The following is a 57,671-nucleotide window of genomic DNA, read 5'->3' as shown; positions in this document are numbered from 1 at the left end:
GAATGGCCACACGCCGTTCACGACAAATCCATCGGTGCATCGCTTGGCGGGCTGGAGCGGGAAAAGCGCGCCCGCCAACACGACGTCCGGCCCATTGGCGTACACTTTTCGAAGCGTGTCGTCCGGAAGAGCAGCGAGGTAGCGAGCCCCATCCCCGAAGCTGGCAACCCAACCGGCGGATCCGTCGGCCTCGGAGATGCGCTCGATCAGGCGACAAAAATCGGCTGGCGTTCGCTCCTCGCCGCCGAATCGCTTGGCGACCATAGCCCGATAGACGCCGACACGCCTGAAGCCGTCTATGATCTCTTTTGGGATTTTCTGCACTCGGCCAAACTCGTTGCGACGCGCACGGATCTCGACGAGTAGGGGGGACAGATGAGCCCAGGTCGCAGCCGCAGCGTGGGTTTCGGGAGTTATCTTTTCTGGTGGTGCATTCATAAAACGTCCTCCGTGTTTTCCGATCATTCGCGCGTCATTCATACGCGCGCATGGCGACGCCGCGTGATTTAATAGCGAGGAGGGCATCCCCAAAGCTGTATGGAATGCATGAGATTGCGCACGGTAACTTCCCGGCTTAAGGGCGCGGAAGCCTGACCGAGATACAGCTGTTGCCGTTGGTATTGAGGCTGGCTGGCAAAGCAGCCGATAGGCGGCGACATCGATCCGTCTTTGCCGCACTGGGTCTCCGGCGTTTGATCGGGCGCATGCGGCGTCATGTCTTCTCCACGGACGTGTGTCACACTTATGACAAGCCGGGTCAAACGAGGTTTGGAATTTCCGAGTTGTGCTTGGGAGGGCGCCAAGCCTGCGTCTTCTTTTCCATCTTCCCAGCAATCGACGTGCCATTAAGCATGTCTGCCGTCCCTGTCTGAATTGCGCGGGCCCCCACCGGCGTGCCGTGCCAGCGCATACTCGTGTCTTCATGTCCACTTTCAGGCGCGAATGTCATGAACTCAACGACCCGCAAGCAAAACGACAGAGGCGGACCTCGAGCGCCGACCGGATTCAATGTTTTTGCTAAAATGGGGGCCCGCTCCGATCTCCCGACGCGACAAAGTCCAATTTGCTTTTCGTGCGACTGCGGGAGAGCGCCTGGTTAGAAGAGGACCTCCAGACGGCAGGTATTCAACCGCACGGAGCTCAGGAGGCTGTAATTTCGCGATCAAGCCAGGTTCAAGGTGACTGCAAGAATGCCCCTCACATGCAAGCGAAGAGGAAGCGCTTCGGACAGGTTTAGGGAGTATTCGAGAGTCGCCAGCAACACACGAGCTATCTACGTTCTGTCGTACCGGACGCAAGAGATCGACGCAGATTCCTTTTCCTGGCCGACTCTTTTGCGGCCGCTGGCGCCTCTCTCTTCGGCGGTTTTCCAATGCTTCCGATCTTTGCCGAGCTTGCCAAAGTCGCGCAGCCACTATCCCCGCACGACGAGCATTGCGACAGACCAGGCACCCTACGTTCTGAAGCTAGCGCTCTGTTTCGCACTGAGCGACTTTCTGGCTGAAGAGCCTGCTTCCGGAAGCGCTCGGTTGCCAGATCATTTCCTGCTCCAGACGCGGTGTGCGACGCTTAAATCATTGTTGCTGGCCCACCGAATTCACCTAGGCGGATAGATCTAGCTCATTTGCCGAGTCCCGCAGGCACTAAGAACCTGAGAGTCGAACTCGTCATGGAGGACGGATAGTAGATTGTCCAAGTGGTCGGTCGTGCGATTGTGTGGAATGTCAAGCAGAGCGTATGCGAAATCGTAGCGAGAACAGTCATGCCTTCAACGGCACCGTCAATGTGGGCCGCATCCTTGGCGGCGAACGAGACGACCTAACAAATGATTGATGAGCGGCTGAGAGTGTGAGGTCGCGGTCTCCTAAATCGATCAAGAAGGGCTGTCCGGTACTGAGGCGGATAGCATGTTTCTTTACAGCCCCAGGGCTGCCAGTCGTGCTGGTGGTTCTATCTGATGTTCAGCCCTGGCTGAGCTTGGTAAAGCAGGACCATGGATGGTTTGCCCGATCTGGGCTGAGAAGCTCTCGTAATCGTCGCGTGCTCGGGAGTTCAGAGGGCAATGTTTTTCATTGCGATCTGCTGACGGAACCACCTCTATTGGGTCGGCAACTCAATCTCGAGGCATGAATGCCGTCGGACGCGCAATGTGCGTTTCTGGATGCTGGCCGCGCGTTGCCAACATGAGTGCGTAGAACAAGAGCAGAATTACGAGGCCACGCATACCGAAGGGCTTCCCGAAGCCATGAATATTGTTGAGCGGATGGTATCCGGCGCATGTGTTGCAGACGATGGACCAACACAGCAGCGGAGAAGAGAAGTTCTGCATCAGACGGCAGATGATTTGCCGCGGGTGTGAAGGTGCAAGCGTCAGCTCACAATATCGACCTTGCCGGTGTCGATCCGATACAGGCCCCCGACGACCTTCAGTCGGTTCTGCTCGAGTGCGGCGTTCAGAATAGGGCCCGTCGATTTAAGTTTGTTGACATTATCGATCACATTTTGTCGGGTTGCGTGAGCAAATGTGTCGCCGGCTTGCTGTAGAGATGCCTTCACTGCAGGAGCAAGTGCGGTGACCAGGGATGAAATGTGCCCCGGCGGCGGCTTATCTTGATGGAGAGACTTGATCGTGGCGTCGATCGCACCGCAATGATCGTGGCCGAGTACAAGAATCAGCGGCGTGTTCAGTACTGCGACCGCATATTCCATACTGGCGAGCGTATCATCATTAGCGAAGTTTCCGGCGACGCGGCAGACAAATAGATCACCTAGTCCGCTGTCGAAGACAAGTTCGGGCGCCACGCGAGAGTCGGCGCAGCTCAGAACCGCCGCATATGGATTTTGGCCCTCAACTAAGACCGGACGCTCGCGCCTGAAATCGTCGACTCGTGATGCGCCCTGGACAAAGCGATCGTTCCCCCTCAGCAGCCGCTTCAGGGCAGCATCTGGCGCCAGCAGGTTGTCTGGCTTGGGCGGGCCTTTTGCTTCCTTCGCATCGACAATGCCATTGCCGAACCGCAGGGAAACTGCCAAAGCCGCGAACACCAACAGCGACCGGCGCGAACGCGCTATCTTGGTTAAATGGTACATGTTTGGAGTATTGGCTGCATGCATGTGTCGCCTCATCGCACGGCCTTACGCCACCCGGTGGCTTCGGCTTCCGCTTCGCTACAGAGCCAGCGTTCGCCGCGCCTCTTCGTCATGTCGATTTGGTCGTAACTAGGTTGCCCTGGCAGGTGATAAATGCGCTCGCCGCTGCGCTCGTGAATGCCTTTTATCAGGCACTCGGGGGACGGCGGTTCCGATAGCAGATCGGATCCGAGAAGGACTTCCTGAGCGTCGATCGGAACCAACGTCGCGCCGACGATAATCGTGCCCCTATTGCGGCGAGGCCAGTCCCAGGGCGCGATGAACGCCCCCGACCACAGCCCCGCATGGGCTGTGCTCGCCACCAACTCATAGACAGAGTAGGTATGGCGAGATGCACCAGCCGATAGTGCCCAGCCGGAGCGTACCATCCAGGCGTTCACATTCTCACCTTCGATGAAACAGCTGCCGAGGGCTCGCCTGTACTCGTCGGCTCTTTGGGTGTGACAATCCCAGGTTCGCCCATTCGAATGCTTGATGAGCTCGTCGCGAGCAGCTACGCCGCAGGCCCATCTCCGGCCCTGGGCGTCGAGGCAAATCTGGTCCGTCTCAGGAGCTCCGATACCTGAGAGCCGAACGTTGGTGTGCTCGATCTCGATAGTATTGCCGTCGAGGATGCGCGGAACACCGCTGAGTGTCGCGGCGCAGACCGGAGATGTGATGAGAGCGAGCAATGCGCATATGATTCCGCGGTGCGTCATCCCGAGAATAACCTTTCGCTCCTGATCCATGTTCACGCACGATACGGTGCCGATACATTCGACTGCCGACCGAATGATATCCGCTATCCCGCTGGCTTTTTCGACGTGCTTTATGAGAGCTTCGCGAAGCTACGACCTGACGCTGCGTAAGGATCAAGAGATTTCTTCCGCATTGCGTGCGGCGTTATTCTTCGAGCATCGACGGCTCTCTCACTGGGAGCGCACTGTACGCTCTCGACCTGAGAAGAAGATGGGCGTCGGACCCTGACGAACTCGCGCTGATGGACAAACCCGAGCCTCGGAATGTTGTCTTTGCAAAAAGTTGCCAGCTATGAAGCGTTGGCGCTCGCGGTCCAGTCAGGCGTGGAGGAGCAACCTTGCTGTAGTTGGTGACGACTTCGATCGGCAAACTGGACGCTGCCGACCCTCCCGACTAGGACAATGAAGTTCGCCCTAAGTCTTAACAGAAAAAAGATGTTCAAGAAGGTTCTGGTCTGAATCGCTCTGACGGATTTTAGAAAAAGGACGCAATGGAGTGCGAGCCTCAACGCTCGCCGCACAAATGAACCGTTCTTGTTTGAGCAAACCGCACAAATCCGGTCCCTTCTTACGCCCGACCAGATGATCGCTGATGGCAATCGCATTGGGGCTTTTGGCTCCTCCGCGCTGCGCCGTATTCCGTTAAGCGCTAGCTCCCAAACGTTTGTACAAGGACTGAATCATTTATGACTGAGGCCGCGCGACGGGCGGCCGCTCTTTGGTAGGGACGTTCCCCGCGATCTCAACGTGCATACCCAGGAGCGCTGGCATTAGCGTGCGTTTGCTCCACAAATTGTAAAGGCTGCGATATTGAGGCCCGGCTTTGCCGTAGACGCGCCGGAGAAGGGGAGGCGGCCCACGTGTTCGGACAATCGCGAGTACCATCCTGGTGCAATTCAGTGCGAGGCTTGAGTCTACAATACGCGTTGCGCATCACCGCACTCGGGGCGGATAGCTTCGGTGCGGCTGCCGACTCAGGCTGCGCATCATACTTAAGCACCTCGCTGCACTATTGGAATGACATGGTCGCGGCCGTTCGGGAAGTACCGGTCTTTTGTTGCGCGCTTGAACTGGATGGCCGACTCAGAGCCGAATTCGCAATCAGAGACGGTGCCAGGACGGATGGAGCAGAGCTGAAGACGCGCTTTCCCATGCTTCGAATCCGGATCTATGCGTGCAGACGAATGAGTGCGAGGAAAGCTAGCGGCCGAGCCAGTCTGGTCCTCCACGTTCTCGCGTACCGCCCCGGAGCTTCCCGCCCTGCGCACTCGGAAATGGGCAGGCGCTCAGCGGGTATGCCAGGGTCGCTATCGCTGCCCCGTTCGCGGTAACTTCCTCGTCGCTTTCGTCTCAGCACTGGGCCCTTGGTGCCGCCTCGAGCCGATATGCTTACGGTTGCGGAGCCCTAAACAACAGAGCGGGTATGTCTGCAGTAGGCTCCGACGCGCCCGGCCATGGACGGGCTGCGGCGCGATATTGCGCTGCAAGATGGTTTACTAAGGCCTCTGCTCTCCTAAGTCTTCCTCTTCCTTTGGCTCGGTAGGTTGGAACCAGGAGCCAGGAGGGAATTTCGCGATGCGCTTGGCAAAGGAGGATTGTGGCTCCCAATCAGGTCCTTCGCTCTTCTCGAAGGAGATGACCCCATTGTGTGTAAAATAACGTGGTCCTTGGATACTACAGTTCACCACGAGCAGAATGCGCCACATATCACCTTTCTCGGTCGGCTTGTCATTCCGCTTCGGTAGGTAGTCCACTCCAACAGGATCGATGATAGTGCAGCGGCCGTGCCGCAGAAGATCGCCGAGCTGGCCTTGCGGCGTACTCACAAAGTTGAAGTTGGTCGGATCATGCAGAAAGTTAAGATTTGCGCCCCGTTCGCCATCTGCGACTTCAGTGGCGATCAACGAGAGCGCCAGGGCGCGCCAGCCCAACTCCATCGGCTTCGCATACGTTGAGGCGAGTTCAATCGTACCGTCGGGCGCGACTTTCCAGGCGATAACGTACTGTTCGTCCGATTTGTTGTCCCGGTGCCTGGTCCACGAAACGAAAACAAAGTCGTTTTGGCCAAGTTCAACAACGCCCCACATTTGAGGGACGAACTGGGCCACCATCGAAACATTGGAGATGATTTGTTCGATCGTCTCACCATTTTGCGCTCGCCAAGTTGACTTGAGTCGTTCGACAATGGGGCTGTCGCTGGCGCGAATATTGGTGCTCATGGCAGCCGGCCAGGCGAGGCAGATTAGAAATCCGCCCAGGCAAAGCCATGGCGCTGCTCTTCCAGACATTCTCTTCATAACCCTCAGCCTATCGCGTTTCATCCAGACATCTTTCAAAGCGGGCAACCTTGAACCTGCTATGAGCGAGCGCAAGAAATGTCCCGAGATGCTAGGGGGCACCGCTCTCCCGCGCCAGCAGGCGCTCCCCTCTATGTCACGCGCCGCTGACTTCCCTCGCCAGCGACAGCGTCAATTGGCTGAGCTGGACATGCCCAGCAGGAGGAGATTGGGCATGCCGAGCGATTGCATTCTTCGTGCCAGGCAATAGACAGAAATTTCCACGATTTCTGTGTCCCTCTTGTCGACTTTCCGACCTGCGCCCGTTTCGATGTCTTCATTCAGTGTATCCGCCGCAGCTGTTGTATCCTTGTGCCTTGGCCTATTCGATGTAGATCCTTTAGTCCGAAAACAGCTGGCCAACGGAGGTGCTGGGCGAGCCTCTGGAAATCGGAAGCCGCATCGCCAGTATTCTGCGCGAAACAGCGGTACTCCCCGCCGGCAAGCTGCTTCTGTCCCTTTCATCGGTCTGGCGCGCCGCATCGCCTCGACGCACCTCCGATGCTCATTGAGACATCTGACAAAGACATGTCTGATTACTGCATCTCTGATTGGAGAATGTCTCTAGATGGTGGTGAATCATACACATGCACGCTCATTCGCCTAGCAAATGTCGCAGATTGGCTTGGCACACAATCTGAGAGGTTGACGGAAGAGTTCTCCTGCCGATAATCCACGGCCGTCGAGGTTCTCCGGTGCCCATTTAATCCGGAGCTAAGAGGGAAGCCGGTGCGAATGCCGGCGCTGCCCCCGCAACTGTAAGCGGCGAGCCGCTGTCCAACGATGTCACTGAAGCCTCCAAGGCTTCGGGAAGGCCGGACAGCAGCGATGACCAGCAAGCCAGGAGACCTGCCCCGACAAAATATTGGTCCACGGGCGGGGTGTCTCGGTGGTGCGCCAAGCAGCCGTCGCACGCGCGACTCCCCTGCCTGCGTCCGCCATGGCCTCTGTCCCCAACAGGGGTTGATGCTATGTCTCTTCGCTCTCTTCCAATCGCTACGCTCGGAACGCCACGCATCGGTCCAAGGCGTGAGCTCAAACTCGCTCTCGAAAGCTACTGGGCCGGAAAGATCAGCGAACAGCAGTTGCACGAGGACGCATCCGGCCTGCGCGCAGCGAACTGGGCTCGTCAGAAATCTCTCGGCGTCACTATCATTCCGTCGAACGACTTCTCGCTGTATGATCAGGTGCTCGATACAAGTGTCATGGTTGGGGCCATCCCGGAGATCTACGCCTCGAAAGGAGAATCCGTTTCGCTCAAGACGTACTTCGCCATGGCCCGCGGATCACAATGCGACGACCAGGATGCGAGTTGCGGTCAGAGCCCACGGGGATCTGGCGCACCCGCGCAGGGAATGACCAAGTGGTTCGACACCAACTACCACTACATGACTCCCGAGTTCTACAGGGGACAAGCGTTCAGACTGTGCTCTCGCAAACCCATTGAAGAGTACGAGGAAGCAAAGGCTCTTGGCTTTCAGACCCGCCCGGTCCTGATCGGGCCGGTCACATTCTTGAAGCTCGGCAAGAGTGCCGATAGCGCGTTCCAGCCCCTCTCCCTTTTGGATGATCTGATACCGGTCTATATCGACGTTCTGCATGAATTGGCCGAACGAGGGGCTAGTTGGGTTCAGCTTGACGAGCCCTGCCTGGCCCTTGATCTCGATGAGGCGGCGCGAAAATCTTTGCTACATGCCTATAACCGGTTCGCAAAGGAGGGACCGGCCATCAAGATCATGGTTGCCAGCTATTTCGGCGCGCTAGGCGACAATCTAAATACTGCCTTGAACCTGCGAGTTTCCGGTCTGCACCTCGATCTTGTTCGAGCGCCAGAGCTATTGGATCAAATCATTGCTGAGGGCCGAAGAGATCTCATCATGTCGCTCGGTGTGATCGACGGCCGGAACATATGGCGCTCGAACTTGTCGTCGCTCCGTCAGCGGCTGGATCCAGCGATTGCGAAGCTCGGCAGGCACCGTGTGCAGCTCGCTCCATCCTGCTCGCTGCTTCACGTGCCGGTCGATGTTGAACTCGAGACCGGGCTTACGTCCGAGGTCAAGAGCTGGCTTGCTTTCTCGGTTCAGAAGATGCGTGAGCTTGCGATCCTGGGGCGGGTACTCGCAGGCGACCAGAATGTTGGGCTAGCTCTTGCCGATTCGGAACGCGCTGTGACTGCCCGCCGGACTTCGCCGAAGATCCATGATGCCAATGTCGCTGTCCGGATGAGGACGATCGACCAGACGATGCGCCGGCGCGCCAGCCCATTTGCCCGCCGTTCCGAGATCCAAAGGAAACGCTTTGGACTACCAGATTTTCCTACCACGACGATCGGATCGTTTCCACAGACCACAGAGGTCCGAAATGCTCGTGCGGCGCATGCGCGAGGTGCGATGAGCGACGAACAATACGACAGGTTCCTCAAGGAGGAGATAGCCCGCGCCGTACGTTGGCAGGAAGACATCGGTCTTGACGTCCTCGTGCACGGCGAATTCGAGCGTAATGACATGGTGCAGTACTTTAGCGAGCAACTCGCCGGCTTCGCATTTACCAGGAATGGATGGGTACAGTCCTATGGTTCGCGCTGCGTCAGGCCCCCGATCCTGTTTGGGGACGTAGTACGGTCGAAGCCGATCACCGTGGAATGGTGGCGCTACGCGCAATCACTAACCAGTAAGCCGATGAAAGCGATGTTGACCGGACCGGTGACGATCCTGAACTGGTCGTTTGTTCGCGATGATATTCCTAGAAGCGAGGTCTGCCGTCAGCTTGCGCTCGCGATCCGCGACGAAGTCCGGGATCTCGAGAATGCCGGTGCGGCCATGATCCAGATCGACGAAGCTGCACTCCGCGAAGGATTGCCATTGCGCCGATCGGACTGGAAGGCATATCTCGATTGGGCCGGAGATTGCTTCCGCATCTGCTCATCGGGAGTTGCCAATCAAACGCAAATCCATACACATATGTGCTACTCTGAGTTTAACGATATCATCGCTGCGATCGCTGCAATGGATGCGGATGTCATTTCGATCGAGTCGTCCCGCTCGAAAATGGAGCTACTGGATGCATTCAAGAAGTACGAATATCCAAATCAAATCGGACCTGGCGTGTACGACATCCACTCTCCACGCGTTCCCGAGGCGGGCGAAATGAAGCAGCTGATGGTGCTAGCTCGGACGCGTTTGCGGGATTCGCAGCTTTGGGTCAATCCGGACTGCGGCCTAAAAACGCGTAAATGGGAGGAGGTTCGGCCTGCGCTAACCAACATGGTCGCTGCCGCTCGCGAACTGCGCGCTGCAGCCTATCCGCAAAACCATTGATCCCGAGCCCGGGTCTGTTCTCGCCAAAGCTAATTCGCTTGTGGCCATTTGCGCTTTCCACAATGTCGAGGCAAGCCCTGGCGCCAACAAGAATGTCCGGTCCATTTCGTGGACCGGGGAAGGTGCAGGGTCGGAGGAACGACGGTGACGCGTCGCGCTACTTTCGTCGGCCGAGGGAGAATAGCTGATGGTTCGATCAAGGCGACAACATTCGCCAAAGGATCTGCGCCTATTATAAAGCACGAGTTTATCGCAGCTAAATTATGCGGTGGTATGCGACCGTACAGCCTGAGAGTTAAAAATCTACACCGACGTTTGTCGCTCCTGAGCACGATGGCAACGGTTGCGACAGCAACGAGAAAAGTCATGCTTGACTGAAAGCAAGGCACCCACCACGCTTCGGTCTGCTCGGAGATGATTCCCGTCAGGCTCGCTCATTCGATCGACGCTGCATAGTTTCCGAAGAGCGCACGGCAGGGCGGTCCCCGCCCAACTCACGCCAGTCCATTTTGCAGGATAGCGCCGCTATCGCGGCCAGATACGCCAATGCGTTGGCTGCACGGCGACGTGCTTTCCGGTATTCGCGTTGATCCATCCGCCGAAGACCCGACGGCAAGGAAAGACAACCCGGTGAATCGAATTACCCTCGATCACGGCAATCTCCAGATCCTGATCGTGTGGCGGCACCGTTTCGAGCCGCTCCCAGATCAGATCGCCATTGGATCCTGGTCGGTGTTCATTGCTGCGGGCTGACAAATTCAGATAACCTTGTGAAGACTACGCACGTTACTTGGGTTCCGCGCGGACAGGCTCGGCCCGATATCGCGCGGACGGCCCGGGGTGTCGATCGCGTTAGCCGCGGCGATAGGGCTAATCGGCCATGCGCTGTTGTGAACAGAACACGATCCGCTCGCGAACTGAAACATTTTGACTTCCGCCACGAAAGAACGCCCGAGCTTCCGTCGAATCGATCTGATCAGCTCAAGAACTCGGTTGTTGGTATTTGTAGCTGTACCGCACAAGCTAAACTGGACTGCAGCTCCAGCAATCTGGCCCGCGGCGGGGTAAATGGTCCGGCTTTCTGTCATGTCACGTCCCTTATTGGTGAGACATTCCCTGTCCTGCGGCGTCATCCTGCTGGGTGTGTGGGTGAGCTCGGCCGCGCCCTCGCGCGCGCCGCGCAGCCCATCCAGCGAGAGCGCAAAGACCTCGGATTCGCTTAACAGCATTAGGATGAGCGTAGCTCCGCTCGGAGCCCATAGTCGGGCCGGTCCGCAGGCCGATAAAGTAGACGCCGTCGCGAGCGGCGCAACCTATCATGTGCAGGTCATTGGCCCGCGGCTCGGCTGCGCCCGGCAGCAGTCCTAAAAAACGGTCGCTGGTACCCGGACATGAAAGCATCATGGGCGTCAAATCTTTCTGTCTGCCATGCGTCTGACCTTACTGGAAGATACTTCTATCAGGACGCAGCCGCCGTAGCGTTGATGCGGGTCAAAAAGTGGTGCGTGCCCGTTCGGGATTGGTCGAGCTCGAACGGACACAACGAGCCGCAGACGCCCGCGTTGACAGTCGACATGTCCGAACTCGCGCTTCCGCCAGCGCCTCGCGTTTCTCTGCAACGCCCAGCATGTTGATTTGAGGCGCAACTCACGCCCACGGGCTACGACGGCATTTTCCTCATTGCTCCGTCCACCCGAATCGTCGATCGATGTTCCGCCTTTCATTGTCGGTAGCTTTGCCGGCGCTGATCCCACCCTTAAGCTTTGGCACTGAGGTCCTGGACCGGGCTCATCGACGACAAGCCTGATGATCGGCTCTGCTGTCGCGCCGGCAAGTGGACCGTCGGATGCAGGTTCGGGATGCGCATTGCCCCGCGATCGCTTGCGCGTATAGCAGCCCGTCGGCGCATATAGAAATCCGGCCGCGATGAGCCGGCAAGCGATCGCGGTTCTTCGCGACAACAGGAGGCTGGCGCCGCGCTGCTATACGACCTGTCTTCGGAGGAGCGGACAGAGCTCTCGGGATGCTGCTTGAGGCAAATCAAATACTCTAAGGGCGAATGGCAGATAGTGGATGAGCGAACAGGAAGAGAGGGTCATGCCTTCATTTAACGTTCGGTTTATTAAGACCGTCTGCGACGATACCGGCGGTGAGCATCGTGCATGCCAGGCAGCATTCAAGGTCGATGCCGCCTCGCTGAGTGCTGCTGCACAGCAGGCGGAGACCGATTTCTGCAGGCAAAAGAGAGTCCGCGATTGGACAATCTTCGCCGATGTGTTGGAGCTTCGAACCCCGCCTGCATGAGCTAATCCGTCCACATCAGCCTTTTGAGCATCCCGCAAGGACGAGCTCTCCTGAATGAGCAAAGGGCGTTGTACTTCCCGATTTGTTCCACGGAAGCTTGAGTCTTCAACACCGACTAAGTCTCGTAGTTTTCGCCCGCGACGTTTGTGCTCGCCAGTCATGGCATCGCCTTCAGCGTAGACAGCTTGGGCGCCGGGCGCGACATCGTGGTCGTCGAGCATGCCTACGGCACGTGCGTCCGACGCCGGCGTCTCGATCGGACGTACCTCGCTTTTTACAATGGCCAGCGTTCCCTTTGAACCTTGGCGGCGCCGCTCCGGATCAAGCTTACTTCCGCCCGCTGCCATTTCGTGCGGTAGCCTTACTGTAGCACACGTTCCACTTATAGAAACGGCACGACGTCGGCAGTCGTGTTGGAATCCTGAAGGGACGGCCAATACGCCATCGCCCCGTGGCGAGCCTCCCAAGTCAGATAGGTTGAATTGGTGGTATAGAGCACGTATCCGGCAATAGCGTAGCGCGCATCTGACCTATCGACCCAAGCGGGATCTCGGAAAAGCAGAGAGCGGAAGATCGCGCTGCTAGGAGGTAAGCGTGGCCTTAAATTCGTACGACGAGTGGTCGAGATTGAAGGAAGTCATAGTGGGTACGGCCACTAATTATGCGGCTCACGATCGCGAACTCTCTTTCGATCTATTCTTTTTTGACAATCTTAAGGTCCGCTCGGAGTGGTATTATCCGCGTCTCTCGTCTGCGGTAGCAGGTACGGAAGCTGGCGCACGGGTCCGCCATCGGATCAAGGACCGCTACCTGGACGAATTGAACGAGGACGTCGAAGGAATCGTGAACACGTTGCGGGCGCTTAACGTGACCGTACATCGACCGATGACCCTCGATGCCTCCAGCGTGGAGGTTCGCACCCTTGCCTGGTCGGCGGCAGTCGTGCCGCCGCTCAATGTCCGCGACATAGCTTTGGTGGTTGGAGACGAAGTGATCGAGACCCCTCCTATGCTCCGCTCACGATACTTCGAGACACAATTTCTCAAACCAATCTTCGCGTCCTATTTCGACCAAGGCGCGCGATGGTCAGTGATGCCGCGCCCGTTGATGACCGACCGGTCATTCGACCGTTCCTACGTCCTATCAACGACCGGTGGCCCAACGGAACCGATTTCAAATCCCGGAACGCATCCCTATGACGTTGGCCTGGAGATGATGTGGGATGGTGCGCAGTGTTTGCGCCTGGGACGCGACCTCGTCGTAAATATCGCCACCGCGAATCACGCGATGGCATGTGATTGGCTAGAGCGCCATTTGGAGGGAAGATCTCGGATCCACCGTGCCTACAAGTTGAGCGATAGCCATATCGATAGCATGGTCATAGCGCTTGCACCTGGGCGGCTGCTCGTGCGATCTCGCGAGGTGGCCGACTATTTGCCAAAAGCAATGCGCAAATGGGACATGATAGTGGCGCCCGAACCACTCAAAAATAATTTCCCAACTTACGACGATGACGACCTTCTGTTGTCCAGTCTTTACATAGATATCAACGTCCTTTCGGTCGCTCCTGACGTCGTTTTAGTCAACGACGCCTGCCCAGAACTGGCGCGGATCCTCGAACACAATCGCTTTCAGGTAGTCCCGGTTCGGCACCGCCATAGGCGGATTTTTGGCGGGGGGTTCCATTGCTTTACTCTCGACACGGTCCGCGAAGGCGGCCCGGAGGATTACCTCAACTAGCACCGACGATATACGTAATCGTCTGCTTCCAAAGCAACGATCGTACAGTCGCTGCTTTGGAGCCTGATAGCTGGCGAAGGTGTGCTCGCCAGGACTGGTCAAGCTTATGCTGGATCACCTAGTTGCCAGAATTCAAAATTAGGGCGTATGCTCCCCAGCGCCGCAAAGTGGCTGAGCCAGTTATCATGTACTCTCCGCCGCGTTTGAGGTCGACGATCGTCGAGTGTCCTCCAGTGGACCGTAAGTTGGGACGCGAACGGGCTCACATCTTGCGGCGCGATCGTGCCCGTGAGGGTCTTCACGTATCAGGACGGGAGCAATTGAATGTCATTTGTTCGTCCAGTGACTTTAAAGGAGACTGTTGCTTCGATATCACCAAATCGATGAACAGCCGATCTACGCTCGCGTCAGAAGAGACACCACATGTTCGACATTTATTTGAACCGAAGACACGATCTTTTGGTCGTTCCGAGAGGCTTTGCGATCCCCCCGGGACTGGACGGCAATTGGAAGCGAAGGAAGCGGGCGGTTCGTTCCGTGAGCGACGTCATTCGTCAGGACGTACAACAGCGTGGTTACCACCGGCGTCGTTTGATCTCAAATCGGTCGAAGGCGGCAGTTGAGACCTCGTCAAACTCCTAGTCACGCAGCTATCTAGTGCTGAACCGTCCTTCGGAACATTCTGGCAGGACCTCGCCGATGCCGTCTCGAAAGCGTTGCTTACCGCGGCGACGGCAGGCGGGTGTCCTGCATTAGGCTTCAGGAGAATCTTTCTCTTGAAAAGCGGCGCGCTGCTCTGGAGCTTGCCTCAAAATAAGCATTATGCGGCTTTTCCTTGACTCAATGGCGTGCGTCTGAGTTTTCACCTGTCTATGCTGAAGCTAATTGCCGGCCAGCCGCACGGTTAGGCGAGCATCGAAGTCGTTGAGCAGCATTTGGCTATCTATTATGGCAGCGGCCCGGAGTTGCCGGCTCGTATGAAGCGCTTCGGAAGCCGCGCGCCCCCACTCGATATTTTGGGCCAAAGGCTGATCGAGCGGAAGGCCGGGCTGGATTATCACCGAGGAGGGAAGGGATCAGCTCGAGACGCTCGCACAATTAGATCGGGGTACTATGCAGGCGGAGGTTGAGCGGGAGGTCGCGCAAGAGCTGAAAGCTGGGCAGCCGCCTCTCTGACTTCGCAGCTGGGAACGAACGCGCGCAGAAAGCGCCCCACGGCAAGCGATGGAGCCTACGTAAACCAATATGTACTTCGACCAGATCGCGAAGTTCAATTTAGAACACTGTGGTTGTGATGGGTCTTAGAGCGCGAGGTTTGTATGAAGTTTACAATTCCACAGCTGCACCAGTCGAGACGCCTCGCTCGTAAGACGTGACCGAGCTTATACCCTGGCGCGACTTCCTATGATATTGCCTGTTTTTTGCGGTCGTCGCGCCTCGAAAACCATGTTACAAGCCGCTCCTCTCAAAAGGAGCATTAATCGTGAAGAAAGCAACCAAGAAACGCGTTAAGCGGCGCGAATGGACCAAGGCAGATATCAAGGAGCTCAAAGTTCATTCGAAGGCCCGAACCCCGGTCATAAAAATAGCAAAGATGACGAAACGCAGCGTCGGTGCTCTCCGCCAGAAGGCCTTAAATCTTGGAATTGGACTCGGACATCAGCGGTAGCTTTGGGCAGCGCTGGTACTGGCGCGGCAGGGCGGCTCGCAGGCCGCCCTCACCCATGGAAATTTTGGCGCAAATTAGTTTTACCGATCCGCGCTGAGAGGATTTTTTGGATGGTGTTTCAATGTCGCGGTGGGGGGCTCGAGCATCCTCTCATTGATGGACTTTCTTAGAAGTGATCTCAGTTGTTGTGACCACTCGCCATCCCATATCGGCAGTAAAGACACCGTCTCGGCTATAGCCCTGTCAAGGATCTCCCACATGAACGGCCGAACAATCTGCCTCCGTCACTAGAGGTGCGGCCAAGCGCGCTTTGCTGATCGGGTAATCTTGTGGAGGTCCATCAATCTAACACTAACAATCTAACACTCCTTGGCGCCGGGCAGGGAGGAGCAGCGTTGCGAGGTCCGCTAACCTAAATACCTCTTACAGTTTGGACGAATGGGCTTGTGTAAAACAAGCTTGCCGGACCTATAATCCAGTGTGTTGACCGACCAACGGCGGCGCTCTGAGTCTGGATCGCTGCCGCGTTGAGAAGATTGCTGCTGTCCTGCCAGGTGTGATGTCCACGAAATGGTCTGCGTCTTTGCAGCACTGCGCTCATATGCCGAAATTGATTGGAGTATGCCGAGCCTCAGCGAGGTGCATGTCGCATTTACCTCTTCAATGGCCCCAGCGCATGCATCTTCTGACTAAAGGTAGCTATCTTCCATGCCGCGCGCGGTCTTCGGCAAACGTCGGTATAGTTCTTTTCAACCTTCCCATATCCGCAGTCAATCTTCGTGCAATTGAGCTGTTGCTTCATTTCGTATTATTGGGTCGAGCAACCGGGGAAGCAATTGCAGTTATCCTTCCGTGATCCCACCCAATCGAACTGAACGGGTCTCAGGTCATGAGTGGCAGACAGAATCTGTGTCGTTTCGACTCTTTGCACGCAAGCGGTTATCCTCATGTGATCCGCCGGCTGGCTTTGTTTGGCCCAATCGAGCTCACAGGGGGCGCTTGCCAAGCACGAGTGTCTGAACGATGAGCGGACGTCTTGATCGTTCACCTGAGGTGTGCTTTCTGCTCGGCCTTCCACGATCCGGGACGACACTCCTGGCACATTTGCTGCAGCTCCATCCGGACATTGTGGCTCCGCCTGAACCCTGGTTGATGCTGGCGCTTGAAGCATTTGGCAAGGTGGATCGGCGCCATCCGGCGGGCAGCTCACTGATCGAGGCCGCAACCTCCGAATTCCTGGGACGGATAGATCGCAAGATCGTTAGCCGCGCTTTTACAGACGCAGCATACAATCAGTATATGGCAGAAGCGGGCAAGCGCATCATCATAGACAAGACACCACGCTATTGGACGGTCCTTGACTTTGTTGAATCCGTGTACCCAGAAGCACCACACATCCTCTTGATGCGCAATCCCTACGCCATCGCCGCTTCACTGAAATCGACATGGGGCATCCCACTGCGGGCAGAAAGCTAGCGGCCGGTCAGCGTATCCAGTCTCGCTGACCTCATGCTCCGTCTGCCTGATGGCATAATATCTTCACTCGCCGATTTGGTTTTGGGTCTGCCTAGGCTCGCCGCGCAACGTACTCGCCGGCAGACTCATTTGGTGCGATACGAGCTGCTCGTGGCGCATCCGGACGAGGAAATCCAGCGTCTACTGGCAGGGCTCGGCTGTGATCCAGGAGGCGTCGCATCGGCGAGCATGGGACGAGCAGATTATCTTCAATCCAGCAGCTTTGGGGATCGAAAAATCCTGGAACGAAACGCCATCGACGAAAGCTCTGTCAAATCATGGCAATCTCAATTGAGCGTCGAAGAGATGCAAACCGTGACCGATCTGGTCGGTGCCGAGCTGTTGCTAGACCTCGGATATGAGCAGGAATTGCTGCATGCTCAGAAAGCCGGAGTTCTGGACAGGGGACGGGAGGTAACCGAACTCTATCGTCGGATGTTCCGAACCTGGTGGGATTTGCGAAGTGCCAAGGCAGGAGGATTGTCCAGCTCATCTCACGCTGGAGGGCCGGTCCACACTTCTTGGAATATTTCGGAAAACCGGGACGTGGCTATCGAGATGTTGCGAGGCGAGGTCGCGCGGCTTGAACAGATCCTCAGCATCTCCTAAGGACTCTGGATGCTTGTGATCAAGACACGCTGGTTGATCTAGCCAAGCTCGCTAATCGGCGCGGTGATCCCCCGATCAGGTATGACGCAGGCGCCGGCCGCACGAGCGGAAGAATGCGATATGCTGCCGCGTCCGGAAGTCTGCTGTCCAAGGGGCTCGACCGATGGACGAGCCATGCGTCTCCGCCGGTCGCTTCGCGGATATTGCCACTCTAGGGAGCCATAGAGCGGCGAAGAACAGAGATCCTCACGGAAAACAAGATATATGCTGCCGAAGCATCTGCGCCGTCTCGAGGCGGAATCGATTGAAATCATGCGTGATGTGGTCGCCGAGTTCGAAAGGCCCGTCATGCTTTACTCCATCGGAAAAGATTCAAGCGTGATGCTGCACATCGCGATCAAGGCGTTCTATCCGGCAAAAATACCTTTCCCCCTGCTTCACGTCGATACGACATGGAAGTTCCGCGAGATGATCAGCTTCCGAGACACAACAGCCAGGCGACTCGGCCTCGACTTGATCGTCCATGTCAACAAGGACGGCATCGCCCGCGGGATCAATCCGATCGATTCCGGCTCCGCCCTCCATACCCAGGTGATGAAGACCGACGCCCTGAAGCAGGCGCTCGACTTCCACGGATTTGATGCCGCCTTTGGCGGAGCCCGGCGCGATGAGGAAAGGAGTCGCGCAAAAGAACGGATACTCTCCTTCCGTTCGGCCGGACACGTATGGGACCCCCGTAACCAACGGCCGGAGCTCTGGAGCCTGTTCAACACACGGATTCGCCAGGGCGAAACCATGCGCGTGTTTGCGATGTCAAACTGGACCGAGCTTGAGGTGTGGGAATACATCATGATCGAGAAAATTCCGGTCGTTCCGCTCTACTTCGCAAAACAGAGACCGATAGTGCATCGAAATGGTGCGATGATCATGGTTGACGACGAGCGATTGCCGCTTAACTGCGACGAGACGCCGGAAATGCGGATGATCCGCTTTCGCACCCTTGGATGTTATCCCTTGAGCGGGGCAATTGAATCCGATGCGACGACGATCGAAGGTATCGTCGCAGAAATGCAAACTGCGACTGTGTCGGAGCGCCAGGGGCGCCTCATTGATACAGATGAAGCCGCTTCAATGGAGAAGAAGAAGCGGGAAGGCTACTTTTGATGTTAACAAATCCGACAATGGAGCCGGTCCCGGCCCGGACGAAGGATCAGTTGCGATTCATCACATGTGGCTCGGTGGACGACGGCAAATCGACGCTGATCGGCCGATTGCTGCACGACAGCAAGATGATCTACCACGATCAGATCACGGCGTTGGAACGCGACAGCATCAAATACGGTAGCACCGGGAATAACATCGACTTCGCTCTGCTTGTGGACGGGCTCGAGGCCGAACGGGAGCAGGGCATCACGATCGATGTTGCCTACCGCTTCTTCTCTACGCCGCGGCGCTCCTTCATGGTGGCCGACACTCCTGGCCACGAGCAGTATACCCGCAATATGGCTACCGGTGCCTCGCAAGCCCAGCTCGCCATTATCCTAATCGATGCACGCAAAGGCGTGATGGTTCAGACGCGCCGCCACTCTTTTATCTGTGCGCTGCTCGGTATTCGTCATATCGTGCTGGCAGTTAACAAGATCGATCTTGTCGCCTACGACAAGGAGTGCTTCGACCGGATCGCCCGTGACTATCTGGCCTTTGCTGCCGGTCTCGGCTTCACCTCGATCGTTCCAATCCCGATCTCGGCCCGCGACGGCGACAACGTCGTAGACCGCTCTGCGCGCGCCAACTGGTATCATGGCCCCTGCCTGCTTGAATATCTGGAGAGCATTGACATCCAGTCCGGGACCGCAAGCCAGGCTTTCCGCTTTCCGGTACAATGGGTGAACCGGCCGAACCCGGAGTTTCGGGGCTATGCCGGCGACGTTCTGTCGCGGCCGGACAATCAACCGGAGGTCGCCGACCAGTTCGCTGCTTATGTCATCTGGATGGACGAGGAGCCGCTCGCTCCGGGACGCAATTACGTCCTGCGGATTGGATCGCAGACGATTGCCGGCAGCATTACCGAAATTAGGCATCGGATCGACGTCAACACTTGTGAGCATCTGGCCGCCGGGATGGTTTCCCTGAACGAGATCGCTTTCTGTAATGTTGCGACCACAATGCCCGCAGTATTCGATCCTTACGATGTCAATCGGAAGACCGGATCATTTATCTTCATCGATCGTTATACCAATCGTACGGCCGGGGCCGGCATGATTGCCTTTCCGCTACGGCGGGCTGCCAATATTGCTAGGCAAGGCCTATCTGTGGATCGGAGGGAGCGCGCCGCGCTCAAGAATCAGAAGCCCTGCGTCATCTGGTTTACCGGCCTGTCTGGTGCGGGAAAGTCGGCGATTGCCAATCTCGTTGATCAAAAGCTGTTTGCGATGTCGCGGCATACAATGCTGCTGGATGGCGACAACCTCCGGCACGGATTGAGTGTGGATCTGGGCTTCTCGGAGGCGGATCGCGTGGAGAACATTCGTCGTGTCGGTGAAGTTGCCAAATTGATGGCAGACAGCGGCTTGATCGTGATCTGTTCGCTTATCTCGCCCACCAGAGCCGAACGGGACAGGGTACGCACCCTGGTTGGCAAGGAAGAGTTCATAGAAGTCTTTGTCGATACGCCGATCGAGGAATGCGCGCGGCGAGACCCGAAAGGGCTGTACTCAAAGGTGAAATCAGGCAAGATCAAGAACTTCACGGGAATCGACGCGTGCTACGAAGCACCAGCAACACCGGACATTCATCTCAGGACCATGGAGCAGACCCTAGAGCATTCAGCGAAGGCGGTGGTGGATTTCTTGATGGCGCGCTCAATTCTTGATGGTTAGATGTTCCTCGCACCGCGTATACGGCTCTGAGGCGGGGCCTGCGACCGAACTTTTCGCTCTAAAGGAACAAAATGGTCGCACCAACTCGTGTGCTGCCAGCTTCCGGTTTTGTGCTCGAGGTGGATGGTCAATTCAAAACCGAGTACGCGAGCAAAGATGGAGCATGGTCAAAAGCCGAGGAGCTCAAGAGACGCCGTCCCATGCTGCAGGTCGAAATTTACGACGCGGTGAGAAAGGCCAGAGAGGAAGTCCGTCTTCCGCCAGGTTGAATTTTCGCTTGACACTTTTTGCTGCGCGTGCGGCCACGCAGAGCTCCGTTCAAAGCCGAGCCGGGGGCCGCGACTCGGCCAGCTTTAACCTCCGCGCAGTACGAAGCTCGTACCGCGAGTTCCGGGGGGCTGGCTATTCGGCGAGCCTGCGCTTACTCCCGGCATATTGATCAATCTAAACCGAGCAATCGGTCACGATCCATCCTGTCGCGGTGATGGTAACGTCCGAGAAGCTTACTTCCTATTGGCCGCCGCTCGTGGGCGAACACCATCGGCGTACGCTCCGCACCTTCGTGTCGCGAGGCAACGCTGCCGCGAACATCAGCCATCCTGAGCTACGGAGCTCCTGCCGCGTGTTTGGGGCATGCTTCATTCCGCCTTCCATCGTGTCGCCATGAAGGCGGCCATGGCACGGCCGAACCCTTGGCAAGCGACTAAGACTGATCTCTTGATAATCCGCTCTGGTCAACCGTCAACGTGCTCGACCGCGCTGTAGACGGCGTCGGACGCGAGCTCGCATCAACGAGCGGCCCCTGGAGACGAGAAGAGAGCAGAACGACTCGGAAGTGCGGCTTGCGTCAAACCAGAGTGTCTCATCCGCGAGGTACTGGCGCGGACCGGGTGCTGGCGATGCGCGGAACTCCTGCCCGCCGGCTCACGGTTTGGAGCCGCAGTAAACTACGGCATGCTGGCTGCCGCCATGATCTCTTGATGAGACGTCTCGCGGCGAAGCTGCGTGTAGTACCGAGAGATGCTGCCAACCTAGTGATCGCTTTCAAGATGCGCCGGACTCGGCTTGACGTACTCCTAGCAATTCAGGACGAGATGTTCTGTGTCACGCCGCTCGCCGAAAGGTCTCGACTGATCCTTGCTGACCGGGCAGCGATCCAAGATCGCTCAACCGCTTCTGGTCGGACTCGGCCGCAGGCTGCGAAGGCTGCTCCATTCGAGCGCAATGACGTAACACAACAGCTAAGCCAGAAGGTGCAAGCTTTCGGGCGCCGCATCCAGGAGGATCTCGCCGGAACCGAGGAGAAACTCCGTACTTCCATATGGCGCTTTCGCCAGGATCGTCCGTAAACGAAACGATCAGCCCTCACTTCGCTGCAGGAATCTCGCTCGCAGGCGGAATGCTTACGATAGATCCAAATTGAACTCTCAAAGTAGCGAACCCTCGCTGTGGATCCTCCGTACTCCGCTGCCTGCGTCGGCTTGTCGCTGCCAAATGGGAGCACGTGACGAAAAATTCGCGCGAGAAAAACGCCGGAGAGGGTTGAAACGCCCGTAACGTCAAGTTGTACGATCTCAGAAATCGCCAACACGGTCATTAGCGTCACAAATCCTCCAACGAGCGACGGAGTGCAAATGTATCAAGTCCCAAGCAAACGCATTGGACTTCCGCCGCGAACGACGATCATCGAGTGTGTGATGCTTAATCATCCGCGCGCGACGATCCCGGCTGCATCGCCTTTCTGGCGTAAAGCGCCTGGCTGGGCAGGCTCACACGTAAATCGTCGGCCAACTGGCGCTGCGTAGCGCAAGAAGGCGACCGCGCCCAAGCCTGCACATGGCGTGGCAGTTGGATGATAGCGTGTTCGGCGCCAGTTTGCGTCCGAGCGCTCGGTGCCAAAGGCTATTTGGAAGATCTGAAGGGCATCGACGGGGAGCTTTGTGAGGAATCGCTCTCCATCCGCGATGGAATATTGGAGGTTTGTCATCCGGCAGCCTTTTCGAGCGGCCGATGCCAAGCGCGCTCAATGGCGCTTCATTCGAAGCTGTTGACGAGGAAGGGGACGCGTGCGCCACGGGGGCTGCCCGGTGGGCGTGTTCCAGGTCATCAACGAATACAATGTAGGAGGAATGGTTTGACAAGACAGCGCTCTCTGCTGACGCCTGGTCCATTGTCGTTATCGCTGGCGGTGAGGAGCCAGATGCAGCTTGATCTCGCATCTCGCGATGACGAGTTCAAGGAGGTGACCGCCTGCATGAGGCGCCTGATGCTCAACTTGCTGGGAAATGCTGAGGACTATTCGGTGGTGCCTATTCAAGGGGGGGGCTCCTTTGCAATGGAGGCTGCCCTCTCTTCGTTCGTGTCCCGGGCCCACAGGCCGCTCGTCTGCGTAAACGGCATCTATGGCGAGCGCATTCTACAAATTTTGCGACTGTGGGGTATCGAAGCACTGAAGTTTGTCAAGCGCGCGACCGATCCTTTGGATCCGCAAGAAATCGGCGAGTATTTGAACCGAAATCCTGGCGTTACGCACCTATGCTTCGTGCATTGTGAGACGACAACCGGGATCGTCAATCCGCTGCACGAGATCGTGGAGGAGGCGAGGCGACGTGGCGTAAAGACCATCGTCGATGGGATGAGTTCCTTCGGCGCCCTTAATATCGACCTGAGCCAGCGTGGAGCTGACGTCCTGGTCACGTCGAGCAACAAGTGCATAGAAGGGCCGCCGGGAGTGGCGTTTGTCATCGCGGCCCGCGAGCTGCTGGAGAATGCCGTTCAAGAACCGAGGTCGTTTGTGCTCGACGTGAGAGATCAGTGGCTCTCGCTCGAGCGCACCGGTGAGTGGCGCTCGACCCCTCCCACCCACATCGTTCAGGCAACGACAAAGGCCCTGAAGATTCTGCACGAGGAGGGTATCGATGCCAGGCGCTGCAGGTACGAGAAGGTCAGGGGCGATCTCGTAAAAGAACTCGAAGGACTGGTGTCTCCGCTCCTTTCCGCGGACTTGCAGTCGCCGGTTTGCGTCGCGTTCAGTGCGCCGTCGGGAATTGTGGACCAGGCAGGTTTCGATGGGCTTTATCGCCATTTGGCGGCCCACAACCTATACATCTACTCAAAGCTGCATCTTGCGACGCGTAGCTTTCGGGTCGGTTGCATTGGGGAAATCCAATCCAGCTGGATTGAGCAGTTGGGATGCGCTTTTCGTACATATTTCCGATCCGGTCAGGCTCGGTTAGCAAGGCCCATGTCGGGCCAAGAGGCGTGCGGGGCTGGCTTAAAGATGCCGGCTCGAGCGGCTGCGGACCCGCGGCTGCCGTTTTCGGCCGAGACTGCTGCTCTGCATGCGGGCTATCGGCGAGACCCGGTGACGAAAGCCGTCGCAGTGCCGATTTACCAGAATACAGCTTATGAACTCGATGGCGATCTAAACCACATCGCTGACGTCTACAACGTCAAGGCCGATGGGTTCACCTACACAAGGATCATCAATCCAACGACCCGCGCGCTGGAAAGGCGCTACGCCGCCGTCGATATGGGAAGCGATTCGCTCGCCGTTGCGTCAGGTCAAGCAGCGACGTTCCTTGCTATCGTCAACCTGTCAAGTGGCGAAGTGGGGGACAATGTCGTCGCCTCTCCGTATCTATATGGCAATACCTGGAACCTGCTCCACAACACATTAAAGCGTCTTGGGATCAGCGTGAGGACGGCTGATCCTCGAAGGCCCGAGACGTTTGAACGTGCCATTGATGATCGCACGATATGCCTGTTCGGAGAGGTGATCTCGAATCCTTGTCTGATTCCGCTCCCCGTCAAACAGCTGGCCGAGATCGGCCGAAAGTACGGCGTGCCTCTGGTCGTGGACAATACGACCACGCCACTGGTATGCCGGCCGTCAGATCTTGGCGCTGCCATTACGACGTACTCCGCAACGAAATATATATGCGGCCACGGCACGACGCTTGGTGGACTGATCGTTGACAACGGCGAGTTTAGCTATCGGGGAGCCTCTCGCTTTCCCTTGTTCAACCGTCCCGACGATGCGCATGGCGGAATTGTTTGGCATAATGCGGTGTGCGATGTCGACGATCTTGGAAAGAGCGAGTTTCTTCTCAAGGCTCGCATGACCTGGTTGCGCGATACCGGCGCAGCCATCGCCCCGTTTGCGAGCTTTCAACTGATCCAAGGGCTTGAAACGCTGCCGCTCCGCATGAAGCAGCACTGCGCAAATGCCAGGATCGTCGCCGGCGCTCTCAAGGAGCATCCTAAAGTGCGTCGCGTCTTTTACCCGGGGCTCTTCGAAGGCGCCGATCGGGAAATCGTCGAGCAGACACTCGACACCGCATACGGACACGGGGCGATGGTCATGTTCGAAGTGGAAGATGAACTGGCCGGGCGCAAGTTCATCCAGAACGTTGACTTGATGTATCACGTTTCGAATGTAGGCGACGCCCGCACGCTCGTGACCCATCCTGTCTCGACGACCCACACCACCGTCCCGCGGGAAAAGCGCGAAGCCGCCGGCATATTTGGCGGCTCGATCCGGCTTTGCGTCGGCATCGAAGATGTCAACGACATCCTGCGCGATCTGGACAAGGCGCTTTCCGCAATCTGACAACCTGCAAGGCGATCAGGAGGAGGTTCTCATGAATCAGGCAGACGCTTGGAAATTGAGGTCATCACGCTATGAGGCCGTTCAATTCAGCCGAGAAATCAATAGGCAGCTATCCGAGCTGAGGCCCGACAACATAACGGGAGCGGCTTATATTGCCAAAGATTACGCTGTCATCACAGCGTGTACGCTCGCGACTGTGTCGGTCTCATGGTGGTTCTACCCGCTCGCCGTCCTTCTGATTGGCGCCTATCAGCGCGGATTGACAACCATCGCTCATGATGCGGCTCACCGCACGCTCGCGAAGAACACGACCTGGAACTACGTCCTGGGCATTCTGTTCGCTTCCTATCCCTTGTTCCAGCGCCACTGGGCCTACCGGATCTCGCACGTCTATTTGCATCATCCGTATCTCGGAGATCCGGACAAGGATCCCGACCTGAAGTTCTTCCTGGCCAGCGGGGTTTACAACGTGCAGCCTCCGGAGCGGTACGCTTTCAACATGATCTGGAAGCCGATCTTTGGCGGCGCGACAGTGGCGTATCTGAAGTATCTTTGGGTCAATCGATTTTCGATCACAGAAGTCGAGGATCAGAGCCGCTCAGGCATACTTATCGACAAGTATGGCTTCTATCTCTTCTGGATCAGCATCCTGGCCGGGTCATATGCTGTTGGGCTGCTCCATATCGTCGTCCTGTTTTGGATCGTGCCCTATCTCACCACGTTTCAGGTCCTCGGATGGTTTATCGAGCTAGCCGAGCACTCACCTATGTGCGAAACCGAGACGCAGAACGTCTATCTCACCAGGAATCGGAAAGGAAATTTTCTCGAGCGGGCTATCCTCGGACAGAATCTGGATGAGTACCACCTTGAGCATCACCTTTCGCCGGGGATCCCGTTTTGGCTGTTGCGTAAAGCTCAGAAAATCCGAATGCAGGATCCGAACTATGCGAAGGTTGCCGCGACCTGGGGTGGGCTCTTTGTCAAGGGACCTCAAGGTCAACCTAGCGTCATAGCTCAGTTAAAAGAGCGAAATCGACGCTTGTATGAGCAGTCCGTTGCCGAGGTTCGCGCGCGAGGGCAGGTCGCGTGACGTTGCTACGGCCAGAGAGCACCCGAGCCGTGGTCGGCGTCACTTCGAACCGTCTTCTGGTCGATGGTGTGCATCGCGACTGGTTGCGGCGCAAGTACTTGCAGGCACTCAATCGTCATGCGGGAGTGGCTTGCGTCATATTGCCGACGGTCGACGCCGAGGATGCGGGGGAGGAGGTCGCCCCGGCGATCATGCGCCGGCTCGATGGCTTGGTGTTGACAGGTGATGAATCCAACGTCGACCCCGCCGTCCTGAGAGCGCCTGCGTCCCTGACGCAGGCTGATCGGCAGGACGTTGAGATTGGGATCCTTGACCGTCCGCGGGACAGGCTCTCTGCCGTAACTATAGCGAGCGCCATCGCACTCGGAATGCCTATTCTGGGCATCTGCCGTGGGCTTCAGGAACTCAACGTCTATTTCGGCGGCACGCTCCGCTCATCGCTTGCGGAGTGGAGGCCGGAAAGTGGCGCGATGCATGCCGAGAAGCCAGATCGTCCAAGAGACCGTCAGTACGACGCCGCGCACGGCGTCACGATATGTTCCGATGGCGCGCTCTTTCCAATCGCGCGGACGATCGAAGCGCAAGTCAACTCGCTGCACAATCAAGGCATCGAGGCGCTTGCCCCGGCGCTGAGGCGGGAGGCGTGGGCGCCTGACGGTTTGGTCGAGGCGGCTTCAGTCATTGGCGCCCCGACCCTCCAAATCGGTGTGCAATGGCACCCCGAATGGCACGCCTCAACCGATCTCCTCAGCAAGCAACTATTCAAGGCATTTGGAGAGGCGTGTGTTCGATACTACCGAACTAAGAAGAACTAGAGGCGGGTTGTGACATTTCAAACCAAACGTGGTCCGTGCACGTCGAAGGGACACTCCCTCGGAGCCGATGCACGCCTCCAGTCCTGCGAGGGCCGTGCGCCGCCTCGCGGGCACAGGAATACTGGGCGATTGACGAATCGCTTCGCTCTGGGAGTTCTATTTGTAGCGCTCTATGTCGTCGTGAGCGCGGCAGGCGAGGTTTATGCGGCGTCGTATTTTCAGCAAGCGGATGTGTTCGTCGCGCTCCCGCTGTCCTTCGCTGTGGTTTGTCTGATGTTCAATCTCCTGGCTTGCCACCAGGGAGGCGAGGCAACGGTGGCGAAATGGTCGCTCCTGGTCTTCGTCGCGCTCAATATCGTGACAGCAATCAGCTGGATCGGCCTATTTATCGGACTGAAATACGCTGAACCTGCGATCGTCGTCGCCTTCATGGTGGCGCTGGGGCCCACCGCAACAGTGTGGTTAAACGCACTGATCAGGCGCCAGGGTGCCCCTCCAGCATCTGATATTGTCGTGAGCGTTACGATCGCAACGATCGGGAGCTACATGATTTGGATCTCGGCCAGCGGCAACGCAGGCGTGGAGTGGGGAACTCGATCGTCCTTTGGCATCGTCTTGGCAATCGTGGCCGGCCTATCGCTGGCCCTTACAAATATACTTGTCAAACTTCTGTTCGACCATGGGTTTTCTGGCCGACAAGTCCTGGCGCATCGCTTTTATGGAACGATTCTCTTGCTGCTGGGACTGGTCGATCATTCATCTATCGCGCCTGAGATCTCGCAGCATTGGTTTGCGATCGCAGCAATTGGGCTGTCGACGATCATTGTTCCTTTGCTCTTGATCCAGCAGGGCATTCGTCGCGTAGAGCCCTTCACAGTCAACATGGTCCTGTCCACCGCCCCTATCATCACCTTTCTGTTCCAGTACTTCGATTCTCGTATCGTGCCTTCACTACACACGTTCATTGGAAATGCTCTCATTACGGCTGTCGCTGTCGGCAACATCTACTTGCAGTATCGGAGATCCGCATGAAAGAACGGAATTGTGTAATCGTAGACGCATACTCTACCGGCCGATACCTACCGGAAGAATTCAAGCGCTATGGAATTGGAACAGTGCATGTGATGTCGGCTGCACAGATACCGCCCATATTCCAATCGCATTTCAATGCGGATCTGTATGATGAACTCATTCGCCCCAGCGAGCGCATGGGATATGACGACATCGTTGATTATCATCTTCAGGCTCTCTATGGCCGGGAATTGGAGTTCGTTATCGCGGGCTGCGAGACCGGAGTTGAACTCGCCGATTCTTTGTCGGAGCGGCTTGGTTTACCATCAAATGGGACCGCGCTATCCGCTGCTCGGCGTGACAAAGCGCGATTGTCTTGCGCGCTGACCTCTGCAGGCGTGCGATCGATCAGACAAGTCGTGTCCGACAGTCCTGTAGAGATCGCGAGCTGGAAGCGTGAAGCGAAGTTCGATCAGATCGTGATCAAGCCTCTGAACAGTACGGGTACCGAGGATGTATTCTTTTGCTCGACAGATGCTGATATTCAGCGGGCCATGAGCGCAATTGTCGGGAAGACGAACCGCGTCGGAGCGTTGAATCGTTTTGCCCTTGGGCAAGAGAAAATAAACGGCCAGCAATATACCGTAAACGCCGTCTCGATCGACGGGGAAGCCTTCGTTACGGAGGCCTGGACCTATGACACGGTTCCTGTTGAGAGGGCATCTTCGGTCTGCTCACTTGAGAGATTGTTGGGAGGCAGCGAACCAATCGTTCAGGAACTGTCCGACTACTTGGTGCGTGCGCTGCAGGCACTACAGATCGTCGACGGACCGGCTCATGCTGAGATCATCGTCGATCATCGGGGACCGGTTCTGGTGGACTTCGGAGCGAGGCTTCAAGGGACCATGTCGGCAAAAGCACGAACGATGGCGTTGGGGCACAACCATATGAGCCTGACGGCCTGGCGCTACGCAGATCCCAAGGGCTTTGGTGAATATATGAGGTCGCGCGGGCCTTACAAGCGACAGGCTCACGCACTTTGCGTCTCGCTGATCTCGGATATGGGCGGTGTCGTTGCCGGTTACCCGGGACTCGAAGCAATCCGCAAGCTCCCGAGCTTCGCGGATGCCATTGCATTCGTTCCGATTGGCCAAGAGCTAGTTCCCACGATCGACTTGGCGTCGACACCGGGCATCGTTTATCTCGTGAATAGCGACTTGACTCAGCTTGAGAATGACTATCGCAAGTTGCGAGCAATGCGGATGGACCAGGTGTTCGATTTAGTGATGCAGGATCGGGACTAATGCCAACTGATCCCAGGTTGACCGGAGCGAATCCAGCCCGCGCCGCGATGGTCGGCGTAAGCGACTTCGATGGCGTTCTGCGAGGCAAACACGTCTTAGGGGAAGATCTCTCGGATGGAGATAAAGTTATCAAGTTCTCTGAAGCGGTGCTGGCGTGGGATTGTACGGACCGGGTCATTCCGGCCAGTTTCACGCAAAAGCCGCTATCAGCGTTCGGTGATGCTAACCTGCGTATGCTGTCAGGCACCGGCCGTTCGGTGTCTCATCTTGGCGATCAATATCTCTACCTCGCGGAGTTCACGGGCGTACATGAGAACATCTGCCCCCGCGGCGTTCTGCGCAAGGTCCTAAGAAGGGCTGCTGACCACGGATACGACTGCACTGCCGGGTTCGAGTTTGAATTTATGCTGTTTAAGGAGAACGCAGACACGATCGAAGAAAAGCCGTTCGGCGAATGGGCTCCTTTTACGCGCGGCCCGTTCGGCTACTCGATTGCGCGATCTGTCGCGCAACATGAGCTGTTCGATGAGATCTTGGCGCTTTGTGAGAAGGCTAGAATACCTCTCAGCGGACTACATTTTGAAACGGGACCAGGCGTGGTCGAAGCGTCACTTCGTCATTGTGATGCGTTGGAAGCTGCCGATCGAGCAACCATATTCAAGTCGATGATAAAAGGCTGGGCGCAAACGCGAGGCATGATGGCTACATTCATGGCCAAGGTTTCCGAGAAATGGCCCGGCCAGTCCGGCCATATTCACATCTCGATGTCCTCGGATGGTCAAAATGCGTTTTACGACGGTGATGCGTTCGGCAACCTCTCCGATCTTATGAGGCAATTCATCGCCGGACAACTAGAATACATGAATGAGTTCTGTGTGCTCGCTGCGCCGAACTTCAACAGCTACAAGAGATTGGTACCTGGCTCCTGGGCACCAATCTGCCCAAGCTGGGGAGTTGACAACCGCTCCTGCGCGGTTCGCGCCATTCCGGGAGAGCCATCTGCCCATCGCCTGGAGTATAGGCTGCCTGGCGCAGACGTGAACCCATATCTCGCGCTCGCATGTGCGATCGGTTCGGGAATATTGGGCGTCGAGACAGGTCCGCCACTACCGGCTTCGATCATTGGTGATGCAAGCGCGGAAATGTGTCGTCCGTCGGCGAGACTGCCTCAAAGCCTATCAGAGGCAACATCTCGTTTTGCACGGTCTGCAGCGGCCAGTGATGTCTTCGGAGAAAGGTTTGTTGAAGCATTTTCTTGCTCGCGCCGTTGGGAGTGGGAAGCCGTTCAACATCGGGTCACCGACTTTGAACGTCGGAGATACTTCGAGATCATTTAGCTTGAGCTCTTCAGTTCTGAAGATCATTCTTCTGGCCGGTGCCGGCGGGGCTACTGTGGCGGTCTGTGCCGCTGATGTTGGACTTCATACAGAGCAGATGTGCGTTACTCGTTAAGTGAGGACCTTGGGAACGCTGATGAGGTCTGCTGTTATCTGCTCTATGACAACCGCGATTGCTCCTTGCGATGCTAGGACAATCTTGCTCGCCGTCAGGCAGAAACTCCACTTGTCGCCCTGTCCAAATCCGAAGTCGGCTCTGTATGCAGCCGGGCGCCGTCGAAACGTCTACCTGACACAGTGGCGCGCGTACTACGCCATGTCACAGCGCGCTACGTTACGGGCGCGATGTCATGGACCGAAGCGCACAATGCGCATGGTCTCGTTTTACAGAAACCATGCGCTCAAGATCGAAATGCTCGGACTGCATAAGGCCCGCGACCGGTAAGGACATGGCTAATGATCCTTGCTCGATGCGCGCCATTTCTTAGTGTCGAAGACGCCCGGCGCTTGGCTTGAGGTGTGATCTTTTCAATCAAACTTATAGGACGCCTGAAAGAACGTACCCCAGCGCTCCATGCTGAACTTCGAAAACTGAGTATCGCTGATCTTTCCGGGGCCACCACAGCCTGTGCATCTCACTTCGCTGTCCTTTCTAGTCCACATTGCCCAATAGCGCCCGCCGACGCCGACGCTGAAGTTCTTGGTGATGAAGTATGACAATACGCCTTCCACCTGGACGCCGCCGCCACCATTGCCGCGCTGTTCAGCGAAGGTGGTCACGTCGCGCAAGAGATGGTTGTCACGCCCCTTGAAATCGGTCCAGGGCAGGTAGGCGATGTCCGTGCTCAGACGCCAGCGCTCGCTGAGCATGGTTTCGGCACTTAGGCCGACCCGAGGTGCATTCCACTGAGTATTCTGGCTGCCAACGATCCTGTCGCCTCTCGCAAGACATGGCCTTCGGGGGTTAACCGTTTCTACGCATCCGGTCGAGTCGGAGCTCTGGTCGCAATAGGCCAACCGATAAATCCCCCAACCTTGTAGTTAGCGCCGCGAAGGAAATCGTAACCCGCATCGGCGGTGTAATAGCTGAACCTCCCGTTTGCTTGGTCTGATACCGAGTTGACGTAGGGCAGCGTTATCGTTCCCGAGCGGAGGCTCCAATCTTCATCGTTTTCGTTTCCTCTATCGAAGCGCCCAAGGCCAATGTTGCCCTTCAGGAACACTCCCCACGGGCTGTCGGCACGGCCAAATAGCTCCCCGGAAAGTCCGTCCAGGCCGTGGTAGGTGAGCCTTGATACAAGAATGTTAGGATCTATAGTACCGATGCCGCCGGGCGCACCGCGCAAACCGCTGGCGTTCCATTGGAATCGTCCCCGGCTGAGCCAGAGCCGGGAGCCCCCTTCGAATGACCAATCGGCCGTGTAAGCAATCGGCGGCGTACCGGCGGGTTCTTTCGCGTACAGCGGCACATAGGACCATTGCGCCGTCCATGGGTCGGCGCCAAAATGGTAATTCAAACCGATCTTTCCGATGTGATAGTTGCTGGATGGGCTCGTTGTGTTCGCCGGAACAATTGCGAACGGCGGACCCTGCTCCGTCGGAGGTGTCGCGACACTCGGGCCGCCGAAATTCAGATAGTCATACTCAGCTGTGACCGACCATGCGGGCGTAAGCGCTTGCTCGAGGCCCAGCCCGATGATGCCGCCGATGCGACCGTAGCCAAAATGGGTTTTCTCCTGTGGCAATAGGCCCCACTCGTAGTTATTGACGACGTCGCCCCGATTGTTTTGCCAAGCCACGCCTCCCTTGAGATAGGCCAGTGTGCCACCCGACGCGCCAAACGTGTAACCGACACGACCGGTCGCGGTGGCAAAGACGTTCGGACCTGCCTTGCAGTTTGCACTCACGACAAAGCCGGACGACGCGAGGCAGGTATTTGTGCCGTCGGACACAGCACCGCTGGCATCGAGTTCGACGCCAAACACCCAGCCGTTCTTCTGCCAATTGTAGCCGATCTGGCCACCTGCGAGGAACGTCGGCGTATCGACGATGCCGCCATAGATTGACGGGCCGTAGGGATTGCTGAAGGAGGTTTGGCCGTACCCGCCGCCGACGTGTCCGCCAATATAGCCTCCGGACCAATTCCACACCGCCGGTGGCAGTTTCACTTCCGGCTCAAAGTCTGCCGCATTGCCGGCACCACTTGCGACGAGCGCAATTGTCGTGGCCCCCAAAAGAAGAACTCCAGATCGCATTCAACACGTCCCCTGCATTTTCTCGGTCCATAACCGAGCGTCCATAAGCTATCGCCGCAGCAAACCGTCGGGTCGGAGCAGACGCTAACAGCGACAGGCGCCGAATCCGTCCCGAAGACCATCGCACTGCGGTTGGTGATGATGCCGCAAAGAGAGCAAGTCGCGTGCCGAATTGAATTCGCAGGCTTTGCAGGCACTTCGTCGCGGCGTGTATCGCCAAGTTGCTGACATTGTCTCAATACCGACAGCCGCGCGGCCACTGCCCAGCAATACTTGGCTAACGCGGTGTCATGGGCCGAAGCGCACGATGCGCCGGTCTCACTTTGGCTACCAGAAGCCTTGCTGCCTCAACAGATGGAAAGACAGTGCTGGAACGGCTGCGTCGCTTCGAAGATATTTGAGATCGATCTGTGCTCCCGAGCGGTCTCATCGAGAGCACTCTTCATTTTGACGCCGCTCTAGTCTTCAGACGATATCCTTGCCCCTGCGGGTTGGGGACGAGGCTCTCACAGGTCACTCCGGCGATTACGCGTTCTGGGTCACTCCACAGAGTATCGGTCCAAATCAATCAACGAACCCTTCGGCAAGTCTCTGCGCGAAGTGGCAAGGAATCCGTTGTCTCGCCTGGTCGTGGGTCTTGGACAGAAATACAATGCCCGGCGTTATCGTCGTGCGAAGTACAAATCGACCGATATTCAAGAACGACGACGCGAAGGTCACATTTTCTTCGAAAACCGCGTGCTAACTGTCGCTTGGTTGTCGCGGCCGGATGTACGCCGTGGCATCACGGGAGCCCCGGCTTTCATGCCGGGGTTTTTCGTTTTCGGCGCGAGAAGTCCGGCCAATTCAAGATGCCTTTTGTGTAGCTTGATTTGAGTAGGATCATGACGCCTCGCAGCCCACCGCGACAATTCTGTTTTGATCTGCAGGAACCGTCCGAGGCAGAGCGAAAGCCGAGTAGAGGCGCAGAATATTTACGACGATCCCGATTTCTTCGCTGGCTACAGCCAGTTGCCCGGACAGGTGCATGGGCTGGACGGCGCCCCTGAATGGCCCGCGATCCGGGCTATGCTGCCCGATCTGGGCGGGAAACGTGTCGTCGATCTGGGATGTGGCTTCGGCTGGGCCTCGCGCTGGATGCGCGAGCAGGGCGCGGCCTGGGTTCTGGGTCTGTCGCAAAACATGATCGAGCGTGGCCAGGAGAGACACAGCGGAACGGCCATCGAGTATCGCATCGCCGATCTCGACACGCTGGACCTACCTGAGACGGCTTTCGACCGCGCCTATAGCGCGCTGACCTTTCACTATATTCAGGAATTTGGCCGCCTCGTGCATGTGATCCGCAAAGGACTGGTTCCTGACGGGCATTTTGTCTTTACGATTGAGCATCCGATCCTCAAGGCATGCGGCGCATGCGCACTGGATTTCCGATGAGGAGGGCCGCAAAACTTGGCCGGTCAATCGATAAGCGCCATGGCGGCAGTCACGGGGCACGACTCGCATCTGGTGAGGAAGGCGCTCGCCATTGCCGTGTTGGCGATCGATCAGCTGCCGGGGCCGCTTAAATCGGCATCAGACCAAAGCGACATGAAGCCGCTGCTCGACGAAATGATCGAGAACGAGGCGGAGTTAGCGCACTATGCCCGTGCGGCGCGGATCGCCGTGATAGGCGAGCCGGACCGAAAGATGTTTTTGCGTAAAGGTGGCGATCCGCCTCTCCGGTTCATGTATATCACGCGTCGATGCGAAAGCGGCGCGATGCACCGCCCAACCTTCAGACCGGAATTCCCAGCTTCTTGGCCTTGTCGGCGAGATTGTCCTAGATTTCGCTGCCGGGGAAGTGCATCACGCCGATGGGTAGCGTCTCCAGGATCGCATCTTTGCGTTTGAACGGAGCGGCCCTGGCGTGCTTCGTCCAGTCGGGCTTGAAAGCGATCTGCGTGACCTTGCGGCTGTCGGCTCATTTAGCGGCGATCAACTCGGCGCCCCTGGGCCCGGCACGATCATGTGGATGTGCGGATGGTGGGTTATCGCCGAACCCGAGGTATGCAGCACCGCGGTGATGCGGATACGTGCGCCGAGATGCTCGGGATTTGGGGGGATGATCGTCATCGCCTCGGAAGCCGCGTGGAACAGCAGGCCATAAGTGCCGATCGCACCCCATAATCGGCAACACTAGAGTCTAGCGGCCCTGAACCCGCGGTAAGCGCGCCCCAGGCAAGCGGACGACGAGCTGGCCGTCCGTGATGTCGACGACTTCCGTGCGCTTTCTCCCGTCATCGTACCGCAATTCGAACGACACTCCCGATGCAGATGGGGCAAAGGGCTCAGGCGTAAGGCTGATCCACCCCTCCCCCAAATTCAGAATGATCGGTCGATCCGCCCGGAATCGGGCGTCGAGCAGCACCAAGTCCAATCGGAGAGACTGGAGCCGCACGTTGAGCCGTCGCCGCACGCCATCACGTGGCCAGATACGCAGGGTGTGAGCGAACGTCTCCGTGATGCCACCGTGACAAACCTGCCCAAAGATGGGATCGTCGGCAACGATCGTCGCAGCAGCGCGGACCGCCCCACAAAATCCCAGGTCGATCTCGCACGAGTAATACCACGATCCACGGTGATGCGGCTGACCGAGCCATGTGGTCCCGCTCGGCGCCGGCTCGAAGCCGCCACCGGCCGCGCCGTCATTCTCCTCGCCCGGATACCAATAGCCATGACCCGCCGACGCAGGGCCGCTGTTCAGCAAAGCCCACGCGCTGAGTTGTGACGCATAGCCGAGACGAAGGAGCGGATGTGGGTCATCTGCATCGTTAAGCGCATGATCAAGCAGCGCCCAGCCACCCATCTGCGCCATGTAAGTCAGCGTATAGGCGTCGCCCGCAGTGGCGCGATAATCGCTGCCCAGGTAGTAATAAGCAGGTTCCAGCCAGCCACGGCAGAACAGATTTGCAGCAATCTGACGCTCCGCGAAGGCACGCGCTGCCGCCTTCGAAACCCCCATGGCGACAGGGTCGTCAAGGGCCGAGCGCGCCAGTGCCTGAGTCGATTCGAAGGCTGTGGAATCGAACGGATATTCAGACGCGAACAGGTCCGCCTTCGGATCGACGAAGGCGCGCACCTTACGCGCCCAGTGCGCCTCCAACGTCGCCGCCTCGCGCGTCAAGCCCGCCGTCGTGAGCGCCGAGACCAGTTCGGGGATCACACATTCGTTGTAGAAGCCGGTGCGGTAGGCAGACCACATTACCACGCGCTTCGGCACCGTGAACATGGCCAGCGCCGTACCGTAGGCGCGTACCAAATAATCTCGTGCGCTCTGGCGGGTGGGTATCGCGGGATGGTCACGCGCGATGCGGTGCATGGCCAAATACATCGCGAAGATGTGCGGATAGTCATAAGGCCGCCAGATATGCAGGCGACCCTTTGGGCCGGGATCGCTGCTTTCCCTGTTCTGCTTCCAATCGGGTATGCCGTAGAGGCCGTAGGCGTATGCCTCCTGTGTGGTACGTTGCAGCCCGCCCCAGACGAACGTATCTATATACCGATCCAGCGCCGCCACTTCCGCCACATCAGGATGCTCGGCATTCTTGGTCGCGAGGTAAGCGGGCTTGCTCAGCCCGGGATCGTCGCACGTCACCTCGTAGATGCGCCAGCCCTTGATCCGGTCGTAATTGTCCGGGCCAAGCAGGACCTGGGTCTCCATATTCCACTCGCCAAACAAACCGTCGTACCATTTGGACGGGTTACGATGCTGCCGCTTCACGATGAAGTTTGCGCGCTTCTTCATCATCGTCTCGACGGGCTCGGTAGCGAAGAATTCAAGAAAGGTCTGGCGCGCACCCGGCTGGTGCAGGGTCAGCCGGTTCTCGCCCAATCGCGAAAAGCGAACCCGCCACAGGCGCCTGCCAGCCCGATCCGGCAACCGTTGTACCACCGTGTCGCCGGTAAATTCCGCTTCGATTCGCTCCACCGGAATGGAGGACGCGAGCGCGATGTCGACATGCAGGTCATTGGGAACCGTCATGCCCGGCATTACTTCCACGTCCACCAGACCGGCGTCCGCGATGGCCCTGCGCGCCGCTTCGTAATCGGCAACCCACTGGAAGCGGAGACGGTAGCGCCGTTGCTCGGCCGGCGGCAGGGACAGAGAATGGGTCGGCTGTCGCCAGCGAGTCCCGCCCGCCACTGACTCGCCGGCAGCCGCCCCGCCCAAGATGTAGGCGCACCACGTCCCACTGGCTTCGGCCGAATCGTTGTGGACATCCCAATATTCCAGTGACGTGTCCGCTTCCGGTAAGAGCATGAGGAAGGGACCGGTGCTGTTGCCGCGAATCCAGAAGATGTGCGATCCATGCCCTGAGACGAAGCTGTGCTTCAAAACCGCCAGCGATACCGGTTGCCCTGCCGGAAATTCGGTGTTCATCGGCATGGGCAAATAGAGGTCGCCAACCTCCACGCTCGCCTTGCCGTCGTTCCGCAGCATGATCTCCCACGTCAATCCAGCCTCGTCGACTGCGAGGCGGGTCGTGAGAAGGACGTCGGCATCGCGGGCTGCTAGTTCAAGGGCCGCGCTATGCATCGGCTTCGTTGCATCAACGCCGGTTCGAAGCGTATGCCACTCGGATCCGGCACGCCGAACTCTAGCGTGAGCCGTCCCCAGCGCGGCTCCAGGCAGAACATAATCCGTGTCATACACATCGTTACGATAACGCAAGGAGGTAATGCCGTCTTGTGTGCACCCAACGACGAAGGGAGAGTCGGCCGCCTTCAACACCATGGCAACCTTGCGCTGCGGCCGATTGGGTGTAGGCACCGTAACCCCCCCCGAAAAACGCGCTACCCAAGAAGCTACTGCCCAACAGCATCGTACGACGTTTATACGTACAGGCTTTAGATATGCCTTTAGTCTTCGTCATCAACCGTATCCGGTATCGCTCCATACGGATGATCAAGACGTGCCGTTTCCCGCCGTAAACGTCAACGCGACAAAGCGACATACGTTCTCAAGTGCCCAGCGTTCGGTTGGCACCGCTTCGTCACCATCGGCCCTCACGGTGCCCTTGGACACCAGAGCTCGCTCGCAAGGAGGCCAAGCTGCTCTTGGGCCTAGTTGCCATGGCAAAGACCCAGTCGACGACAAAGTCACGGCGCGCCTGAGGCATTCGGCCGAGCGCTGCCCATCGACATTGCGCGGCTTCCACTGCCGGCTCACTACTGCGTAGTCTTACTGAATCAGAGTGTCGCGGCTTTTACCGAGAAGATTCATACATATTTGAGAAGACTCATCTTTTTCAGCATGCTGAGAGGCTGAGATGCGTCTGGCAAGATGGGGGGACGTCGCGTCGAGGTTTTCGGCATATGTTGAGGGTCTTACGAGCGTGATCGGGCACGCAGGCCGAGCCAAACCGCTTCGCGATTACTGTACCGGTCTGATGATGCCTTGCGATCGTAAGAGTGTCGAGCCGATGGCGGCCATCACGGCTCCTGGGAGCGGACAGCAGCGCAACACCAGTCGTTGTTACATTCTGTCGGTCAAGGCGACTGGTCGGACCAGCAAGTGTTGGCCAAGGACCGTGAGTTAGTGCCGCCGCTCTTCCGCAATCGCGACTCCGTGTACCTGACGCTTTTGGTATTTGCGGTTGTTCTTCTATTATATGGGGCGATGGCTGTGGTCGAGCGTATTCGGCTGCTGAGGAATGTTGGCAAGGTCGATTCCGTCAACGCGGGAGGGCAGCTCCCGTTCTCCAAGATTACACTGGTATTCGCCGAAAACGGCCGCGGTAAGACAACGCTGGCGGCCGTTCTCCGATCTCTGGGAGACGGGAATCCCGTATACATTACGGAGCGCAAGCGTCTCACCGCAACTCACAATCCGCACATCGTCGTAAGCATTGCGAACGGGGCGTCCTGCGACTCCAAAATGAAGCGTAGTCCGCAACGCTCCCCGAGACAGCGATTTTTTACGACGCATTCGTCGCTCAAAATGTGTGCTCCGGTATCGATATTGAATCTGGTCATCGACAGAACCTGCATGAGCTCATTCTTGGATCGCAAGGCGTGAACTTAAACGCTGCCGTGCAAGCACATGCCGCCAAGATTGAGGAGCATATTCGCGAGCTCCGCGCTCGCGAGGGCGCCATTCCGGCAGCAGCGCGAGGCAGGCTGAGCGTCGACGACTTCTGTGCCCTCAAAGAAATCACCAAATATTGCCGATGCGGTTGCAGAGGCAACCGCGCGCTCTCTGCCGCGCAATCGTCTGATGCTGTGCGACGTCACCACGACTTTCACGAGATTGGCCTGCCGACTTTCGATGTCGACGAAATCAACACTCTCTTGGGCCGAAATCTTCCCGACCTGGAAGCTCACGCCGTTGCACAAGTGTAACGACATTCGGATCAACCCCAAGCATCGGAGTTGCCGCCGGTCCTGCAGAGACCGTCGAAAGGCTTTCGGTGGATCTTTGCTCCTCTAGTCGTATTGCTCGTTCTTTGCGCCGGAGCAGCCTATTTTTTTCGAAACGTTTGTCGAGGCGCCGCTGGCGCACGAAGTCGTGCCTCCCGCGCTTGGCTTGTCACCTGAGGATAGGGACGCGTCCTTTTAGGGATCCAATCAGGGCTGCAGAAGACGGCCGATGAAATTGCCGAGCTCAATCGCAACGTCGATGCGCAGCAAGCCGAGCTAAAGCGGATCCTCGGATCACATCGCAGCCCTGACCCAAAGGATGGAGGAGCTGCAGAATCCGGCGGCTGTTGCTTCTCCTGCTCCTGCTGCTTCTTCGCCACCCCTGTGCACCACATCCAAGCCGGCCAAGAGAAACGTCCGGCCCTCGAACCCGCAAGGTCCGGTTTCTGTCGGAGCCGGCCGCTGACTGCGGAGCCGAGCACGGAACAACGCTGATGACCACAAAATGCCTGCCATATGAGGCTTCGCCTTCCAACCACGTCGAAAATCAACGGTCCACTATCTTGATCGGCAGGCCAAGCCTCTCATTGCGCCGCGTGGTTTCGGAAATCCTCTGTGAGTCGCAAGAAGTTCATGAGCAGGACGTGCCCCTGTGAGGTAAGTATCGACTCGGGATGGAACTGGACCCCATAGGTGGGATAATAGCCGTGCGTGAGGGCCATGATCTCGCCTTCCTCCGAACGCGCTGTCACTATGAGGTTCTGCGCACATGACTCATCAAGCTCGACGATAAGAGAATGGTAGCGTCCGACGTCAAGCGGGGTTGGCAGCGCCTTGAATAACCCTCGGCCGTCATGCGCAACGTATGAGCGCCGACCGTGCATGGGCCGACGCGCACGCGCCACCCGTCCTCCGAAAGCGCTCGCAATACACTGATGTCCAAGGCAGATACCGAGAATTGGTACGCGTCCTGAAAGTTCGCGAACCACTGCTGTCGATATTCCTGCCTCAGTTGGGGTGCAGGGGCCGGGCGATATGACCACCGCGCGCGGGTTGAGACCAATGAGCTCGCTGATGCTGATAGCGTCGTTTCGGATCACTTCCGTTGCTTCACTGAGCTTGTGGAAATAGCGGGCAATGTTGAACACGAAGGAATCGTAATTATCGATGATGACAATCAAAACGCACCAGCTGGTTCAGAACTAAATGCATCAAAGATTCGCTCTGCCTTGGCGAGCGTTTCCTCGTATTCGGCCTCGGGCTCCGACAAGGCCGTTATACCGCTGCCCGCATGAAAGACAGCCAGGCCGCCGTCGATCGTGACAGTGCGGATCGCAATACTCGTGTCCACGTGCCCGTTGAAGCCGATGAAGCCGATCGCCCCACAATAGACCTCTCGCGCTATGCGCTCGATTTCTGTAATAATTTCCATCGACCGCAGCTTTGGCGCTCCCGTAATGGAGCCGCCGGGAAAGCAAGCACGGAGCAGGCTAACGGCGTCTTCGTTTCCGGCAAGTGTCCCCGTAACGATCGACACGAGATGGTGCACCGAGGCATAGGACTCGAGATTGCATAGGGCCGGAACCTCGACCGAATGCGCAGTGCAAACGCGTGACAGATCGTTACGCAAAAGGTCGACAATCATCGTGTTCTCGGCATGATCCTTTTCGGAAGCGAGGAGAACTGCCGCACGGCGGTGGTCTTCCTTGGGATCAGGCGAACGAGCGATCGTGCCCTTGATGGGGCGTGTCTCGACTTGTCGCCCGTCAAGCTTTAGGAATCGTTCCGGCGAACTTGATGCGATGGTCAGCTTTCCCCATCGCAGCAGGGCCGCAAAAGGCGCCGGATTCAATGATCGAAGCTGGCAATAGAAGGCGAGCGGATCAAACGAGGTCGACAGGCGGGTGCTGAAACGCTGCGCAATATTCGTCTGGAACACGTCACCCGCCAGGATCAAGTCGATCACGCGTTGTACCGCCGCAATGTAGCTCTCGCGGCTGAAGTTTGAGTGCCATGCGCCCGCTTTGCTGGAACAACCCTTCTGTGGCGCCTTTGGACCGGCAAGCAATGCTGCAAACTCGTCGGCTCGATGACGCGCTCGTTCGCTCCGTCGCACGCGATTCTGCTCCGGCCATCCGGTTGAGACGATCCAGCATTTGTTATCCCGGTGGTCGAAGCTGATGACCACGTCATAGAAATGCAGGATGGATTGGGGCGAACCCAGACCGGCAATTGCTGGCGCAGACAATCGCTCCAATGTCCTGTTCATGTCGTAGCCAAGGTAGCCTGCCGCTCCTCCCTGGAACGGCGGGAGATCGGGGCGATGCTCTTGCGGGTACTTCGCGAGTAGCGTTCGAAGGACCTTCCATGGATCGGCCTTGAGAGTCAGTCCGTTCCAACTGGCTTGGCCGTTCGCGACCCTGTAGGTGCCGAACGGGTCGCACGTTAGATATGAGTAGCGCCCAAGCAGCTCGTGCCTTGCTGCGCTATCGAGAAACGTGAGATGCGTTCGATGCCCAAGATGTCGCATCGCTGTGACAGGTTCAACCCACTGCAACTCGCGAACGTACATCGGGTTATCGGTCACGGGCGGCTAACGTCGTGGAAGTGCCGTTCCATCTTTCGCCCCACCCGATGAGAATGACGCTTATCTGCGATGGGCCGAAACATGAGGGCCATTGCCAAGTTAACCCGGCGGTGGACGTTTTGCTGCGACAGCACCTGGATCATCCTGCCCTGGAGGCGAAAGGGGTATCTGTTGATACATCGTAGTCGGCCGCGAACCGCATCTCGCGGAGCGGTCGGACCCGTTTAATCGACTCCTGGTAGAGATTGTGCGCTTTGTACGCTGCGAGCTCCGTCTCGTTGTCGAACTCACCATAGACCACGATGTCGATATCGTTGCCGAGCTGATCGGTCTTGCGGTTGCGGGCAACCTCAAGCCGGCGCGCATGTGGTATCGTGGTGAGAAGCGAAAGACCTTCGATGATCTGGTCGATATGCGCTTCGTCCTTGGCGCTGAAGAAGACGATGTGACGAATCATGGCCGTCCGTGGAGATGCCGCTAGGGGGGGCCATAACTATCTGGGAATAGAGCCCGTTGCAACGAGGCTAGTCGCCTGCCGCGTGATCGTCGCTTGCGATCGTAGGCGATCGGCAATGAAGCTTGCCAGATTTGCTCAGGACGCCGGAAGGGCAAGGCGCTCAATGGTTTGAATGTGCCGCGTGAGCAGGTTACAGGCTTGATCGACGTTGCGCGTTCGCAAGGCTTGCAGAATCAGGCGGTGATCTTGATTGGAGCGCGGTCGCCAGCCCACCGATCGCGCCATCGCGAACACCAATCGAGAATTGGCAAGCTGCAATCCATCGAGGCTCGCGAGCAGACGCGGCATTCCGCATGGCGCGACCAAGGCTTGATGAAAGGCGCGGTTGGCCATCTCAAACTCCTCGATCGTCTTTGCATTGTCTCCTTCGATCAAGGCCAGCTCGATCTGAGCCAAATGAGCTGTTGTGAGCCTTGGCCCCGAATGGCGCAATGCCACCACCTCGAGCGCGGCGCGCATTTCGGCGATCTCCTTCACTGAACGGGTATCGAGCGGGGCAACCCGAACACCGCGACGCGGCACAGCGACAACTAGATGTTGTGCCTGCAGCTGCCGAAAGGCCTCGCGCACCGGGACGTGGCTGGAATTGAATTCTCGTGCAACGTGATCCTGACGGAGTGGCGCGCCTGGCTCCAAGGCGCCGCTGATAATGCGCTCAGCGATTGAGTCCGCGATGCGCGCGACCGTCGTCTTGTTGTCAGCCGTGATCATAGATTATCTACCGCAATATCCGGTGCATTTGCGAGGCAGCTCGATTAGCATCTCTTTGAGAGCGATGACTATAGATAATTCACGAGATTATCTACAATTGAGCGGGGTTGGGTTATGGATGCTGCTGCGCAAGTCCAACGGAAGGAAGCAAGCAACGGGGCGCAGGTTCGTAATCATTGGAACGTCGGAGAGGCTAAGGCGCTCTACGACCTTCCTTTCGCCGACCTGATGCTTCAGGCGCAGCGCGTTCATCGCAAGAACTTCGATCCAAACCACGTCGAAACTGCGAGCCTGCTCAGCATCAAGACCGGCGGTTGTCCGGAGGACTGCGGCTACTGCTCGCAAAGCGCCCATTACGAGACTGGCCTGAAAGCGACCCGTCTGATGCGTTGCGCCGATGTGGTTGCGGCCGCGCAGCGCGCGAAGGATGCCGGCGCCACGCGCTTCTGCATGGCCGCGGCCTGGCGCACGCCAAAAGATCGCGATCTTGATTCCGTCTGCGACATGGTCAACGCGGTCAAGGGACTCGGCATGGAAACGTGCGTCACGCTCGGCATGCTGACACCGAAGCAGGCCGCGCGCCTCGCCGAGGCCGGCCTTGACTTCTACAATCACAACGTCGACACCTCGCCCGAGTTTTACAGCAAGATCATCACCACCCGCAGCCTGCAGGACCGCATCGATACGCTGGCGCATGTGCGCGATGCCGGCATCAAGATCTGCTGCGGCGGCATTATCGGCATGGGCGAGCGCGTCGAGGACCGCCTAGGTATGCTCGTGCTGCTCGCTAATCTTCCCAACCATCCCGAAAGCGTGCCGATCAACCTGTGGAACAAGATCGAGGGCGTGCCGGTGGAAGACGCCGCGGAGCCTCCCGATCCGATCGCGCTCGTCCGGCTGCTGGCGACCGCGCGGATAATGATGCCGAGGAGTGTGGTTCGCTTGTCCGCCGGGCGGCAATACATGACCGATGAATTGCAGGCGCTTTGCTTCTTGGCTGGCACAAATTCAATTTTCGTCGGCGACGTGCTCTTGACCACCAAAAACCCTAAAGTTGATCGCGACGCGGATCTGCTGGCCCGGCTCGGCATCACGTCCGGGCTCGCCTGACGGAAGCAGTGCGCGCAATTGCCCCTATATCCAGCCTAGGTGAGAAATGCAGATAACTTTGATGAAGGGCAAAATCCATCGCGCCTCAGTGACCGAAGCTGATCTGCACTATGAAGGCTCGATCTCGATAGATCGTACGCTCCTGGAGGCAGCAGGAATGGTGATCAACGAGCGCGTCGAAATCTACAATGTCGAAACAGGCGCGCGCTTTGCCACCTACGTGATCGAGGCGCCGCCGATGTCTGGCACGATAAGCCTGAACGGTGCGGCCGCCCGACTGGCGATGCCCGGAGACAAGATCATTATCGTTGCATATGCCTCGTTCGACGAGGCCGAAGCAAAGATGTTCAAGCCACGCATTGTGCGCGTGGACCGAGACAATCGCATCCTGGCAAGTTGAATCCAACGGGCCATCCTTCCTTAAACGGCCAACGCATCTTTTGCGTGATTTGATGCGATCCTCGGAGTGATGAATGCGGTCGATCCAAACAGCTAGGCTTAGTCCCTACGTCGCAGCGTTGAATGCCCTGAACGAAGATAAACGGCTGCGCTGCCTCAAGCAGCGTGTGGGGATCGATTTCGCATCGAACGACTATCTGGCGCTCGGGAACGCCTCGTGCATCAAAAAGGCGATGGTCGCCGCACTCGAGGCGGGCACTCCGGTTGGAGCCGGCGGGTCGCGGCTTCTGCGCGGCAATTGCGAGGAGCATGAACGGCTCGAAACGGAAGCGGCTCAGTTCTTTGGCGCGGAGGCCGCGCTTTTCTTTGGAGGCGGCTACATCGCAAATTTTGCGCTCCTGACAACGCTGCCGCAGCGCGGCGATCTGCTCGTTCTCGATTCGCTGGTGCACGCCAGTATTCACGAGGGGGCGCGGGCCGGTCGCGCAGAGCATCGAATTCACGCGCACAATGATCCCCAGTCGGTCGAAGACGCGATTCGCGACTGGCGATACAAAGGTGGGGCGGGCCGCGTCTGGATTGTGGCCGAAAGTCTCTACAGTATGGATGGCGACTTCGCTCCACTCGAAGAGCTGGTAGCAATCGCCGATCGCCAGGACGCGTTTCTGATCGTGGATGAGGCTCATGCCACAGGCGTTTACGGGCATCAGGGACGAGGGCTCACGGCCCCTTATAACAGGCGCGAAAATCTCATCGTCGTTCATACCTGCGGCAAAGCGCTCGGTGCGGCGGGTGCACTTGTTACGGCCTCCGGCATCTTGCGCGATTTCATGGTCAACCGCTGCCGTCCGTTTATTTTTGCAACCGCCCCATCACCATTGATGGCCGTTGCCGTTCGAGAGGCACTCCTCACCTTACAGAAAGAGCCGGAGCGGCAGCAACGGCTGGCCAAACTCGTTGCGTTCGCGCATCGGCAGATCACCTCGCTTGGTTTGCGCACATCATCGACCTCTCAGATCGTACCGTACCTCGTAGGTGACAATGCTCATGCAATGCGACTTGCCTTTGCTCTGCAGGCGCGCGGCTTCGATGTCCGCGGAATTCGGCCGCCAACCGTCCCTGCAGGCACCGCCCGCTTGCGAATCTCGTTGACACTCAATGTTGGGGAAGCGGACGTGCGCGCAATGCTCGATGCGCTGGTTGAGGTGACGAGGGGCTCGTTTTGATGAATAAGCGGATCGTCGTGACTGGTACGGACACCGGGGTCGGCAAAACGGTATTCTCCGCAGGGCTCGCCGGGCTTCTCGGCGCGAATTACTGGAAGCCGGTCCAGGCTGGACTCGAACAAGAGATCGACTCCGAGTGCATCCGCCGCCTCGGTGGCCTCTCGTCCGATCGGATTGTCCCGGAGCTCTATCGACTTCGGACGCCTGCATCGCCCCATTACTCCGCGGAGATCGACGGCGTTCGCATAGATACAGAGACGTTTCGACTGCCGGACAGCGGCGAGCGGCAACTCGTGATCGAGGGCGCCGGCGGACTCATGGTACCGCTGACAGCGCGCACTCTTTACATCGACATCTTCGAGCGCTGGCAGCTTCCCGTCGTGCTTTGCGCAAGGACGGGACTGGGCACAATCAATCACTCCCTGCTCTCCATAGAGGCTCTGCGCAAGCGTCAGATCCGAATCCTCGGAGTTGCGTTCATTGGCGAAAGAAACGCCGAAACTGAAAGCGCGATTTGCGAGATCGGGAGAGTGCGTTGGTTGGGACGGCTCCCGTGGCTTGTTCCCCTCACGGACGATAGGCTGCAGGCCGCTTTTAAAGACTCCTTTGTTGTCAGCGATTTCCTGAACCTATGAAGACAGCCAAGAGGTCGCCGATCTGGCACCCGTTCACGCAGCATGCTCTACAGCGGGACATGACGAAGGTGCTGCGGGGAGAGGGGGCTTATCTCTACACCGAAGATGGCCGACGCCTTATCGATGCAATCTCCTCCTGGTGGGTCGTGACCCACGGCCATTGCCATCCATGCATCGTGAACGCGATCCGAGAACAGGCAGGCAAGCTCAACCAGGTCATCTTCGCCGGATACACTCACGACCCGGCTGAGCAAGTTGCGACGGAACTATTGAAGGTCACCTCCCCCGCGCTCGAACATGTGTTCTTCTCCGATAGCGGGTCAACCAGCGTCGAAGTCGCGCTGAAAATGGCGCTCGGCTACTGGCGCAATACCGGAAGAGAGCGAACTAAAATTGTGGTGATGCAGCACTCGTACCATGGCGACACGATCGGGGCGATGTCGGTAGGTAGCCGAGGCATCTTCAATGCAGCCTACGGGGCGCTGATGTTCGAGGTGACCTCGATTCCGTTCCCGGCAAGAGATTGTGAGCAAAGAGCGCTCGATGCGCTTGAAAACGCCTGTCGAAACGAACATCCCGCAGCCTTTATCGTGGAGCCCCTGATATTGGGTGCCGGTGGAATGCTAATGTATTCTCCCTCGGTGCTAAGAGAGATGAAGCGGATTTGCGAAGTCTTCAACGTCCTGTTCATTGCGGACGAGATCATGACAGGCTGGGGCCGGACGGGTACCTTGTTTGCATGTGAACAGGCCGATGTCACGCCCGATATTGCCTGCTATTCGAAAGGCCTCACGGCTGGCGCGCTGCCGCTCGCCGTCACACTCTGTCGAGCCGATATTTTCGATGCGCATTATTCTGAAGATCGCACGCGTACGTTTTTTCATTCGAGCTCGTATACGGCCAATCCAGTGGCCTGTGCCGCCGCCAAGGCTAATCTGGACCTATGGCAGGATCAGGAATATCGCTGCCGGCTGGCATCCTTGGCGAGCATGCAAGAACAGGCGCTCGCGCCGTTCCGCGCCGATTCACGGTTCGCAAACGTCCGGCGCACAGGAACAGTCACGGCGGTTGAACTCAACACGAGCGATGTCGGCTATCTGGCGGACATCGGTCCGAAGCTTTTGGCTTTCTTCCAAGCGCGGAATCTGCTGTTACGCCCACTCGGCAACACGATCTACGTGATGCCGCCTTACTGCGTTACGGCGGCCGACCTTGATGAAATCTATACTGCCATCCGCGACGCTGCTGACTTGCTGATGTGAGATGCACGAGACTGTGCGATCATTTGCAGTGACAGGATCTTGGAAGGCGAAAGTGTCCCTATTGCGGCCTTTGATAGTGCAACGAGGATGCAGCCCCCAGGGCCCCCAGGCTGATCGTGCTTTAAGCACTTAAGCGCTTCCGATCCAACTGCCGCAGCAATTCTGCGGGCTGGCCATGAAAGGTGCAGCATTTGACACAAATGTCGAGTGAATTGCGTTAATCACGACAGAGGAATCCATTATCTTGAGCAAATTCTCGGCGAGGCTTTCTGCGGAAAGCACTGCTTCGCGAGACAGCCGCACATCAGAGTCAAGGCTCTTGATGGTTGCAAGAACCAGGGAGACGGCCCGCCGGGCGGCGCACCTTTAGTGCGCGCGTGGTGCTGTGCTCAGAGGGCAGTGGGGCTTCCCAAGTAAATGTCTGACAGGAGGCGAGAATGCACATTGGCTTCCGTAATTCCCTCGACCATTCAGCCACATGCTGCGCGATATGCGGCGGAAAGTTTGGGCTGATCCGCCATTACTGCTGGCGAACGGCTCTTTGCTCCAAGAAATGCGTCAACCGCTTCAAGGCTCGACGGGAGGCCGATCAGAAATGGCTCCGATGGCTTCGAGCGGCTTAGGCATGGACTGAGTTGTGCCGGTACGGCCCTGGTCAGAGAATTCGAGTGGCCCTCTAGAGCACGTGGAAATCAAGTGACAGAAACATCGGCAAAAATTATCGACTTCAGGGCCTACAGGGCCAGCAGGCTGGCTCGGTCTGAGCGCCTTCGCGACGACATCTACTCGACGGCGCCTCTCGCTGCGCTTACGGCGGCCTGTCACCTTTGGACGTTCCTGGCCTGCCATCCGTTTGCTTTGCTCGGTGCGCCAGCGCCGAAGCAGGAGTCTCACGACTACCCCTAGGGGGCAGACACGGAGATGTGCCCTAAAGACGAAGTCCCCACTGCGTGCATCTGCAGCTCGGTCCGGTCGAGCCGTCACCGTATGGAGAGGCTGCAATCACCCCGGAAACGCGTGCAGATGGTCGTTCGTCGCGAGCCCCGTTCCTCGGTTGGGGCCGCGGCTGGCATAGCCGCTGAAATTGCACGGGAAGACGAGACATCGGTGGTGAAATCGCGATGAGGAAGGTCTTGGCTCATGGTTGCGCGACCATTGGACCGTTTTTGCGCTGTTCTCGAGTTCTAGGGAACTGGGATCTCCATCCTTCATGCCATTGACAGGTTTCTCCCGCGTTCTCTAGGAAGCGCCGACGGATGTGTGGGGAGCGGATTCAATATGAGCCACAGTTCAGAGCAGCCTCTAGAGCGTGTCACGATTCCGGCACTGCAGCAGTGGAAGGATAAAGGACGGCGTGTCGTGATGACCACCGCCTACGATGCGGTTGCGGCGCGCATCGCCGATCCCATTGTCGATATCATCCTGGTCGGCGACAGCGTTGGAAACGTCTGCCTAGGATTCGACAACACGCTGCCCGTCAGCGTGGCCATGATGAATCATCACCTGGAGGCTGTTGCGCGCACGAGGCCTCATGCCCTGCTTGTGGCCGATATGCCCTTTCTGAGCTTTCATGTCGGTTCTGAGGATACGATTCGCAATGCAGGAGGTTTTCTGCAGCGTGGCGCCGATGCTGTGAAACTCGAGGGTGGTGCCAAACGCATCGAGATGGTACGCGCCTTGGTCGATTGCGAAATTCCTGTGATGGGACATCTCGGTCTGACCCCGCAGAGCGTCAACGTGATGGGTGGTTTCAAGGTGCAGGGGAGGACACCGGATACCGCCTTGCGGCTGCTCGATGACGCGTACCGTCTGCAGGAAGCCGGCTGCTTCGCGCTGGTCCTGGAGGGCATTCCTGCCGAGCTCGCGGCGCGAGCGACCGAATTTCTCACGATACCCACCATCGGGATCGGAGCAGGACCCGATTGCTCGGGCCAAGTGCTCGTGCTCCATGATGTCTTGGGGCTAACCGAAGGCCATCGCCCCAAATTCGTTCGTGCCTATACAAATGGATTCCAGCTGTTCCAGGAGGCGCTGTCGCGCTGGGCTGCCGATATCCGCAAAGGTGCATTCCCGGGCTCAGAGGAGTGCTATCGGCTTCCTGATCAGCTTCGGGATGCCGTCGCCAACTGGGTGCCCTCCAGTTCAACGTCAAGGTAAGAAATGCAAGTCATTACGAAGGTCGCTGAGCTGCGTCGCGCCCTTGCAGACGTTTGCAATGCCGGTAAGCGCATCGGATTCGTTCCGACGATGGGATACTTGCACGACGGCCACCTGGCCCTGATCTCGGCTAGCCGGGGACACTGCGACGTCACTGTCGTTAGCATCTTCGTCAACCCCACTCAGTTCGGCCCAAATGAGGATCTCAGCAGGTACCCTCGCGACTTCGCGCGCGATGAAGCGTTGTGCCGCAGCGCCGGGGTGTCCATCATCTTCGCGCCAAGTGCAGAGGAGATCTATCCGGCTCAATTTGAGAGCTTTGTCGAGCCGGGCGAACTCGCAAAGCCGCTCTGCGGAGCTTTCAGGCCTGGACATTTTCGTGGTGTAGCGACTGTCGTCTGCAAGCTATTCAACATGGTGAAGCCGGACGTCGCGTACTTTGGACAGAAGGATTTTCAGCAATGCGCTGTGATACGCCGCGTGACGGTTGATCTGAATCTTCCGATCGAAATTGTCACTGTGCCAACTGTGCGGGAGCCAGATGGGCTGGCAATGAGCAGTCGCAACCGTTATCTCAGCCCGGAAGAACGTGGTCGGAGCCTTGCGATCAGCCGTGGCTTGTTCGCCGCAGCGCATGACTTTGCCTCAGGGGAGCGCGATGCCGCAACGCTGATTGCGCTTGCAAGAAGGCATTTGGAAAGAGTCGATCGACTGCAGTACCTTGAGCTTGTCGACACTGGGACCCTAAGGATTGCCGAGAGCCCTCTGCGCTATCCGGCGGTCCTCTGTGTCGCAGCGTACGTCGGCTCCACTCGGTTGATCGACAACGTAGTCCTGTCCTGATCGCCATCGCAGCCAGATCCGCAAGTGATTGCGCTCAGAAACAGTCGAACCGGATGGGTCGGCCCTGAAATCCTCAACATCCTGGAAGAACTCTCGAAGGCGATCCGCAACTGCCCTTTGCGTGCTGAACAACTACCCCACCGCTCGAGCTCATGATGTCGGTTGGAGATTGGCTCTGCCGCTGACGGGTGGAGCGAGGCGGGGCTGCTCCCACGCTGCCGAGAGCAGCCAAGTGCGAGTTCGCTTTCTGTATTATGACTTCGGCGGCTCGCTCAGACACTCCGGGACGGTCGGACCGCTTTCCGCGCGTATTACGACGTCGCGCAAGGCAATTTCAGAAAGTCGTACAACCAGCTGTTTGAGGCGCGCAATCTCCTGCTTGCAGCGCTCCAGCTCGTGCTGTCCGTCTGCCATCACAGATGGTGTGCGACGACAGCTGTTGCCGGGATGATTCATGTAGCTCCCTTTCCGATTCGACAAACACAGCAGATAATCTGAACAGCCCAGTCGCTTCTCTTCCCTAAACGAGGCACCTCGGCGTCAGATCGGAGCGTTTCACACGCAGCCCGCCGTAGGCTGGTTGCGGCTTACTCCCCGCAAAGGGCTTGCGCCCAGCTCGCGCATGCGACGGCGCCTTTCAGCGACGCCATCTCGCTCGCCGCTATGCTCAGTTGCAGTAATGGCCGCCAACAATGTGGCCGCGGAGTATGCCGCCTCCGGCTGCATGTGATTTGCTCTGGGTGGAGACTGTAACAAAATGGCAATATCGATTAATGCAACGAGCCGCGCTCTCGCGCTCGAATCCTGCATTACGGCAGCGCCCCCGATGAATTTTCACGCGACGTTCGTGTATCCGTGCTGGGGTCCTTCAGCTACACCGGGCTTATATATCCAAAAGGCAAGTCGCTGCCGATATCATCCGCCTGCAAGCGGGCAATTGTCATAGGAGAGTCGCTCAAGATCGTGTGCTGCCAATCCGTGCGATTATGGATCAATATCCACACGCCCATGACCATTTCGCGATCGCGCAGACGATCTCGTCAGGCTGCATAAAGCTGAAGTTCCCTGAAGAGCGGCCAGAGGCGACTCAAGGGGGCACTGAGCGCGGGCGCCCGATCCTGGCCCGATTTCGTCGCCAGACGTGGGGCGGGCGCTGTTTTTTGGTCAAAAGATATGCTTCACCGCAACAATTGATCGCGAAATCCTCCCACGGTCCAGGATGCCAAGCGCTCAGGTTTGGAGACGATAGGTGCCGTCTCATGAAACGACATCGGAGCAGGGCAGAGCATTGGCCTGCCGCAGCCGCCCAGTCAGTCCGGCGCGCAATAGATCGCCGAGCATGCCGTACAAAATCGCAGAGCATGATCGCGGGGCGCTCACATTGGCCTCTGAGCTCTAGCAAGCTTGTCTGTTAAGCTGAGGAGGCCGACGAGAAGACAAAAGCAGGCCGATCAAGCGAGCTGCCGCAATGGATCAGCGATCGAGTTGCGGTCTAGCAAATGCTCACTATCTTCCTCGATGGCATGAGGGAGATCTCCCAATGCTGGACGGTGTCACGACCGCGCTTCTGCGCAAGATCCTGGATGAGGTTTGCGAAAGCGTCTCACCATATGACGCTGGCGTCCGCACCTACGTTGCCTCCACAATCCTGGAGGCCACCACCAGAGGTGAGACGCGCCCCGATCTGCTTAAACAGATCGGTCAGGAAGCTCTTTCCAGAGCACCAACGATGTGGCGATAGATCTAGGACATGGCTTGTCATTGAGGTGAATTTCCAAGTCACAGTGCTGAAGATCCTGGCCTGCTATCCAGGTTCGCGCGCGCGTCGCGTCGCCTGCGGCAAAGTGATCCGGCTAGCTCGCAGAGGTGTATCGTGGTCGCAAATCGATGGCGGCCTAACGTCTCCAAAGACGCGGCAGTCTCCGATATGAGTCGGTTGGCGCGTTGTGCGCTGCGAGGCCGATCGTTGAAACGAGAGAGCTCGCACAACAGGCAGCGCATCCAAGCCTTGGCGCACGCACCCTCGCGCGTCACGATGCCGGTGAGGCGTCGCGCTAGTAGCCTTTATCCGGAAGTAAGGGCGAACTCAGTGTTCGACGCCGGAGCGCCATCGAGCCGGTGCGCCATTGCTGTTTACTCCTCTGCGAGCGCCGCAAGTGCCCTTTCGATCACTGTGATGTCTTGACTGACCTGAGCGATCGCTGGTTTCGAATCAACTCCGGTAACGCAGTTCAACTGCTGCAGTAGCTCCCGACGATGCGCCAGAAGGTTCTCCAGCGCGCCGCGGTTGTTTAGTTTCACATAGCCGTCGACAATCAATTCAATCGAAAGAGACATCGAAACTCTCAAACAAAGCTGTTCTCAACGAAGATGCGTATAGCACATCGGGGAACGATGTTCAGCTCGTCGGGAGAGAAACTGACGGGCGAGCTTGTTAGCGACAAGCGTCCGGCGCCGGGGGCGTGACCGCCTATTCCTTGCGCCTTAGAAGCGTCCAGCTTTGTTTGAGCGACTAGCCGAGCAGAAAGACAGTGTATGGCGCGCCAAAAACGCTGCGGATCGTCGCGATGGAAATGCTGGCTAGGGGAAGGAATGATACCAGCATGGTCTCCGTCTGCCGAACGGTATCCGAGATGCGATGGCAGGCGGCGCGTTGATCAACGACATGCTTGCCTGAATATCTCTTCGTAGAGATTGCGACGACCTCAGGAGCGTCCAGGATGCTCGATGAATATTTGGCCCGCATTCGTGCTTACCGTACCAACATCCACCGCTATTCTCGCCTGCTGAAGTCGAACCTGTCGGATGTCGAACGTCAGTTCATTGAAAGGCGCCTCACCGAAGAGCAGACCGCCCTCGAGTCTGTTTCGGCCGAGACCTTCCCGCTCGCGTTTAGCCTTCCGAAGGGGACGGACATGTCGGCAAGCTAGGCGCGGAGCCGCGAACGACACGCGCATTCGGGACGACGCGATTTCTCGCCGGCGGCATCATCATGAGATCGCGACCCGGCAAATAATCGATGATATCCGCCCGCTGCTGGCTGAGCCCCAGGACCTGATCTGCTGACCTGCACGTGAGTTCGTCGGCTCGGGTATCAGGTGCTCAATCATTTGCCCATAGCGGATTAGAAAGCAGCACTGTTCGACCGATTCTCGCTCCGGTCCTGTTTGTATTCGGCCATATCTCGGCAGTTTGTTAGATTGGCTACACGCCCAGCCAAATCGTTCTCACTCGTAGCCAGCTGAGACAGCCACAACTTCATCTTTCATCGGCCTGCGACCACGGCATGAGATTTGCTCTGTTGGCTGAGACGCTGCGGAACCCTATTCGCGGCGAGAGGCACAGCAAGGAAGGAAACGACTTGCCAAATCTGCGATTGGAGACAGTTTACGTCGTCGGCAATATCTCCAGCAGCATTCTGGGGAATACAAAGGTAAGCGGCGGCACCACGCGAAAGGTGAAGCATCAAGTTGGTACGCGCCGATCGGGCTCGGCGGCGAAATATCCTCGCGCCGATATTTTCACTGGTCGCCGTCGGACAAATGGCAGGCCTTTTGCGTGTAGTCGATCCCATGCGACTGCTGCACGGGCTCTCCGCGACCGACGGTTGGTTGTTTCGACAGACCGCAGTCGGCCGCGCGACAGGGAGGTCGCAGTTCCGGGCCAGAACAATGGCCTCCAGCTTTTAGATCAATCACTTCAACCTGTACCGGGCAATCGAACACCATGATTGTGCGTAGCCTGCGCGACGTCGAAGCAACCGATCACTTCGTCGATTGGGGCAATGGTACTAGCCATCGCCTTCTGACGGATAAGGACGGCATGGGGTTTAGCATCTGCCACACCGTGGTGCGCGCTAACACCGTTTCGCTTCTGCAATACCGGAATCATCTCGAAGCCTGCTACTGCATCGGCGGAGAGGGCGAGGTCGAGGACATGGACGGCAATGTCTTTCCCATTCGCAAAGGTGACATGTATGTGCTTGACAAGCATGACAAGCATTTCCTGCGCGGGGGACGGGACAACGACATGATCCTCGTGAGCATCTTCAACCCGCCCCTCACCGGGACCGAGCGCCACAAGCTGGGCGACCCGGCAGGCTCCACATATTGAGCGATGCGAAGAAGCGCCAATCCAATATGAACTGCCGCTAATTGCGAGAAACATTTACTCGAGCGATCCAGCACTGCCTCGTACCGCACGCGCGGACCTTTTACGAAAGGCGCACGCGATGCGGTTAGGCTGAGCTGACAAAGTACTTTGGCATTCCAGGTCCATTTTCCCTTGTCCGGAATACCGGGCGGGCGGGGGCTTGTGCCGATTGATACCGCGCTCAGTTGTACGATGTCTGGCGACGCTGTTGGACGGCTGACACAGCAGTGCTGTGGCTATCGCACTGATTGCACTCGATTTCACCTTTGGCACGATACATGCGTAATCGTCTAAAGGGCGCCATAGAGGAGAAATCGTTCGATGAGGACGCTTGCCAGAAACTCTGACGCGGTTGAGTGGCTGCGGCGATACTGCTGACACCATATTATTTGGTGATGCGGAAGGTTGGCAGGAAGATTGAGTGATCTGCTTCGGCGAAGGGTTTCGTCACATCAATGCGGACCAGCCAAGACCCGATAACAGATCCGAACCGATGTGAGCGATTTGCGTGAATCAAGAAAGTCGCCTTCCGATCTTGAGCGATGAGCAGGAGCAGAGCATATCTGCCGCGCATGAACGGCTGGCGCGTGGGGAGGAGTTTTGGCGACGGCGGCTCGAGCAGTTTAGCAGATTGCATCCTCCTTTCGTCTCATCGTCCGTGGCTGCGGCGCCTTCCCGATGGCAGTCGAGTTCATGGTTTAGCCCAGGCGGTTTGGCTAAGCTTTCCCTACAAGATCGCTCGGAATATTTGGTAGCGGCTTGGCTGATCTATCTCGCTCGGATCACGGGGCAAAAAGAGCTTCAACTGGGATGGAAGCCCGCATGGGACCGATTGCAAACTGGCTCCAAACTCTTAATGGCCTCCGTCGTGCCGATGGATGTTTGCATTGAGCTTGCTCTCGATTTTGAAGAAGTGCGCAAAACCGTAGCGGCCGAAGTCGCTCAGCTGAGGGCGCACGCTAGCTTTACCCGAGATCTTATCGCGCGCTGCCCGACATTGCGAGGAGTGGAGGCGCTACGGGCGCGCCAGCCTTGGCCGATTGGTATTGCAATCACGACAGAGAGCTGTGCCGTCGCTGACGATCTGACGACGAACCACATAGCTTGCCATGCCTTGTGCGGCGATTTGCTGACCTTTGAGGTTCGCGCTCTGGATGGGAGCTTCCGCTGGCATTTTGACGCCGCTCGATTAGCGTCCAAGCAGATCGACCGCATGACGCAGCATTTGCAAACTTTGTTACGCAGCGTGATGGCCGATGCTGGGCAGCCTGTCGGCCGAATAGACATTCTGGCCGCCGACGAACGCGCGTATCTACTTGAGCATTTGAATCGGACGACGGCGCCTTATCCGTTTGAGCGATGTATCCATGAGCTGTTCGAGGCGCAGGTGCAAAAGGCACCGGAAGCGGTGGCGGTGGTCTATGAGAAAGAGAGACTGAGCTATGGCGAGCTCAATGCGCGGGCCAACCGGCTGGCGCATCATTTGATCGAGCTCGGGGTCAAGCCGGACCAGCCGGTGGCGATCTGCCTCGAACGCAGCCTGGCGATGGTGGTTGGTCTCTTGGCGATCCTGAAAGCGGGTGGCGCGTATCTGCCGCTAGATCCGGCTTATCCGTCGGCGCGGCTGCGGCAGATTGTTGGCGATGCAGACCCGAAACTGCTGCTTTGCGATGCCGGCGGTCTAACGGCATTGGGTGCGGAGGCCGTGGCCGGTGCGACTGTGGTCGATCTGGAGACGGCGACCCCGGCCTGGGCCGAGCGGCCGGCTTCGAACCCGGACCCGAGCACGCTTGGCCTCACATCACGCCATCTCGCCTATGTCATCTATACCTCCGGCTCAACCGGAATCCCAAAGGGCGTGGAAATGTCCCACGGCGCGCTTGTGAATTCGCTTGCGGGGATTGGCACGTCAAAACTGCGCACACTTCAATTCGCGACCCTGAACTTCGATGTGTCCTGCCAGGAATTGTTCATCTGTTGGAAGGACGGCGGAGTGCTTGTGCTCGTGCGGGAAGAGACCCGGAGGCGCTTCTCCGACCTGCTGGAATTTGTAGAGCGGGAAGCGATCGAGCGGCTTTTCCTCCCGTTCGTGGCATTGAATCATTTTGCGGAAGTCTGGAGCACGCAGCGCGTGCAGCTGCCCTCCTTAAGAGAGCTTTATACTGCCGGCGAGCGATTGCAGGCCACTCCACTGCTCAGGGCGTTCTTCGAAGCACATCCGAACGCGAGATTGATCAATCAATATGGGTCCACGGAAATCAGCGTCATTTCCGAGCACCACCTTGCAGCTGATCCGTCATGTTGGCCCCAGATGCCTCACGTCGGGCGTCCAATCGCCAACACTCGGGTGTACTTGCTGGATGGCTATGGCGCGCCCGTGCCGTTCGGCGCGGTCGGCGAGCTTTACATTGGCGGGGCGGGGGTGGCACGGGGCTACCTCAACCGCCCTGAGCTGACCGCCGAACGCTTCATCGCCAGTCCCTTTGTCGAGGGCGATCGGCTGTACCGGACCGGCGACCTTGCACGTTATCTACCGGACGGCAATCTTGAGTTCCTGGGCCGCAACGACGATCAGGTGAAGATCCGCGGCTACCGCATCGAGCCGGGCGAGATCGTCGCGCGGCTTTGCGAGCACCCCCCCCCCCCCCCCCCCCCCCCCCCCCCCCCCCCCCCCCCCCCCCCCCCCCCCCCCCCCCCCCCCCCCCCCCCCCCCCCCCCCCCCCCCCCCCCCCCCCCCCCCCCCCCCCCCCCCCCCCCCCCCCCCCCCCCCAACGGCGCCGGCGACAAGCATCTGATCGCCTATGTGGTCTGCGCGCCCGAGGCCGGCGCGGACGAGGGCGATGGAGGCGGGGTTGCGGGCACCTTGCGGGCGCACTTAAGTGCGCGACTGCCGGACTACATGGTGCCGAGTGCGTTCGTGCAGCTGGCGGCGCTTCCGCTCACGGTGAACGGCAAGCTCGATCGGAATGCGCTGCCGTCGCCGTCCGATCAGG

41 protein-coding genes, 5 pseudogenes and 1 riboswitch (1 of these 47 running past the window's edge) are annotated in these 57,671 nt (G+C 57.9%); of the genes and pseudogenes, 29 read left to right on the top strand and 17 right to left on the bottom strand.

All coding sequences use genetic code 11. The annotated features are described in order from the left end of the window. The 4 genes from ACM42_RS01885 to ACM42_RS01870 all read right to left on the bottom strand — a co-directional run. Positions 1 to 465, bottom strand: the 5' end (the start) of a protein-coding gene (locus ACM42_RS01885; RefSeq protein ID WP_271526431.1) for a flavin-dependent monooxygenase. It extends 729 nt beyond the left edge of the window; the window shows 465 of its 1,194 coding nt (coding positions 1-465); the start codon lies at positions 463 to 465; its stop codon lies beyond the left edge, outside the window. 1,905 nt (positions 466 to 2,370) lie between these two features. Continuing rightward, positions 2,371 to 3,114, bottom strand: a complete 744-nt coding sequence (locus ACM42_RS01880) for a carbonic anhydrase (RefSeq protein WP_271526430.1) — start codon at positions 3,112 to 3,114, stop codon at positions 2,371 to 2,373. Between the two features lie 8 nt (positions 3,115 to 3,122). Continuing rightward, entirely contained in the window at positions 3,123 to 3,878 is a 756-nt protein-coding gene (locus ACM42_RS01875) for a thermonuclease family protein (RefSeq protein WP_271526429.1), read from the bottom strand. A 1,505-nt stretch (positions 3,879 to 5,383) separates the two neighbouring features. Then, positions 5,384 to 6,106, bottom strand: coding sequence for a nodulate formation efficiency C protein (locus ACM42_RS01870; protein WP_271526428.1), 723 nt, complete (start codon positions 6,104 to 6,106; stop codon positions 5,384 to 5,386). Positions 6,107 to 6,891: 785 nt separating this feature from the next. Beyond that, positions 6,892 to 7,094, top strand: a riboswitch (cobalamin riboswitch). Positions 7,095 to 7,194: 100 nt separating this feature from the next. Between ACM42_RS01870 and metE the strand changes: the two genes are divergently transcribed. Then, positions 7,195 to 9,540, top strand: a complete 2,346-nt coding sequence (metE, locus tag ACM42_RS01865; RefSeq protein ID WP_271526427.1) for a 5-methyltetrahydropteroyltriglutamate--homocysteine S-methyltransferase — start codon at positions 7,195 to 7,197, stop codon at positions 9,538 to 9,540. A gap of 546 nt (positions 9,541 to 10,086) precedes the next feature. Beyond that, complete coding sequence (locus ACM42_RS01860) at positions 10,087 to 10,293, top strand: hypothetical protein (protein ID WP_164937386.1); 207 nt, start codon at positions 10,087 to 10,089, stop codon at positions 10,291 to 10,293. Between the two features lie 5 nt (positions 10,294 to 10,298). On the opposite strand, the gene ACM42_RS01855 is transcribed toward ACM42_RS01860, so the two are convergent. Continuing rightward, on the bottom strand, positions 10,299 to 10,769 hold the full coding sequence (locus ACM42_RS01855) for a hypothetical protein (RefSeq protein ID WP_271526426.1): 471 nt from the start codon (positions 10,767 to 10,769) through the stop codon (positions 10,299 to 10,301). An 844-nt stretch (positions 10,770 to 11,613) separates the two neighbouring features. On the opposite strand from ACM42_RS01855, the gene ACM42_RS01850 reads away from it, so the two are divergent. The 14 genes and pseudogenes from ACM42_RS01850 (at position 11,614) to ACM42_RS01780 (ending at position 30,425) form a co-directional block, all read left to right on the top strand. Then, positions 11,614 to 11,844: a hypothetical protein gene (locus ACM42_RS01850; RefSeq protein ID WP_271526425.1), complete on the top strand. Its 231-nt coding sequence runs from the start codon at positions 11,614 to 11,616 to the stop codon at positions 11,842 to 11,844. A gap of 642 nt (positions 11,845 to 12,486) precedes the next feature. Beyond that, the gene (locus ACM42_RS01845) at positions 12,487 to 13,584 is read left to right on the top strand and encodes a hypothetical protein (protein WP_271526424.1); all 1,098 of its coding nucleotides are present in this window, start codon (positions 12,487 to 12,489) and stop codon (positions 13,582 to 13,584) included. Between the two features lie 1,483 nt (positions 13,585 to 15,067). Continuing rightward, entirely contained in the window at positions 15,068 to 15,253 is a 186-nt protein-coding gene (locus ACM42_RS01840; RefSeq protein WP_076829490.1) for a hypothetical protein, read from the top strand. Between the two features lie 1,023 nt (positions 15,254 to 16,276). Continuing rightward, complete coding sequence (locus tag ACM42_RS01835; RefSeq protein ID WP_271526423.1) at positions 16,277 to 16,729, top strand: sulfotransferase family protein; 453 nt, start codon at positions 16,277 to 16,279, stop codon at positions 16,727 to 16,729. Between the two features lie 150 nt (positions 16,730 to 16,879). Continuing rightward, on the top strand, positions 16,880 to 17,377 hold the full coding sequence (locus tag ACM42_RS01830) for a NoeE-like protein (protein WP_271526422.1): 498 nt from the start codon (positions 16,880 to 16,882) through the stop codon (positions 17,375 to 17,377). A gap of 255 nt (positions 17,378 to 17,632) precedes the next feature. Further along, a pseudogene (gene cysD / locus ACM42_RS01825) lies at positions 17,633 to 18,541 on the top strand (sulfate adenylyltransferase subunit CysD); the annotation flags it as partial. Continuing rightward, a complete protein-coding gene (cysC, locus tag ACM42_RS01820) occupies positions 18,541 to 20,256 on the top strand; it encodes an adenylyl-sulfate kinase (protein ID WP_271526420.1) in 1,716 nt (571 codons plus the stop codon). The pseudogene cysD and the gene cysC, both read left to right, overlap by 1 nt. 71 nt (positions 20,257 to 20,327) lie before the next feature. Beyond that, a complete protein-coding gene (locus ACM42_RS01815; RefSeq protein ID WP_128948121.1) occupies positions 20,328 to 20,525 on the top strand; it encodes a hypothetical protein in 198 nt (65 codons plus the stop codon). Positions 20,526 to 22,456: 1,931 nt separating this feature from the next. Next, the gene (locus tag ACM42_RS38440) at positions 22,457 to 24,868 is read left to right on the top strand and encodes a 2-aminoethylphosphonate--pyruvate transaminase (RefSeq protein ID WP_442868884.1); all 2,412 of its coding nucleotides are present in this window, start codon (positions 22,457 to 22,459) and stop codon (positions 24,866 to 24,868) included. Between the two features lie 31 nt (positions 24,869 to 24,899). Beyond that, the gene (gene rtxC / locus ACM42_RS01800) at positions 24,900 to 25,958 is read left to right on the top strand and encodes a dhydrorhizobitoxine desaturase (RefSeq protein ID WP_271526419.1); all 1,059 of its coding nucleotides are present in this window, start codon (positions 24,900 to 24,902) and stop codon (positions 25,956 to 25,958) included. Positions 25,959 to 25,987: 29 nt separating this feature from the next. After that, positions 25,988 to 26,773 (top strand): gamma-glutamyl-gamma-aminobutyrate hydrolase family protein, encoded by a 786-nt coding sequence (locus ACM42_RS01795; RefSeq protein WP_271526417.1) that lies wholly within the window; start codon positions 25,988 to 25,990, stop codon positions 26,771 to 26,773. 129 nt (positions 26,774 to 26,902) lie between these two features. Next, positions 26,903 to 27,805 carry a DMT family transporter gene (locus ACM42_RS01790; protein WP_271526416.1) on the top strand — a complete coding sequence of 301 codons (903 nt, stop codon included), beginning with the start codon at positions 26,903 to 26,905 and terminating at the stop codon, positions 27,803 to 27,805. Continuing rightward, on the top strand, positions 27,802 to 29,088 hold the full coding sequence (locus ACM42_RS01785; protein ID WP_271526415.1) for an ATP-grasp domain-containing protein: 1,287 nt from the start codon (positions 27,802 to 27,804) through the stop codon (positions 29,086 to 29,088). Before ACM42_RS01790 ends, ACM42_RS01785 begins: the two co-directional genes overlap by 4 nt. After that, positions 29,088 to 30,425, top strand: coding sequence for a glutamine synthetase (locus ACM42_RS01780; protein WP_271526414.1), 1,338 nt, complete (start codon positions 29,088 to 29,090; stop codon positions 30,423 to 30,425). The genes ACM42_RS01785 and ACM42_RS01780 overlap by 1 nt, the downstream gene beginning before the upstream one ends. A 528-nt stretch (positions 30,426 to 30,953) precedes the next feature. Here ACM42_RS01780 and ACM42_RS01775 read toward each other — a convergent pair. Beyond that, positions 30,954 to 31,295: a hypothetical protein gene (locus tag ACM42_RS01775; protein ID WP_271526413.1), complete on the bottom strand. Its 342-nt coding sequence runs from the start codon at positions 31,293 to 31,295 to the stop codon at positions 30,954 to 30,956. A 104-nt stretch (positions 31,296 to 31,399) separates the two neighbouring features. Next, on the bottom strand, positions 31,400 to 32,680 hold the full coding sequence (locus ACM42_RS01770) for an outer membrane protein (protein ID WP_271526412.1): 1,281 nt from the start codon (positions 32,678 to 32,680) through the stop codon (positions 31,400 to 31,402). A 921-nt stretch (positions 32,681 to 33,601) separates the two neighbouring features. Here ACM42_RS01770 and ACM42_RS01765 point away from each other — a divergent pair. Next, positions 33,602 to 34,145: pseudogene (locus tag ACM42_RS01765) on the top strand (class I SAM-dependent methyltransferase); the annotation flags it as partial. Between the two features lie 309 nt (positions 34,146 to 34,454). On the opposite strand, the pseudogene ACM42_RS01760 reads toward ACM42_RS01765, so the two are convergent. The 3 genes and pseudogenes from ACM42_RS01760 to ACM42_RS01750 all read right to left on the bottom strand — a co-directional run. Next, positions 34,455 to 34,673, bottom strand: a pseudogene (locus ACM42_RS01760) (SLOG family protein); the annotation flags it as partial. Beyond that, positions 34,667 to 34,771, bottom strand: a pseudogene (locus ACM42_RS01755) (transposase); the annotation flags it as partial. The pseudogenes ACM42_RS01755 and ACM42_RS01760, both read right to left, overlap by 7 nt. Positions 34,772 to 34,862: 91 nt before the next feature. Continuing rightward, positions 34,863 to 37,256 carry a DUF5695 domain-containing protein gene (locus tag ACM42_RS01750; protein WP_271526411.1) on the bottom strand — a complete coding sequence of 798 codons (2,394 nt, stop codon included), beginning with the start codon at positions 37,254 to 37,256 and terminating at the stop codon, positions 34,863 to 34,865. A gap of 733 nt (positions 37,257 to 37,989) precedes the next feature. Here ACM42_RS01750 and ACM42_RS01745 point away from each other — a divergent pair. Beyond that, a pseudogene (locus tag ACM42_RS01745) lies at positions 37,990 to 38,267 on the top strand (transposase); the annotation flags it as partial. 473 nt (positions 38,268 to 38,740) lie between these two features. Here the strand turns inward: ACM42_RS01745 and ACM42_RS01740 are convergent. From ACM42_RS01740 to ACM42_RS01720, 5 genes are all read right to left on the bottom strand, one after another. Further along, the gene (locus ACM42_RS01740; protein ID WP_271526410.1) at positions 38,741 to 39,043 is read right to left on the bottom strand and encodes a hypothetical protein; all 303 of its coding nucleotides are present in this window, start codon (positions 39,041 to 39,043) and stop codon (positions 38,741 to 38,743) included. Positions 39,044 to 39,663: 620 nt separating this feature from the next. Then, complete coding sequence (locus ACM42_RS01735) at positions 39,664 to 40,260, bottom strand: anthranilate synthase component II (protein WP_271526409.1); 597 nt, start codon at positions 40,258 to 40,260, stop codon at positions 39,664 to 39,666. Then, complete coding sequence (pabB, locus tag ACM42_RS01730; protein WP_271526408.1) at positions 40,257 to 41,666, bottom strand: aminodeoxychorismate synthase component I; 1,410 nt, start codon at positions 41,664 to 41,666, stop codon at positions 40,257 to 40,259. Before pabB ends, ACM42_RS01735 begins: the two co-directional genes overlap by 4 nt. Before the next feature lie 139 nt (positions 41,667 to 41,805). Further along, positions 41,806 to 42,123, bottom strand: coding sequence for a Dabb family protein (locus tag ACM42_RS01725; RefSeq protein ID WP_271526407.1), 318 nt, complete (start codon positions 42,121 to 42,123; stop codon positions 41,806 to 41,808). A gap of 135 nt (positions 42,124 to 42,258) precedes the next feature. After that, the gene (locus ACM42_RS01720; RefSeq protein WP_271526406.1) at positions 42,259 to 42,894 is read right to left on the bottom strand and encodes a GntR family transcriptional regulator; all 636 of its coding nucleotides are present in this window, start codon (positions 42,892 to 42,894) and stop codon (positions 42,259 to 42,261) included. Positions 42,895 to 43,008: 114 nt separating this feature from the next. Between ACM42_RS01720 and bioB the strand changes: the two genes are divergently transcribed. The 8 genes from bioB to ACM42_RS01680 all read left to right on the top strand — a co-directional run bounded on the left by bioB (position 43,009) and on the right by ACM42_RS01680 (position 52,267). Beyond that, entirely contained in the window at positions 43,009 to 44,004 is a 996-nt protein-coding gene (gene bioB / locus ACM42_RS01715; RefSeq protein WP_271526405.1) for a biotin synthase BioB, read from the top strand. Between the two features lie 46 nt (positions 44,005 to 44,050). Further along, positions 44,051 to 44,404 (top strand): aspartate 1-decarboxylase, encoded by a 354-nt coding sequence (panD, locus tag ACM42_RS01710; protein ID WP_128948109.1) that lies wholly within the window; start codon positions 44,051 to 44,053, stop codon positions 44,402 to 44,404. A gap of 73 nt (positions 44,405 to 44,477) precedes the next feature. Further along, positions 44,478 to 45,629, top strand: coding sequence for an 8-amino-7-oxononanoate synthase (locus ACM42_RS01705; protein ID WP_271526404.1), 1,152 nt, complete (start codon positions 44,478 to 44,480; stop codon positions 45,627 to 45,629). Beyond that, positions 45,629 to 46,264 (top strand): dethiobiotin synthase, encoded by a 636-nt coding sequence (gene bioD, locus ACM42_RS01700; protein ID WP_271526403.1) that lies wholly within the window; start codon positions 45,629 to 45,631, stop codon positions 46,262 to 46,264. Before ACM42_RS01705 ends, bioD begins: the two co-directional genes overlap by 1 nt. Next, on the top strand, positions 46,261 to 47,526 hold the full coding sequence (locus ACM42_RS01695) for an adenosylmethionine--8-amino-7-oxononanoate transaminase (RefSeq protein WP_271526402.1): 1,266 nt from the start codon (positions 46,261 to 46,263) through the stop codon (positions 47,524 to 47,526). The genes bioD and ACM42_RS01695 overlap by 4 nt, the downstream gene beginning before the upstream one ends. 1,278 nt (positions 47,527 to 48,804) lie before the next feature. Continuing rightward, positions 48,805 to 49,683 carry a 3-methyl-2-oxobutanoate hydroxymethyltransferase gene (panB, locus tag ACM42_RS01690; RefSeq protein WP_271526401.1) on the top strand — a complete coding sequence of 293 codons (879 nt, stop codon included), beginning with the start codon at positions 48,805 to 48,807 and terminating at the stop codon, positions 49,681 to 49,683. Between the two features lie 3 nt (positions 49,684 to 49,686). Then, positions 49,687 to 50,526 carry a pantoate--beta-alanine ligase gene (gene panC / locus ACM42_RS01685; protein WP_271526400.1) on the top strand — a complete coding sequence of 280 codons (840 nt, stop codon included), beginning with the start codon at positions 49,687 to 49,689 and terminating at the stop codon, positions 50,524 to 50,526. A 1,540-nt stretch (positions 50,527 to 52,066) separates the two neighbouring features. Next, positions 52,067 to 52,267 carry a hypothetical protein gene (locus tag ACM42_RS01680; protein WP_271526399.1) on the top strand — a complete coding sequence of 67 codons (201 nt, stop codon included), beginning with the start codon at positions 52,067 to 52,069 and terminating at the stop codon, positions 52,265 to 52,267. Positions 52,268 to 52,659: 392 nt separating this feature from the next. Here the strand turns inward: ACM42_RS01680 and ACM42_RS01675 are convergent, their stop codons facing one another. Next, positions 52,660 to 52,863, bottom strand: coding sequence for a hypothetical protein (locus ACM42_RS01675; protein ID WP_271526398.1), 204 nt, complete (start codon positions 52,861 to 52,863; stop codon positions 52,660 to 52,662). A gap of 383 nt (positions 52,864 to 53,246) precedes the next feature. Between ACM42_RS01675 and ACM42_RS01670 the strand changes: the two genes are divergently transcribed. Both ACM42_RS01670 and ACM42_RS01665 read left to right on the top strand, forming a co-directional pair. Beyond that, on the top strand, positions 53,247 to 53,456 hold the full coding sequence (locus ACM42_RS01670) for a hypothetical protein (RefSeq protein WP_271526397.1): 210 nt from the start codon (positions 53,247 to 53,249) through the stop codon (positions 53,454 to 53,456). Between the two features lie 796 nt (positions 53,457 to 54,252). Then, positions 54,253 to 54,639 carry an ectoine synthase gene (locus ACM42_RS01665; RefSeq protein WP_271526396.1) on the top strand — a complete coding sequence of 129 codons (387 nt, stop codon included), beginning with the start codon at positions 54,253 to 54,255 and terminating at the stop codon, positions 54,637 to 54,639. Positions 54,640 to 55,063: 424 nt separating this feature from the next. Here the strand turns inward: ACM42_RS01665 and ACM42_RS01660 are convergent, their stop codons facing one another. Then, entirely contained in the window at positions 55,064 to 55,315 is a 252-nt protein-coding gene (locus tag ACM42_RS01660; protein ID WP_271526395.1) for a hypothetical protein, read from the bottom strand. Between the two features lie 750 nt (positions 55,316 to 56,065). Here ACM42_RS01660 and ACM42_RS01655 point away from each other — a divergent pair. After that, the coding region (locus ACM42_RS01655) for an amino acid adenylation domain-containing protein (protein ID WP_271526394.1) at positions 56,066 to 57,671 on the top strand (1,606 nt) is incomplete at its 3' end.

This window comes from Bradyrhizobium sp. CCBAU 25338, from assembly GCF_028128965.1.
Lineage (GTDB): Bacteria > Pseudomonadota > Alphaproteobacteria > Rhizobiales > Xanthobacteraceae > Bradyrhizobium > Bradyrhizobium liaoningense.
Note: the sequence above shows the minus strand (reverse complement) of the source record. Positions and strands in the feature narration are given on the sequence as shown.

Coding starts and splice junctions, on each gene's coding strand:
- ACM42_RS01880 (WP_271526430.1), bottom strand. CDS start 3,114: ATGCATGCAGCCAATACTCCAAACATGTACCATTTAACCAAGATAGCG.
- ACM42_RS01875 (WP_271526429.1), bottom strand. CDS start 3,878: ATGGATCAGGAGCGAAAGGTTATTCTCGGGATGACGCACCGCGGAATC.
- ACM42_RS01870 (WP_271526428.1), bottom strand. CDS start 6,106: ATGAGCACCAATATTCGCGCCAGCGACAGCCCCATTGTCGAACGACTC.
- metE (WP_271526427.1), top strand. CDS start 7,195: ATGTCTCTTCGCTCTCTTCCAATCGCTACGCTCGGAACGCCACGCATC.
- ACM42_RS01860 (WP_164937386.1), top strand. CDS start 10,087: ATGCGTTGGCTGCACGGCGACGTGCTTTCCGGTATTCGCGTTGATCCA.
- ACM42_RS01855 (WP_271526426.1), bottom strand. CDS start 10,769: ATGCTGTTAAGCGAATCCGAGGTCTTTGCGCTCTCGCTGGATGGGCTG.
- ACM42_RS01850 (WP_271526425.1), top strand. CDS start 11,614: ATGAGCGAACAGGAAGAGAGGGTCATGCCTTCATTTAACGTTCGGTTT.
- ACM42_RS01835 (WP_271526423.1), top strand. CDS start 16,277: ATGAGCGGACGTCTTGATCGTTCACCTGAGGTGTGCTTTCTGCTCGGC.
- cysC (WP_271526420.1), top strand. CDS start 18,541: ATGTTAACAAATCCGACAATGGAGCCGGTCCCGGCCCGGACGAAGGAT.
- ACM42_RS01815 (WP_128948121.1), top strand. CDS start 20,328: ATGGTCGCACCAACTCGTGTGCTGCCAGCTTCCGGTTTTGTGCTCGAG.
- ACM42_RS38440 (WP_442868884.1), top strand. CDS start 22,457: ATGCAGCTTGATCTCGCATCTCGCGATGACGAGTTCAAGGAGGTGACC.
- rtxC (WP_271526419.1), top strand. CDS start 24,900: ATGAATCAGGCAGACGCTTGGAAATTGAGGTCATCACGCTATGAGGCC.
- ACM42_RS01785 (WP_271526415.1), top strand. CDS start 27,802: ATGAAAGAACGGAATTGTGTAATCGTAGACGCATACTCTACCGGCCGA.
- ACM42_RS01780 (WP_271526414.1), top strand. CDS start 29,088: ATGCCAACTGATCCCAGGTTGACCGGAGCGAATCCAGCCCGCGCCGCG.
- ACM42_RS01775 (WP_271526413.1), bottom strand. CDS start 31,295: ATGCTCAGCGAGCGCTGGCGTCTGAGCACGGACATCGCCTACCTGCCC.
- ACM42_RS01770 (WP_271526412.1), bottom strand. CDS start 32,680: ATGCGATCTGGAGTTCTTCTTTTGGGGGCCACGACAATTGCGCTCGTC.
- ACM42_RS01750 (WP_271526411.1), bottom strand. CDS start 37,256: ATGCATAGCGCGGCCCTTGAACTAGCAGCCCGCGATGCCGACGTCCTT.
- ACM42_RS01725 (WP_271526407.1), bottom strand. CDS start 42,123: ATGATTCGTCACATCGTCTTCTTCAGCGCCAAGGACGAAGCGCATATC.
- ACM42_RS01720 (WP_271526406.1), bottom strand. CDS start 42,894: ATGATCACGGCTGACAACAAGACGACGGTCGCGCGCATCGCGGACTCA.
- bioB (WP_271526405.1), top strand. CDS start 43,009: ATGGATGCTGCTGCGCAAGTCCAACGGAAGGAAGCAAGCAACGGGGCG.
- panD (WP_128948109.1), top strand. CDS start 44,051: ATGCAGATAACTTTGATGAAGGGCAAAATCCATCGCGCCTCAGTGACC.
- ACM42_RS01705 (WP_271526404.1), top strand. CDS start 44,478: ATGCGGTCGATCCAAACAGCTAGGCTTAGTCCCTACGTCGCAGCGTTG.
- bioD (WP_271526403.1), top strand. CDS start 45,629: ATGAATAAGCGGATCGTCGTGACTGGTACGGACACCGGGGTCGGCAAA.
- ACM42_RS01695 (WP_271526402.1), top strand. CDS start 46,261: ATGAAGACAGCCAAGAGGTCGCCGATCTGGCACCCGTTCACGCAGCAT.
- panB (WP_271526401.1), top strand. CDS start 48,805: ATGAGCCACAGTTCAGAGCAGCCTCTAGAGCGTGTCACGATTCCGGCA.
- panC (WP_271526400.1), top strand. CDS start 49,687: ATGCAAGTCATTACGAAGGTCGCTGAGCTGCGTCGCGCCCTTGCAGAC.
- ACM42_RS01680 (WP_271526399.1), top strand. CDS start 52,067: ATGCTGGACGGTGTCACGACCGCGCTTCTGCGCAAGATCCTGGATGAG.
- ACM42_RS01675 (WP_271526398.1), bottom strand. CDS start 52,863: ATGTCTCTTTCGATTGAATTGATTGTCGACGGCTATGTGAAACTAAAC.
- ACM42_RS01670 (WP_271526397.1), top strand. CDS start 53,247: ATGCTCGATGAATATTTGGCCCGCATTCGTGCTTACCGTACCAACATC.
- ACM42_RS01665 (WP_271526396.1), top strand. CDS start 54,253: ATGATTGTGCGTAGCCTGCGCGACGTCGAAGCAACCGATCACTTCGTC.
- ACM42_RS01660 (WP_271526395.1), bottom strand. CDS start 55,315: ATGCAATCTGCTAAACTGCTCGAGCCGCCGTCGCCAAAACTCCTCCCC.